Annotated in this window: 43 protein-coding genes; 18 read left to right on the top strand and 25 right to left on the bottom strand. The window is 60.3% G+C overall.

Annotation, left to right across the window (positions count from 1 at the left end; genetic code table 11):
* Nucleotides 1-143: 143 nt before the first annotated feature.
* Both ACXAG8_RS18295 and ACXAG8_RS18290 read right to left on the bottom strand, forming a co-directional pair.
* Complete coding sequence (locus ACXAG8_RS18295) at nucleotides 144-1,145, bottom strand: molybdopterin-binding protein (RefSeq protein WP_475230596.1); 1,002 nt, start codon at nucleotides 1,143-1,145, stop codon at nucleotides 144-146.
* Complete coding sequence (locus ACXAG8_RS18290) at nucleotides 1,142-2,110, bottom strand: XdhC family protein (RefSeq protein ID WP_475230593.1); 969 nt, start codon at nucleotides 2,108-2,110, stop codon at nucleotides 1,142-1,144. The genes ACXAG8_RS18295 and ACXAG8_RS18290 overlap by 4 nt, the downstream gene beginning before the upstream one ends.
* A gap of 299 nt (nucleotides 2,111-2,409) precedes the next feature.
* On the opposite strand from ACXAG8_RS18290, the gene ACXAG8_RS18285 reads away from it, so the two are divergent.
* Entirely contained in the window at nucleotides 2,410-2,910 is a 501-nt protein-coding gene (locus tag ACXAG8_RS18285; RefSeq protein WP_475230590.1) for a hypothetical protein, read from the top strand.
* Between the two features lie 7 nt (nucleotides 2,911-2,917).
* On the opposite strand, the gene ACXAG8_RS18280 is transcribed toward ACXAG8_RS18285, so the two are convergent.
* Together ACXAG8_RS18280 and ACXAG8_RS18275 are read right to left on the bottom strand one after the other, a co-directional pair.
* On the bottom strand, nucleotides 2,918-4,177 hold the full coding sequence (locus tag ACXAG8_RS18280) for a vWA domain-containing protein (protein WP_475230599.1): 1,260 nt from the start codon (nucleotides 4,175-4,177) through the stop codon (nucleotides 2,918-2,920).
* 58 nt (nucleotides 4,178-4,235) lie between these two features.
* The gene (locus ACXAG8_RS18275; RefSeq protein WP_475230587.1) at nucleotides 4,236-5,144 is read right to left on the bottom strand and encodes an AAA family ATPase; all 909 of its coding nucleotides are present in this window, start codon (nucleotides 5,142-5,144) and stop codon (nucleotides 4,236-4,238) included.
* Between the two features lie 185 nt (nucleotides 5,145-5,329).
* On the opposite strand from ACXAG8_RS18275, the gene pyrC reads away from it, so the two are divergent.
* Nucleotides 5,330-6,367, top strand: a complete 1,038-nt coding sequence (pyrC, locus tag ACXAG8_RS18270) for a dihydroorotase (protein ID WP_475230584.1) — start codon at nucleotides 5,330-5,332, stop codon at nucleotides 6,365-6,367.
* Here pyrC and ACXAG8_RS18265 read toward each other — a convergent pair.
* Nucleotides 6,364-7,659, bottom strand: coding sequence for an MmgE/PrpD family protein (locus ACXAG8_RS18265; RefSeq protein WP_475230581.1), 1,296 nt, complete (start codon nucleotides 7,657-7,659; stop codon nucleotides 6,364-6,366). The genes pyrC and ACXAG8_RS18265 overlap by 4 nt on opposite strands.
* Before the next feature lie 38 nt (nucleotides 7,660-7,697).
* A complete protein-coding gene (locus tag ACXAG8_RS18260; RefSeq protein ID WP_475230578.1) occupies nucleotides 7,698-8,144 on the bottom strand; it encodes a type II toxin-antitoxin system RatA family toxin in 447 nt (148 codons plus the stop codon).
* A 73-nt stretch (nucleotides 8,145-8,217) separates the two neighbouring features.
* On the opposite strand from ACXAG8_RS18260, the gene hpt reads away from it, so the two are divergent.
* A complete protein-coding gene (gene hpt / locus ACXAG8_RS18255; RefSeq protein WP_475230575.1) occupies nucleotides 8,218-8,760 on the top strand; it encodes a hypoxanthine phosphoribosyltransferase in 543 nt (180 codons plus the stop codon).
* A gap of 38 nt (nucleotides 8,761-8,798) precedes the next feature.
* On the opposite strand, the gene ACXAG8_RS18250 is transcribed toward hpt, so the two are convergent.
* Nucleotides 8,799-9,950: an amidohydrolase gene (locus ACXAG8_RS18250; RefSeq protein ID WP_475230572.1), complete on the bottom strand. Its 1,152-nt coding sequence runs from the start codon at nucleotides 9,948-9,950 to the stop codon at nucleotides 8,799-8,801.
* A complete protein-coding gene (lipA, locus tag ACXAG8_RS18245) occupies nucleotides 9,947-10,897 on the bottom strand; it encodes a lipoyl synthase (protein WP_475230569.1) in 951 nt (316 codons plus the stop codon). Before lipA ends, ACXAG8_RS18250 begins: the two co-directional genes overlap by 4 nt.
* 264 nt (nucleotides 10,898-11,161) lie before the next feature.
* On the opposite strand from lipA, the gene ACXAG8_RS18240 reads away from it, so the two are divergent.
* On the top strand, nucleotides 11,162-11,710 hold the full coding sequence (locus tag ACXAG8_RS18240) for a redoxin family protein (RefSeq protein ID WP_475230565.1): 549 nt from the start codon (nucleotides 11,162-11,164) through the stop codon (nucleotides 11,708-11,710).
* A gap of 51 nt (nucleotides 11,711-11,761) precedes the next feature.
* Here the strand turns inward: ACXAG8_RS18240 and ACXAG8_RS18235 are convergent, their stop codons facing one another.
* Both ACXAG8_RS18235 and ACXAG8_RS18230 read right to left on the bottom strand, forming a co-directional pair.
* Complete coding sequence (locus ACXAG8_RS18235) at nucleotides 11,762-12,685, bottom strand: LysR substrate-binding domain-containing protein (protein ID WP_475230561.1); 924 nt, start codon at nucleotides 12,683-12,685, stop codon at nucleotides 11,762-11,764.
* Between the two features lie 62 nt (nucleotides 12,686-12,747).
* The gene (locus tag ACXAG8_RS18230; RefSeq protein WP_475230558.1) at nucleotides 12,748-13,866 is read right to left on the bottom strand and encodes a DUF6456 domain-containing protein; all 1,119 of its coding nucleotides are present in this window, start codon (nucleotides 13,864-13,866) and stop codon (nucleotides 12,748-12,750) included.
* A gap of 239 nt (nucleotides 13,867-14,105) precedes the next feature.
* Between ACXAG8_RS18230 and ACXAG8_RS18225 the strand changes: the two genes are divergently transcribed.
* Nucleotides 14,106-14,405, top strand: a complete 300-nt coding sequence (locus tag ACXAG8_RS18225) for a DUF6477 family protein (RefSeq protein ID WP_475230555.1) — start codon at nucleotides 14,106-14,108, stop codon at nucleotides 14,403-14,405.
* On the opposite strand, the gene ACXAG8_RS18220 is transcribed toward ACXAG8_RS18225, so the two are convergent.
* Nucleotides 14,406-15,950, bottom strand: coding sequence for a trimethylamine methyltransferase family protein (locus ACXAG8_RS18220; RefSeq protein ID WP_475230552.1), 1,545 nt, complete (start codon nucleotides 15,948-15,950; stop codon nucleotides 14,406-14,408).
* Nucleotides 15,951-16,175: 225 nt separating this feature from the next.
* Between ACXAG8_RS18220 and guaA the strand changes: the two genes are divergently transcribed.
* The 9 genes from guaA (at nucleotide 16,176) to ACXAG8_RS18175 (ending at nucleotide 25,502) form a co-directional block, all read left to right on the top strand.
* Nucleotides 16,176-17,735: a glutamine-hydrolyzing GMP synthase gene (gene guaA, locus ACXAG8_RS18215; RefSeq protein WP_475230548.1), complete on the top strand. Its 1,560-nt coding sequence runs from the start codon at nucleotides 16,176-16,178 to the stop codon at nucleotides 17,733-17,735.
* A 97-nt stretch (nucleotides 17,736-17,832) separates the two neighbouring features.
* Complete coding sequence (locus tag ACXAG8_RS18210; protein WP_475230545.1) at nucleotides 17,833-18,732, top strand: DMT family transporter; 900 nt, start codon at nucleotides 17,833-17,835, stop codon at nucleotides 18,730-18,732.
* Between the two features lie 157 nt (nucleotides 18,733-18,889).
* Nucleotides 18,890-20,014: an OmpP1/FadL family transporter gene (locus ACXAG8_RS18205; RefSeq protein ID WP_475230540.1), complete on the top strand. Its 1,125-nt coding sequence runs from the start codon at nucleotides 18,890-18,892 to the stop codon at nucleotides 20,012-20,014.
* Nucleotides 20,015-20,112: 98 nt separating this feature from the next.
* Nucleotides 20,113-21,009 carry a DMT family transporter gene (locus ACXAG8_RS18200; protein ID WP_475230536.1) on the top strand — a complete coding sequence of 299 codons (897 nt, stop codon included), beginning with the start codon at nucleotides 20,113-20,115 and terminating at the stop codon, nucleotides 21,007-21,009.
* A 49-nt stretch (nucleotides 21,010-21,058) separates the two neighbouring features.
* Nucleotides 21,059-21,931 (top strand): ATPase, encoded by an 873-nt coding sequence (locus ACXAG8_RS18195; RefSeq protein ID WP_475230533.1) that lies wholly within the window; start codon nucleotides 21,059-21,061, stop codon nucleotides 21,929-21,931.
* A gap of 38 nt (nucleotides 21,932-21,969) precedes the next feature.
* Complete coding sequence (gene metA / locus ACXAG8_RS18190) at nucleotides 21,970-22,887, top strand: homoserine O-acetyltransferase MetA (RefSeq protein WP_475230530.1); 918 nt, start codon at nucleotides 21,970-21,972, stop codon at nucleotides 22,885-22,887.
* Nucleotides 22,877-23,830: an alpha/beta fold hydrolase gene (locus ACXAG8_RS18185; protein ID WP_475230527.1), complete on the top strand. Its 954-nt coding sequence runs from the start codon at nucleotides 22,877-22,879 to the stop codon at nucleotides 23,828-23,830. The genes metA and ACXAG8_RS18185 overlap by 11 nt, the downstream gene beginning before the upstream one ends.
* A gap of 47 nt (nucleotides 23,831-23,877) precedes the next feature.
* On the top strand, nucleotides 23,878-24,747 hold the full coding sequence (gene ppk2 / locus ACXAG8_RS18180) for a polyphosphate kinase 2 (protein ID WP_475230524.1): 870 nt from the start codon (nucleotides 23,878-23,880) through the stop codon (nucleotides 24,745-24,747).
* A 140-nt stretch (nucleotides 24,748-24,887) separates the two neighbouring features.
* Nucleotides 24,888-25,502, top strand: a complete 615-nt coding sequence (locus ACXAG8_RS18175; protein WP_475230521.1) for a TetR/AcrR family transcriptional regulator — start codon at nucleotides 24,888-24,890, stop codon at nucleotides 25,500-25,502.
* Nucleotides 25,503-25,509: 7 nt separating this feature from the next.
* On the opposite strand, the gene ACXAG8_RS18170 is transcribed toward ACXAG8_RS18175, so the two are convergent.
* The 7 genes from ACXAG8_RS18170 to ACXAG8_RS18140 form a co-directional block, all read right to left on the bottom strand.
* Nucleotides 25,510-26,568: an adenylate/guanylate cyclase domain-containing protein gene (locus ACXAG8_RS18170; RefSeq protein WP_475230518.1), complete on the bottom strand. Its 1,059-nt coding sequence runs from the start codon at nucleotides 26,566-26,568 to the stop codon at nucleotides 25,510-25,512.
* Nucleotides 26,565-26,933, bottom strand: a complete 369-nt coding sequence (locus ACXAG8_RS18165) for a group I truncated hemoglobin (RefSeq protein ID WP_475230513.1) — start codon at nucleotides 26,931-26,933, stop codon at nucleotides 26,565-26,567. Before ACXAG8_RS18165 ends, ACXAG8_RS18170 begins: the two co-directional genes overlap by 4 nt.
* Nucleotides 26,934-27,058: 125 nt before the next feature.
* Nucleotides 27,059-27,901: a glycosyltransferase family 25 protein gene (locus ACXAG8_RS18160; protein WP_475230510.1), complete on the bottom strand. Its 843-nt coding sequence runs from the start codon at nucleotides 27,899-27,901 to the stop codon at nucleotides 27,059-27,061.
* Nucleotides 27,902-28,048: 147 nt separating this feature from the next.
* Nucleotides 28,049-30,277: a sensor histidine kinase gene (locus ACXAG8_RS18155; protein ID WP_475230505.1), complete on the bottom strand. Its 2,229-nt coding sequence runs from the start codon at nucleotides 30,275-30,277 to the stop codon at nucleotides 28,049-28,051.
* A gap of 6 nt (nucleotides 30,278-30,283) precedes the next feature.
* Entirely contained in the window at nucleotides 30,284-31,450 is a 1,167-nt protein-coding gene (locus ACXAG8_RS18150) for an FIST N-terminal domain-containing protein (protein WP_475230502.1), read from the bottom strand.
* Between the two features lie 45 nt (nucleotides 31,451-31,495).
* A complete protein-coding gene (locus ACXAG8_RS18145) occupies nucleotides 31,496-32,179 on the bottom strand; it encodes a response regulator (RefSeq protein ID WP_475230499.1) in 684 nt (227 codons plus the stop codon).
* A 141-nt stretch (nucleotides 32,180-32,320) separates the two neighbouring features.
* Nucleotides 32,321-34,087: a PQQ-dependent methanol/ethanol family dehydrogenase gene (locus ACXAG8_RS18140; protein ID WP_475230496.1), complete on the bottom strand. Its 1,767-nt coding sequence runs from the start codon at nucleotides 34,085-34,087 to the stop codon at nucleotides 32,321-32,323.
* A gap of 178 nt (nucleotides 34,088-34,265) precedes the next feature.
* Between ACXAG8_RS18140 and ACXAG8_RS18135 the strand changes: the two genes are divergently transcribed.
* Entirely contained in the window at nucleotides 34,266-34,826 is a 561-nt protein-coding gene (locus ACXAG8_RS18135) for a hypothetical protein (RefSeq protein WP_475230493.1), read from the top strand.
* Nucleotides 34,827-34,844: 18 nt separating this feature from the next.
* Here the strand turns inward: ACXAG8_RS18135 and ACXAG8_RS18130 are convergent, their stop codons facing one another.
* The 7 genes from ACXAG8_RS18130 to ACXAG8_RS18100 form a co-directional block, all read right to left on the bottom strand.
* The gene (locus ACXAG8_RS18130; RefSeq protein WP_475230490.1) at nucleotides 34,845-35,240 is read right to left on the bottom strand and encodes a c-type cytochrome; all 396 of its coding nucleotides are present in this window, start codon (nucleotides 35,238-35,240) and stop codon (nucleotides 34,845-34,847) included.
* 145 nt (nucleotides 35,241-35,385) lie between these two features.
* Nucleotides 35,386-35,934 carry a tetratricopeptide repeat protein gene (locus ACXAG8_RS18125; RefSeq protein ID WP_475230483.1) on the bottom strand — a complete coding sequence of 183 codons (549 nt, stop codon included), beginning with the start codon at nucleotides 35,932-35,934 and terminating at the stop codon, nucleotides 35,386-35,388.
* A gap of 75 nt (nucleotides 35,935-36,009) precedes the next feature.
* A complete protein-coding gene (locus ACXAG8_RS18120) occupies nucleotides 36,010-36,801 on the bottom strand; it encodes an ABC transporter permease (RefSeq protein WP_475230480.1) in 792 nt (263 codons plus the stop codon).
* Complete coding sequence (locus ACXAG8_RS18115) at nucleotides 36,798-37,517, bottom strand: ABC transporter ATP-binding protein (protein WP_475230477.1); 720 nt, start codon at nucleotides 37,515-37,517, stop codon at nucleotides 36,798-36,800. Before ACXAG8_RS18115 ends, ACXAG8_RS18120 begins: the two co-directional genes overlap by 4 nt.
* The gene (locus ACXAG8_RS18110) at nucleotides 37,514-37,969 is read right to left on the bottom strand and encodes a cupredoxin domain-containing protein (protein WP_475230474.1); all 456 of its coding nucleotides are present in this window, start codon (nucleotides 37,967-37,969) and stop codon (nucleotides 37,514-37,516) included. Before ACXAG8_RS18110 ends, ACXAG8_RS18115 begins: the two co-directional genes overlap by 4 nt.
* A gap of 21 nt (nucleotides 37,970-37,990) precedes the next feature.
* Nucleotides 37,991-38,953: a YVTN family beta-propeller repeat protein gene (locus ACXAG8_RS18105; RefSeq protein WP_475230467.1), complete on the bottom strand. Its 963-nt coding sequence runs from the start codon at nucleotides 38,951-38,953 to the stop codon at nucleotides 37,991-37,993.
* A 5-nt stretch (nucleotides 38,954-38,958) separates the two neighbouring features.
* Nucleotides 38,959-40,125 (bottom strand): ABC transporter substrate-binding protein, encoded by a 1,167-nt coding sequence (locus ACXAG8_RS18100; RefSeq protein WP_475230464.1) that lies wholly within the window; start codon nucleotides 40,123-40,125, stop codon nucleotides 38,959-38,961.
* Between the two features lie 158 nt (nucleotides 40,126-40,283).
* On the opposite strand from ACXAG8_RS18100, the gene pedF reads away from it, so the two are divergent.
* The 3 genes from pedF to ACXAG8_RS18085 all read left to right on the top strand — a co-directional run bounded on the left by pedF (nucleotide 40,284) and on the right by ACXAG8_RS18085 (nucleotide 42,518).
* Complete coding sequence (gene pedF / locus ACXAG8_RS18095; protein ID WP_475230459.1) at nucleotides 40,284-40,964, top strand: cytochrome c-550 PedF; 681 nt, start codon at nucleotides 40,284-40,286, stop codon at nucleotides 40,962-40,964.
* A gap of 18 nt (nucleotides 40,965-40,982) precedes the next feature.
* Nucleotides 40,983-41,879: a substrate-binding periplasmic protein gene (locus ACXAG8_RS18090; protein WP_475230456.1), complete on the top strand. Its 897-nt coding sequence runs from the start codon at nucleotides 40,983-40,985 to the stop codon at nucleotides 41,877-41,879.
* 72 nt (nucleotides 41,880-41,951) lie between these two features.
* Nucleotides 41,952-42,518 (top strand): CoxG family protein, encoded by a 567-nt coding sequence (locus ACXAG8_RS18085; RefSeq protein WP_475230449.1) that lies wholly within the window; start codon nucleotides 41,952-41,954, stop codon nucleotides 42,516-42,518.
* Nucleotides 42,519-42,530: the final 12 nt, after the last annotated feature.

Genomic DNA, 42,530 nt, shown 5'->3' with positions numbered 1-42,530 from the left:
GCTTTTGGCGTGTCTCGCCAGGCCCGAGTTAAACATGGAAGTCTCTTATTGAGAACATAAAATGCCCGCAGGCCACTTGGGGCCGGAAGGTGCCCCCGCGTTCAGGGTGCCCTCGCGGCCAATGAGCCTGTCATTCGGTCCGGTTATGTTTTGCGGCCCGCACGGGGCTGTGGCCGGGTCGGGATTTCCTTGAGCAGCCCGCCGACGCCCATCCCGGCGATATCGGCGCCGGTTGTCCTGATCCCGCAGGCGACGCGGGACAAAACCCAGTCTGCGCCGTTCAACGCCGGGGCACGGGCACAGCCCGGCAAGCCGATGACCGGCCTGTCACCAAGCGTGCCGAGAAACAGCAAATTACCCGGATCCACCGGCATCCCGAACCGGTCAACTTGCCCGCCCGCCGCGCGCAGCGCTTCGGGGGCCACGTCATAGGCGTCAGAGGTGGCCGATCCGGTCAGGATCATCACCACATCCCCGCCGATGTGCCGGATGGCCGATGCAAGCGCCTGGGTCCGGTGCGCGACGGTTTGTACATCGCAAAGACCCATCCCCAGGGCCTCGACCCGGCCCCGGATCGAAGCGATGCCTTTTTCGTTGGGCGGGCCGCCCGGTATGTCGGTCACGATCAGCCCAGCGGTCCGGTGAACGGGCCGGGCCAGCCGTATCGCATTGCGAGCCAGTTGCGACGCGCGTGCGACATCCTCACCCGGAACCGCGTAAGAGATCACCTTGACCGTCGCCACCATGCCGCCCGCACCCATCTGCTGATACTGAGGCACGGTCGCGATCGTGATCATCGGGTTCACATGGTTGAAGGCCTGCAAGGATGCGAAATCCAGAACGGCCACGCCGGGGCCGTCGGCCAACAGGTTCACCCGCCCGGTAAAGGGCTGCGTGATCTTCAGCGCAGCCGCGTCAGGATCGGGGACAAGCGCCGCGGCCAGTTTGCGGGCCGCCTCGTCCTCGTGGCAATCGCCCGGTTCAAGCCGTGCGACAATGACCGACCCGTGGCCCGCCGCCGCAAGCTGCGATAGGTGATCCGGCGTCAGGATGACACCTTTGCGCAGCCTGGTGTCGCCAACCTGTACCGAATGGGCCAGGACGGCCCCCTCGGCCCCGGTCACCGGAACAGGGCCGAATTTCACGCCTTGCCCCGCAGGACGGCCGTCATCTGCGCCAAGATGGCAACGGCGATTTCCGACGGGTCCGCAGCCCCGATATCCAGGCCCACAGGGCCGTGTATCCGGTCGATTTGCGATTGGGTAAAGCCCGCAGCCTTCATCCGTTCGACGCGCTTGGCATGGGTCCGGGTCGACCCCAGGGCGCCGATGTAGAACACCCCCGCCTGCAGCGCCGATTGCAGCGCGGGATCGTCCAGCTTGGGGTCATGGGTCAGCAGTACCACGGCGGTGCGGGCATCCAGCCCAAGCCTGGCAACGGCTTCGTCCGGCCAGTCGGTCAGGACCGTTTCGCCGGGAAACCGCGCGGCCGAGGCAAAGGCATCGCGCGGGTCGATGATCGCGGGGTCATACCCGGCGATCCGCGCCATTGGCACAAGCGCCTGTGCGATGTGAACCGCACCGACAACAATCAACCGCAACGGAGGATTGTGAACGGCAACGAAGGTCTGGCCATCCTCTTCGAACCCCGACCTGTCCATCCGCAACCGTTCGGGATACGCGTTGCGCCGCAGCGCCCGGTGACCGGTTTCAACATTGACCTCATAGGCCAATGGTTCACGGGCCGCGCGGGCCGCAACCAGGTCGGACAGCATCTTTTCGGGCAGGACCGAACCAACCGGTTCGACAAGAACGCGGATCGTTCCACCGCAGGCCAGACCGACGGCAAAGGCATCTTCGTCGCTGACGCCGAACTCCAGCAGCCGCGCCTCGCCCTCGCCAATCGCTTCCAGCGCTTCGACGATCACCGCGCCTTCGACGCAGCCGCCCGAGACCGAACCCTCGATCCGTCCGTCTGCGCCGATCACAAGCTGTGCGCCGATCCTGCGCGGCGCGCTGCCCCAGGTTTCGACCACGGTCGCAAGAGCGGCACCGCCACCGGACCGGTACCAGTCCAACGCCGTTTCCGGGCTGTTGTCGAATCTATCCATGGAACCCTCCGCCCCTGTTCTGCCTAACATAGGCAGGTTTGCGTCAATGAAAAGCGGACCGGGGGCCGCATGGGTGACCGGTGCCGCCACCTGAACCGGGTTGCCGCCGACCGCCCGGTGGCGCGGCGCCTCAACGGCAGTCGGCACGCGCTGTGGCTTGGCTGTTTTTCGCCTGTGGACGAACAGGGTGCGGCAAAGTGCAGTTCAGCATTGATTGCGGCGAGTTCGGCATTTAGCTTGCGCCCATGCAGGCGCTGCCTGCACATTTTGCCAGACAATTTGTGAACGGAGACAAACAGTTGAAACGTATTCTGACACTGGGAGCGGCATTGGGCCTGCTGGGTTCGACCGCTGCATTTGCCGACACTTACGAGCGCTATGGCGAGGTCGAAGGATGGAAGGTCTTTATCGACAACGAAAAGAAATCCTGCCTGATCGAAGCCATTGATGACGCCGAAAACGTGGTCCAGATGGGTCTGACCGCGGACCGGGGTGTCGGTTATGTCGGTGTGTTCACCAAGGCCGAAACCGACATCAAGCGCGGCGAGAAGGAAGCCGTGGCTATCCTTTTGGGCGACCAGATCTATCTGGGCGAAGCGACAGGCATGAAAGGCAACATCACCAAAGGGTATTCGGGCGGTTATGTCCTGTCCGACAATCCCGCCTTTGCCGAGGGCCTGGCCAAGGAAAAGGTCATGGTCGTGTTTCCCGAAAAGGAATTCGCCTTTACCGTTGATCTGACCGGCACCTACAAGGCCATGGAAATGGCCCGCGAATGCAACGCCAAGCAGGTCGAATAACTGTATATCAAACATCGGAAAGCGCGGTCATGAGCCGCGCTTTTTCGCCCTGATCGTCGGGGCTTGATATGACCGAGGCCAGGTCCTGAAGCGACGCAATGGAATGGCCTGCCCGGAAACTGTCGACATGGGGCAGCATCGACAGGATGCCTTGCGCCCTGGGGGCAAATCCGTCCCATCTGAGCAACGGGTTCAGCCAGATAAACCGGCGCGCGGACAGGTGCAGCCGCTGCATCTCGTGGGACAGCTGGTCGGGGTCGCCCCGTTCGAGCCCATCGGTGATCAGCAGAACAACCGCCCCCTGCCCCATGACCCGCCGGGACCAGTCGCGGTTGAACTGATGCAGGCATTCGCCGATGCGGGTGCCGCCTTCCCAGTCCTGCGCCTCGGCCCCGGCGGCGGCCAGGGCCGCATCGACATCGCGTTGATGCAGGTGGCGTGTGATATTGGTCAGCCGCGTTCCGAAGGTGAACGCGTGAACCCGCGCCCATCCCGCACCCCTGGCATTTGAAACAGTATGCAGGAAATGCAGGATGATCCTGCTGTACTGGCTCATGGAACCGGAAATGTCGCACAGGACCACCAGGTTCGGCCAGCGCGGTTTGGGCTGCATCCGAGCGATGCCGCGCAGCTCACCGCCGTGGCGCATGGCAGATCGCAGGGTACGGCCATAGTCGATACGGTGGCCGAGATGGCTGGCCTGTCCGCGGCGGGACAAGATCGGCCGGACCGGCAGCGTCATCTGCGCCAGAATACGTTTGGCCTGTGCAATCTCGTCGGTGCTCATCTGTTCGAAATCCAGGCTGCGCAGGCGTTCTTCGGAGGATGCGGTCTGGGTTGCGTCGATTTCGATTTCGGTCTCGCCCTGATCGTCCGGCGTTTCCGGCACGTCCCGTTCAACCCCGTCCAGCAGAGCCTCGGCCGCGCGTTTTTCGCCCGCATCGGCCTTGTGTTCCTCTTGCACGCCGCGAATGGCGGGCAGCATCATGGCCATCATATGTTCCATGTATCGCGGGTCACGCCAGTAGAGGCGAAAGACCTGGGCGAACACGACCCGATGTTCGGGGCGGTTCACGAAACAGGCGTGCAGAGTCCAGTAGAAATCCTGTTTGTTGGTGAACCCGGCCGCCTGAACCGCGCGAATGGCGTCGACGACCCGCCCGGTCCCGATCGGCAGGCCTGCCTTGCGCAGGGCCCGCGCAAAATGGGTGATATTCTGCGCAAGCCTGGGGCTGTCGGGGATATCGAGCGGCAGGCTTTCGGCCATCAGCGACCATGGGGGCTCTGCCCCCATACCCCCGGAGTATTTGGCAAAAGATGAAGCATCAGGCCGGTTCGAGCGTGGCCTTGGCTTCGTCCAGGATGCGCTTGGCCTCGGAACCCTGCAGCTTTTGAATATCGTCCTGGTATTTCAGGATCGCGCCCAACGTGTCGCCGATGACTTCGGGGCTGAGGTTGATCACGTCAAGCGCCAGCAGGCATTTGGCCCAGTCGATGGTTTCGGCAACACCGGGTTTCTTGAACAGGTCCTCGGTTCGCAGGCGCTGGACAAAGGCCACAACTTCGCGGCTGAGTGTTTCGGCGGCCTCGGGGGCGCGGGCGTGCAGGATTTCGATTTCGCGGTCGAAATCGGGATAGTCGACCCAATGGTAGAGGCACCGGCGCTTGAGGGCATCATGGACTTCGCGCGTGCGGTTTGACGTGACAATGACGATGGGCGGTTCGGGCGCCTGGACCGTTCCCAGTTCCGGGATCGTTACCTGAAAGTCGCTCAGCGCCTCGAGCAGGAATGCCTCGAACGGTTCGTCGGTCCGGTCCAGCTCGTCAATCAGCAGCACCGGCGCGCCAAGCGTGTCGGGGCGCATCGCCTGCAGCAGCGGACGTTCGACAAGGAATTCGTCGGAAAACAATTCGGTTCGCAGCGTGGACCGATCCGCGCCGCCGGCGGCTTCGGCGGTTCGGATCGCGACCATCTGGGCCGGGAAGTTCCATTCGTAGACGGCGGTGGACGCGTCGAGGCCTTCGTAACATTGCAGCCGGATCAGGCGCCGGCCCAGCCCCGTGGCCAGCGCCTTTGCGATTTCGGTCTTGCCGACGCCTGCCTCACCTTCCAGAAACAGCGGTCGCCCGAGTTTCAGCGACAGGAACACCACCGTGGCCAGGGCCCGGCCGCAGACATATCCCTGGCTGGCAAGCATGTCCTGGACGGCATCGATCGTGTTTGTCTGCGTCATGGTGGTTTCTCCGCTTTGGCCCAACAGGTCACGGCAGCGCGCGCGCGTCAAGACCGCGACGGCCTTGCCGGTTACGACGATCCGGCAGGTTGACAGACCTGCCGGATGCCCCACGCGAGACCCAATCGACCCGGATGCGCCTGCTTGGGCTTTTCGGCGGGTTCGGCCTGTGCTAGCGGGGGCGCATGACCCAGAGCCTTACACTCCGCCGCCCCGACGACTGGCACCTGCATCTGCGCGATGGCGCCATGCTGCAAGCCGTTCTGCCCGAAACTGCCCGCCATTTCGCCCGTGCGATCATCATGCCCAACCTGGTGCCCCCGGTCGTGACCGGCGCCCAGGCAGCCGCGTACCGGGACCGCATTCTGCGCGCCCTGCCCGATGGCATGACCTTTGAGCCGCTGATGACCCTGTACCTGACCGAGGATACCGATCCGCAGGATGTGGCCGCGGCCCATGCCAGCGGGCTGGTCAAGGCGGTCAAGCTGTATCCTGCCGGTGCGACGACCAACTCGGCATCGGGTGTGCGCGATTTCGACAAGGTGCGCCCGGTGCTGGAAAAGATGGCCGAGGTGGGCGTGCCGCTATGTGTCCATGGCGAGGTCACCGATGCGCAAATCGACATCTTCGACCGCGAGGCGGTGTTTATCGACCGGGTTCTGGACCCGATCCGCAGGGCAACGCCCGGACTGCGCGTGGTGATGGAACATATCACCACGTCCAACGGTGTGGACTATGTCAGGGCCAATGACGCGGATCTGGGCGCGACGATCACGACACATCACCTGATCATCAATCGCAACCATATCCTGGTTGGCGGTATCAAACCGCATTACTATTGCCTTCCGGTTGCCAAGCGCGAGGAACACCGGCTAGCCCTGCTGAACGCGGCGACATCCGGCGACGAGCGCTTTTTCCTGGGCACTGACAGCGCGCCGCACACGGATGCGAACAAGGAAATGGCCTGTGGCTGTGCCGGGTGCTTTACCGCGACCAATACCATGTCGCTGCTGGCCGAAATGTTCGAGCGTCAGGAGGCGCTGGACAAGCTTGAAGGGTTCACCTCTTTGCACGGCCCGGCATTCTATCGCTTGCCGGTCAATCCGGACACGATCACCCTGACCAAGGGTGAGGCGGTCGCATACCCCGCCAAGATCGACACCCAGGACGGCCCGGTCACAGTGTTCGATCCCGGCTTTCCGCTGCATTGGCGGGTCAGCTAACCCGCCATCCGACGGGCAATATCCGCTGCGCGCCCGCCTGTGCGCAGCATGGTCCAGATCGCGTCTGCGCTTTCCGATCCGATCAGCTTGGCCGCCTTGTCCCGCACCCGGTCTTCACGATCAGACAACGCCATTGGCGCAAGCAGATCGTGAATTGCCTCGCGCCGAGCGCCGTCGCGGCGCAGAAGTGCAACGCGGGCCTGGGTTTCTGACATCTCATCATCCGCGACCACAGTGATACGGTCCCGCAGCGATACCAGGCGCGGATCGGTGCAAACCTTGTCGGAATAGCTGCCCGGCAGGGCCGTGTCATACCCTGTGGCCGTCATGGCAATCACCGTTCGATACGAGAATTTTGCGCCCAGCCCTGTGGTCGGTGCAAGCTGATTGCACACGCTCATCCAGCGCGGGTGGGTATGCACCTTGATCTCGGCCACTTCGGGTTCGGCGATATCCAGGTCGCGGGCCGCCTCAAGCGCGGCGTGCAGCCCGTGGCAGCAGGCGTGGAATTTGTGACTGACGCTTTCGAACAGCCATTCATGCCCCAACCCGGCCAGAGCGGCGGTGACATCATCCGCGCCGCTATGGGTTGCGGCAAAGCCGTAGGCGCCTTGCAGCGCCTGTTCATTGGGTTGAAATCCCGCCCGCACAAGAAGCGCCGCCTCGACCCCGGACGACGCCGCAAGCCCGGCATTGTACGGCTTTCCCATTGTTCCAAACTGCGCCTTCAGACCGGCCGCACGCGTGGCGGTCAGGCCCAGAACCCGGCGAAAGGCGGCGGCATCAAACCCGAATAACCGACCCGCTGCCACAGCGGCCCCAAAGGCACCGGCGGTCGCCGTTTGGTGAAACCCCGCCTGGTAATGTTCGCGCCCCAGCCACAGCCCGACCCTGACCGAGGTTTCCATGCCAACCAATGCGGCCTCTAACAGATCGACCACCGGGCTGTCGGACCAGGCAGCAACCGCCAGCGCCGCAGGGAATACGGCAACCGACGGATGCCCGATATGCGCGAAATGCGTGTCGTCATAATCCAAAGCATGCGAAATCGTGCCGTTGACCAGTGCTGCTGCCCGCAAGGGTGCGGCGCCGCCGCCAAATAATGACGCCTGCGCGGCGCCACCTTCGGACAGCACCATGTCCCGGACAATTCGCGACACCGGCTCGTTGGCCCCCGCCATCCCCACGGCAAACCAGTCCAGTGCAGACAAAGACGTGACAATCCGGGCCTGCGCCGTTGTCGAAACGGGGCCACCTGCAAAGGTGGCAAGCTCTGTTGAAAGATCGTTCATACCGCGCAGTCTAACGTTCGTCCCGCGCGGGTAAAGCCTCAGCCGTACAGGGCGGCGGCGCGTTGTTCAAAGGCGCGGACGACACGGTGCATGGCCTCGTTGAACACCACTCCGATAATCCCCTGCAGAACGGCATTCTTGAATTCGAAATCAACGTGGAAGGACACGTTGCACCCACCGTCCGGGGCGTCTTGGAAATGCCAGTCCGAACGCATGTACTTGAACGGGCCATCCAGATATTCGGTGTCGATCTTGCGCTGCTGTGCAAACAGGGTCACGCGGCTGCCGAACCGTTCCCGGAACACCTTGAACGAGATGACCAGATCCGCCTCAAGAACCTGCGCCTCACCGGTCTCGAATGTCCTGCGAATGCGTGCGGCCGAGCACCATGGCAGAAACTCGGGGTACCGCGCGACATCGGCAACCAGGTCATACATTTGCTGGGCCGTATATGGCAGGTGGCGGGTTTCCGAGTGAACTGGCATCGCATTCTGGCATAATTAGGTGACAATGGCGCGTCATGTCGTATGTTGCGCGCCAAAGATCAAGGGGGTAGCGATGAGCCAGCGCGCATATGTGATAGATGAGATGATCTCGGCCAAAGCGATTGCCGCCCGGATCGAAGAGCTTTGCCGCGATATCCGCACCGAATTCGATAACACCGATAAACTGGTTGTCGTCGGTCTGTTGCGGGGCAGCTTTGTCTTTATCGCCGATCTTGTCCGCGAACTGGACCTGCCTATCGAGGTCGATTTTCTTGAGGCCTCATCTTACGGTGACGCCATGGAGAGCAGTCGGGAAGTCCGCATTCTCAAAGACTTGCGCGGCGCAATTGAAGGCCGCGACGTGCTGGTCGTCGAAGATATCGTCGACACGGGCCATACGCTGAACCATGTCACGCACCTGCTGCAAAGCCGCAAACCCAATCGCCTGAAATCCATCGCATTGCTTGACAAACCCAGCCGTCGCGAGGTTGATTTCAGGTCCGACTGGATCGGGTTCGATATCCCCGACGAATTTGTCGTGGGCTATGGCATCGACTATGCGCAGCGCAACCGAAACCTGCCCTTTATCGGCAAGGTCAGGTTTATCGAAGACTGACGTGCAGCACCCGCCTACGCCAGCGCCAAGCGCCCGGTTCAGGACGGGCAGACCAGAACCGCGTTGATTGCCGACAGGAAAATGCCGGTCCCGACCGGGATAAGTTCATCGGGAAAATCATAATCCGGGTTATGCAGTTTCGCATGCTCCCGCCCCGCGCCAAGCCAGAACATCGCCGTTTTGGAATGGGTTGAAAACTGACCGAAATCTTCCGAGAATTTCTGCGGCTGATCCGACAGTTGGCAGGTCACACCTTGCGCGTGACAGGCTGAAGACAGCATCTGAACGGCCTGAGGATCATTGGCGCAAGATGAAAAGATATCCTCGAAGGATATTGAAAAGGAAAGTTTTTCTTTGTTCGCGCATTGCTCGACAAGGCTCTGCGCCTCGGCGATCAGCCGGGCCATCCGGGCGTCGGAAACCGTGCGCAACGTGACCCACAGTTCCGCATGCCCCGGCGACACGCCAAAAGTTTCGGCGCCCAGCTTGGCATGTGTCACAGTCGTCAGGGCATAGGCGTCATCCAACGGCCCGTCCGCCCCCAGCGCGGCCAGCGCGGGCATCAGCGCAGCGAGGGCTGCCGCGGGCGAGCGCCCTTGATGCGGGGCGGCTGCGTGGGCGGTCTTGCCCGTCAACACGATCCGCATTCCGCGCGACGCACAGTTGGCGGGCCCTTTGCACAATTGCACCGCGCCAAGCGCAAGCCCCGGCAAATTGTGCAACGCAAATAGAAAGTCAGGCACAAGCGCGTCAAAGGCCGGATCATCCCTGAACGCCCGCGCACCCTGCCCGGTTTCCTCGGTCGGTTGAAAGATCAGCACCACGCGGCCCCGCCGTGGCCGCGTTACCCCAAGGGCCTGCGCAACGCCAAGGACCATGGCCATGTGACCATCATGGCCGCACAGATGCCCCTTGCCCAAACGGCGCGAGGCATGCGCGGCGTGCGACAGCTCTTGGATCGGCAGACCATCCAGCTCGCAGCGGATACCAACCGTGGGGCCCGGACTGTCCCCATCAAAAACCGCCGCAACGCCGTGCCCGCCAATGCCGGTCAACAGGCTGTCAGGGGCGCAGGTCTCAAGAATCTGCGAGATCCGTTCTGCGGTTCCGCCTTCATCCCCCGAGATATCGGGGACCTGATGCAATTCGCGCCGCAGCCCGGTCAACCAGGCCTGAACCTGAGGTGTCACATTGCGCCCAGTTTCTTTTGGCGTGCCGCGCGCAGGCGCGCGAAATCGTCACCCGCATGATAGGACGACCGCGTCAGCGGTGTGGCCGAAACCATCAAGAACCCCTTGCCAAAGGCCGCTTTTTCATAGGCCGCGAATTCCTCGGGTGTTACGAAACGATCGACGGCATGGTGTTTCGGCGTGGGTTGCAGATACTGGCCGATCGTCAGGAAATCGATATCCGCCGCGCGCATGTCATCCATCACCTGCCGCACCTGCTGTTCCTCTTCGCCCAGCCCGACCATGATGCCGGATTTGGTAAAGATCGCGGGATCAAGCTCTTTGACCCGCTGCAACAGGCGCAGCGAATGGAAATAGCGGGCACCAGGGCGGACTTCGGGGTACAGGCCGGGGACGGTTTCCAGGTTATGGTTGAACACGTCAGGCTTTGCCTCGACCACGGTTTCAAGAACCGATGCATCGCATTTCAGAAAGTCTGGGGTGAGAATCTCGATCGTGGTTTTCGGCGACCGATGGCGCACGGCCCGAATGGTCTGGGCAAAGTGATCGGCCCCGCCATCAGTCAGGTCATCGCGGTCAACCGACGTGATCACGACGTGGTTCAGGCCCAGTTTTTCGACCGCATGCGCAACCCGCCCCGGCTCGAACACATCAAGATCATCGGGGCGTCCCGTCGCAATATTGCAAAAGGTACAGCCGCGCGTGCAGATCTCGCCCATGATCATCATGGTGGCGTGGCCCTGGCTCCAGCATTCGCCGACATTGGGGCACCCGGCCTCTTCGCAAACGGTCACCAGATTGTTGTCGCGCATGATCCGGCGTGTGTCTGCGTATCCCTTCCCGCCCGGCGCCTTGACGCGAATCCAGCTGGGTTTCTTGGGCTGAGAGTTGTCGGGGCGATGAGCCTTTTCGGGATGGCGTTGCTCGGGAATCTTCAGATCACGCACGGTCGTCTATCCTGACTTTGGGTCAATTCGGTGTTCCCATAACATAGCTTGCGCGCAAGAATTAGGCCAGCCGTGCATAACCGCTATGCATTGCCGCCATGCAAGCGCAGAAAAACAGCAGTGATCGGGCGGTTTACGTCCAGTTTTCAAAAGCCAAATCAAAAGCAACGCGCCATTTCGCAGACGCAGCGTATCTGGCATTGAAGACCGGTCGGATTCCTTTTACTCCACATGGGAAATCACCCGAGTCACAGGAGTTCGAACATGAAAACTGGCGCAAAACTGCCCGCGGTTACATTCCACACCCGTGTGCGCGACGCATCGATCGAAGGCCCCAACCCGTTCCGCTGGGAAGACAAGACCACAGCCGACTATTTTGCTGGCAAGCGGGTTGTCCTGTTCTCGCTTCCCGGTGCGTTCACACCCACATGCTCGACCTACCAACTGCCCGGATTCGAGGGCAACTTTGACGCGTTCAAAGCCAAGGGTGTCGACGAAATCTATTGCATGTCGGTCAATGACAGCTTTGTCATGAACAAATGGGCCCAGGATCAGGGCCTGAAGAACGTCAAGGTCATCCCCGACGGTTCGGGCGAGTTCACCCGCAAGATGGGCATGCTGGTCGACAAGGACAACCTTGGGTTCGGCATGCGTTCGTGGCGCTATGCGGCCATCATCAATGACGGCGTCGTCGAAGCCTGGTTCGAAGAGCCCGGCCTGATGGATAACTGCCCCGAGGATCCTTACGGCGAATCGTCGCCGGAAAACCTGATGGCCCATCTGAACGAGGCCAAGGAACCGGCCCTGGCCTGAGGGTTGATGCCAGAAAAGAACGGGGGCCTGCCATTTGGCGGGCCCTTTTCTTTAGGTCCGCGTTGCCGCGACGATGCCCTGCCCCACTTCGCGAATGACGCCCGCCAGCCGGTCCAGCCGGTCTTCGTCGCCGGTCGAGGCCCGACAGACCAGGCCGATGGTCCGAAACGGTTGCGGGGCGCCGAAACGCAGCAGGTGCAACCCCGGAACCGCGTCAGATTCGGAACGGGCCGCCAGTTCGGGCATCAGGGTCAGGCCAAACCCCTCGGCCACAAGCCGCGACAATGTTGCCAGTGACGAGGCCCCCATGTTGATCTGGGCGCTTGTCCGGTCCTGCCCGCAGACGTCAAGCGCCTGATCGGTCAGGCAATGCCCGTCTTCCAGCAGCATAAGCTGGGCGGCCTTCAGATCAATCGGCCTCAGCGCGTCGGGGTCTGTGGTCAGGCGGTCAAGCCGCGCTGCACTGCCGGCCAAAAGGAACCGGTCTTCAAACAGCGGCACCTCTTTCATGTCGCTTCCACCGGCGGGGAAGGCCAGGACGGCTGCGTCAATTTCCCCACCGCGCAGCATCGACAGCAACCGCTCGGTCCGGGCTTCGCGTATCTGAACCCGCAGCGACAGGTCGCCAGACCGCAACCCGGCCAGAACACCCGGCAGCAAATAGGGCGCAACGGTCGGAATGAACCCAACCGAAAGCGACCTTTGCCCGGCTGAATGATCGCGGGCAAACCTGTCAAGCTGATCCGCCGCGCCCAGCACCTGCCGGGCATGTTCCAGAACATCCCGGCCCAACGGCGTCAGCAGAATATCGCGCGCGCGCCGTTCAAACAGCGCGCCACCAACTGTTTCCTCCAACGCTTTGATCTGAATTGACAAAGCGGGTTGCGAAACATGGCATACCTGCGCCGCACGACCAAAGTTGCGCTGCGCGGCGACGGCCCGGAAATACTGCAATTGCCTTAGCGTGAAGTTCATAACCATTTCCTATCACGCGCGCCATGAATCGCAAGACAAGCAAATGGATAAACCCGGCCAACCTAGCCGATCATTCGGTCCTGATCCGATTGGTCTTCGTAGTGTCGTTTCAACCGTTGCAACGCGATACGCAAAACGATCTTGCCGGATCTTGCCGACCAGCCCATGCGTTTCTCCGCCTGCTCCAACCCTTCAAGATAGCAACAGCACCGCAATGCAACATCGCTCAGCCCCGGCCCCAGGTCGGCCAGCGCCCGCGCCACGCGGTCCCTTGCGGCCGATGACCCGCGCCCGGTCTCTGCCCCGAACATGAACCCGTTCTGCCCCCCGCCGGTCAGGAAACGTTCCCAGTTCTGCGCAACCTGCGGACCGATCTGAGCAAGCTCGAAATCTTCGCGCAGCCGCTCTCCGGCGCTGACCAGCGTTTCGTCCAGAAACAGCTTGCCGTCGCGATCCCTGCGACGCGACAAGGCGATCAGGGGACTTTCGGAAACACTGTACCGGACACGCCTGGGCGCGGTGCAGCCCTGATCCCCCCCGGCCTGCGCACCGGCAGCAACAAAGGGCGATTGCGCCTCGGCCATTCCAAACTCGCTGCGGCTTCGGGCGCGGTTCTCGGCCTCGGCGACCAGATGGCTCAGCGCGGCGCGCCCTGCGGCAGAAATCCGATAGCGTGAAATGCGGCCAGGTTTGTCACAGCTGATCCAATCCTTAAGAGCCAGCGCCTGCGCGGTGGCGCATTCCACCACAGCGGTCCGGGTGGCCCCTGTTTCCGCGTTGTCGCGCACGACCACAGCCTTGTCCATTTCTTCGGCCACGGCCAGAACCGCGCCGGTTTCGCACAGACGCCGCAGGATACGCAGCGCCTCGGTGTCAAATGTCTCTTGCTCGGAAGAAAAGGCATCCTCATCGCCAACCGCGTATACGCCCGGCGCGGGTGCCGCAATCGGGTCCTCGTCGGACGGAAAATGGCTTTGGGCCAGCGACTGCAATGCCGCGTCCACAAGCGGGTCGTCGCGCCGCATCTCAATCCGGCGTATCTGCCTGAGAATGGTTGACGCGTGACACCCGGCGGACCGAGCGATGTCACGGATGGACCGCCCCGCTTCGGTATGCGCCAGATATCTCTGCGCCCCTTCGGGAACCCATGCCGGAACGGTGAAATCCATGTGTTTTTCCATAGTTATTCGCCCTCATCGACAGAACTTCATTCATTTGTCGCCAAAGAATTTTGGTTAACCAAATCTAACTAGAGTGGCTTTTGTTACTCGTTCGTTAACCGCTGGCGGCACGAACCAGAATTGATTCAAAATTATAAACAGCCGTGAAGCCATCGTTCGGCGGGAACGCCCCAAAGGCAACACCCGCATAGGTTGTGCAACAAACAGGGCGACCGAAATCAGACCGAAAGGATCGCCCGATGCAGGACCTTATGACAATGATCACGACTCTGCGCCGCCCTCGCCTGTTGACACGGGCCGCCAAGATCGGGGCGCGGGATTACGATCGGGACCGTCACCTGCAACGCATCCTCGGATATGGTGCAATGCCGGGTTCGGGCGCTGCCCTGATCCGGTTGATCGAGATGGAAAAGGAACAGGACACCCGCCGGCAGGACAACGATGCCGCCTATTCGCTGGTCCGGCACCTGGACCTGCTGATTGCGCTGATCGGCGAGGCGCAGCTGTTTCAGGCCAGCCGCACCTCGCAATACCAATGATCAGGTAAAGGCGTCAGGCATTGACGCTTTCTTTTCCGCCACATAGGCCGCCAACGCGGCCGCGATGTCGGGGTCAAGCTGCGGCTGCTGGTAATTTGCCAGCAAAAAGTCAACCCGCGCCGATGCCAGTGCCCTTGTGTCGCGGGCGCCTTCCTCGTCCCAGGTTTCGAAAGGCTTGTAGTCCAGCAGGTCGGTTTTCCAGAACGCTTCCTTGAAATTGGCCTGCGTATGCGCGCAGCCAAGATAGTGACCGCCCGGCCCGACTTCGCGAATGGCGTCCATGGCTTGGGCATTTTCGTCATAGGCGACGCCCTTGGCCAGCCCGTGCAGAACGCCCAATTGATCGGCATCCATCACGAACTTTTCGAAATCGGCCACCAGACCGCCTTCAAGCCAGCCGCAGGAATGCAGCATGAAATTCACGCCCGCCATCAACCCCATGTTCAACGAATTCGAAGTTTCATAGGCGGCCTGTGCATCCGGCAGCTTGGAACCGCAGAACGACCCGGCCGAGCGGTACGGCAGGCCCAGCCTGCGGGCAAGCTGCCCTGCCCCATAGGTGATATGGGCGGCTTCGGGGGTACCGAATGTCGGCGCGCCTGAATTCATGTCGATCGAGGTGACAAAGGCGCCGAAGATCACCGGCGCGCCGGGGCGGATGATCTGACTGTAGGCGACGCCGGCCAGAACCTCGGCCAGCACTTGCGTCAGGGTCCCGGCCACCGAAACAGGGGCCATCGCACCGCCCACAATGAACGGAGAGATAATGCAGGCCTGGTTGTTCTTGGCATAGACCTCAAGCGCGCCCATCATTACATCGTCAAAGGTCATGGGCGAGTTGATATTGATAAGCGAGGTCATGACCGTGTTTTCCTGCACGAAGTCCTTGCCGAACAGCACTTCGCACATTTCGACCGAATCCTGCGCCCGGGCAGGATCGGTCACCGACCCCATAAAGGGTTTGTCCGAAAGCGTCATATGCGCCATCAGCATGTCCAGGTGCCGTTTATTGACCGGAACATCCGTCGGTTCACAGACCGTTCCGCCCGAATGGTGCAGCCATTTGGACATATAGGCCAGCTTCACGAATTTGTTGAAGTCATCCATCGTCGCATAGCGGCGCCCGCCTTGTGCGTCACGTACGAAGGGCGGCCCATAGACCGGCGCAAGCACCAGGTTGCGACCCCCGATCACAACCGATTTTTCAGGGTTGCGGGCGTGTTGCGTGAACTGGCTTGGCGCCGTTTTGATCAGCTCTCGGGCCAGACCGCGCGGGATGCGGACCCGTTCACCATCGACGCTGGCCCCGGCATCGCGCCACCGCTGCAGCGCCGCGGGGTTGTCGACGAAATTGACGCCGATCTCCTCCAGGACTGTTTCCGCGTTCGCTTCGATAATCTCAAGCGCCTCGTCGTTGAGGATCTCGAAATTCGGAATGTTGCGTTCAATATACTTGGCGGTCTCGATACGGACGGCGGTGCGCTCGGCCCGGCGGGCGGCGCCACCGCCGCCTCGCGCTCTGCGTCGGGTGTTTGCCTCGGTCATGAGATAATCCCGTAAGTTTGGTTAAGGTTGGCAGCGTTTTACATGAAGGCGCAGGCCGACCAGATGTAGATTACGGCGCTATCGGGGGAAAAGCGACATGAGACCGCCGTCACCCGCCATTTTGCCCCCCTGGCCACCCCCAGCGCAGCCCGCCGCGTTGTTCAATGCGCCCCGTGGGCGTCATAGCGCTTGCACATGCAGGACTTGCGACCTAAGAGCCGGGGTATGACCCAGACATCTCATGACCGCCTTCTGATCATCGACTTCGGCAGCCAGGTTACGCAGTTGATCGCCCGACGCCTGCGCGAGCTGAACGTCTATTGTGAAATCCACCCCTATCAGAACGTTACGATCGAATTCGTACGTAACATGGCCCCGCGCGCCGTCATCTTTTCGGGCGGGCCCGACAGCGTTACGCGCGAAGGATCGCCACGGGTGCCGCAGGACATCTTTGACCTGGGCGTGCCGATCCTTGGCATCTGCTATGGCCAGCAGGTGATGATGCACCAGTTGGGCGGCAAGGTCGAAAGCGGCCATGGAACCGCCGAGTTCGGACGCGCCTTTGTGACGCAATCGGGACAGCTGGACATTCTGGACGGCTGGTTCGCGGATGGCGATGAACAGGTCTGGATGAGCCATGGCGACCATGTCAGCCAGATCGCACCGGGGTTCGAAGTGTTCGGGACCTCTCCGAACGCGCCCTATGCGATAACCGCCGACCCGTCGCGCCATTTCTACGCCGTTCAGTTCCACCCCGAGGTGCATCACACACCCAAGGGCGCCAAGCTGTACGAAAACTTCGTGAAACTGGCCGGTTTCAGCGGTGACTGGACCATGGGTGCCTATCGCGAACAGATGATCGACAAGATCCGCGAACAGGTCGGTGACAAAAAGGTCATCTGCGGCCTTTCGGGTGGTGTCGACAGTTCGGTCGCGGCGATCCTGATTCACGAAGCGATCGGCGACCAGCTGACCTGTGTCTTTGTCGACCATGGGCTGCTGCGCAAGAACGAAGCCGCCGAAGTGGTGGGCATGTTCCGCGACAACTACAACATTCAACTGATCCACGCGGATGAAAGCGATCTGTTCCTGGGTGAACTGGACGGCCAGTCCGACCCGGAAACCAAGCGCAAGATCATCGGCAAGCTGTTCATCGACGTGTTCCAGAAACATGCCGACACGATCGAAGGGGCCGAGTTCCTGGCACAGGGCACCCTGTACCCGGACGTAATCGAATCCGTTTCTTTCTCGGGCGGGCCTTCGGTGACAATCAAGTCGCACCACAATGTGGGCGGTCTGCCGGAAAAAATGGGTCTGAAACTGGTCGAGCCGTTGCGCGAATTGTTCAAGGACGAGGTCCGCGCACTGGGCCGCGAACTTGGCCTGCCACAAAGCTTTATCGGTCGGCACCCCTTCCCCGGACCGGGCCTTGCCATTCGTTGCCCCGGCGAGATCACCCGCGACAAGCTGGAGATCCTGCGCGAAGCCGATGCGATCTATATCGACCAGATACGCAAGCACGGCCTTTACGACGAAATCTGGCAGGCTTTTGTTGCCATTCTTCCCGTCCGCACCGTTGGCGTCATGGGCGACGGGCGCACCTATGACTATGCCTGCGCGCTGCGGGCCGTGACCTCGGTCGATGGCATGACAGCGGATTACTATCCCTTCACGCATGAATTCCTAGGTGAAACCGCAACGCGGATCATCAACGAAGTCAAAGGGATCAACCGCTGCACCTATGACATCACGTCGAAACCTCCGGGCACGATCGAATGGGAATAAGCAAAAGGCCGGGCATTGCCCGGCTTTTTAATTGCCATCGGGCGCGCAATTGACGCTATTGGTCAGTCACGGCACCAGCAAAGAACCGGAGCCCGCCTTGGTTGAAAGCAAAACCCAAATCGGCAAGGCCGCGCTGTGGATGACCGGCGCGATTGCCTCGTTTTCGTCAATGGCCGTCGCGGGCCGCGAACTGAGCCTGCATCACGATACGTTCGAGATCATGATGTATCGCAGTTTCGTCGGCGTTCTGATCGTCATGGCCGTTTTGACCGCAACCGGAACCTGGGCAAAGGTCTCTACCGACCGGCTGGGTTTGCACGCGGTTCGGAACACGCTGCATTTCACCGGCCAGAACCTGTGGTTCTATGCGGTGGGCGCCATCCCTCTGGCGCAGGTCTTTGCGCTGGAATTCACCCAGCCGATCTGGGTCATCCTGATGTCCCCGCTGCTGCTGCGGGAACGCCTGACCTTGCTGCGGGCCATGTCCGCCCTGATCGGGTTTGTGGGCATTCTGGTCGTGACCAGACCGGGCGCGGCCACGCTTAACCCCGGGCTTGCCTGCGCAGCGCTGTCTGCGATTTTCTTCGCCCTTACAACGATTTCCACCAAGAAGCTTACCCAAACTGCCAGCATTGCCTGCATCGTCTTCTGGCTGACCGTGATGCAAGCCGTCCTGGGGTTTGCCGCCGCTGGTCTGGACGGCCAGATCGCCGCTCCGACTTGGCAAACTGCGCCTTTCCTGGTGCTTGTGGGGTGCGCCGGGCTGCTGGCACATTTCTGCATCACAAATGCGCTCGCCATCGCTCCGGCGACGGTCGTCGTACCCTTTGATTTTGCGCGCCTGCCGACCATCGCCATTGTCGGGATGCTGCTGTACCACGAACCGCTGGACCACTGGACATTGACCGGGGCGGCAATCATTTTTGCCGGGATTTTCCTGAACGTCTGGTCGGAAAACCGTAGCAACGCTGCAACATCTCGCCGGACCGTGCGCTAAAAATTACGTTCGGTAACGAAACCGCAGCTAACGTATGGTCACCAGTTGACGGTTTTTTAATGCCCAAGCGATTATCAGGGACCTTTGCAAAACCGCCAGCCGGGCAACATCTGTTCGCGCATCGGAGGTTTTTTGGACAGTGAATGGGGAGGAAATAATGAGAAAGGCGCTACTATCGGCTTGCGCACTATTCGCCGGGGCGACAGCAGGTTACGCGGGCGGTTTGGACCGCAGCGGACAAGGCATCAACCTGATTTTTGAAGAAGGATCAGCGGTGCAGTTCCGGCTGGGCTATACCAGCCCCAGCGTAAGCGGCACCCTGGGCGGTGTTGAATCGGGGAATGTCGCGAACAGCTTCTTTACCCCGCATCTGGGCTATAAGACATCTCTGACCGAAAAGTTGGATTTCGCGCTTGTCTATGACCAGCCATTTGGCGCGGATGTCGAATACGGGTCGAACTATCCTTTGTCCCAGAACCCGACCGCAGCCTTTGGCGGACGCAGCGGCGTTCTTAAGGCATCGGCGGACACGGACGCGGTAACCGCGTTGCTGCGCTATAAGTTTGATGGCGGTTTCAGCGTCATCGGCGGCCTGCGCGCCCAACGCCTGACCGGTAACGTGACCGTCCCGGCAGCCGCCGGATACCAAACGGATATCGACCCGGAAATCGACTTTGGCTATGTTCTGGGCGTGGCCTGGGAAAAGCCGGAAATCGCCGCACGGGTGGCACTGACCTATAACTCGAAGATCAAACACGACCTGTCGCAAACCGAATCCGCGAACGTGGTTCCGCCGATCCCGGCCGGTCTGACCTCGCAGAACACGCAGTCCGAGGTTGTGACCCCGCAATCGGTGAACCTTGATTTCCAGACGGGCGTTGCACCGAAAACGCTGCTGTTCGGTTCGATCCGCTGGGTGGACTGGCCGCAGGCGGTTTACGCCCCGCCGGTTTATGTCGGCATCACCGGCGACAACCTGCTGGATTATGACGACGATACCTTCACCTATACGCTGGGTCTGGGCTATCAGTTCTCCGAGGAGTTTTCGGGCGCCGTGACCCTGGGGTATGAAACCTCGACCGGGTCGACCGTATCGGACCTGGGTCCGACCGACGGCTTCTGGAGCATCGGCCTGGGCGGCACCTACAGCTATGAGCAGGCGAAAATCTCGGGCGGCATCCGCTATACCGATATTGGCGATGCGACCACAAATCAGGGCGCGCAATTCTCGGGCAACAGCGCCTGGAGCGTGGGCATTCAGGTCACCTACGCCCTGAACTGATCCGCTGCACCGACCAATCCAAGGCCTCGCCCCACCGGCGGGGCCTTTTTCGCATGATCCGGGTCGAACCGCCCCGAAGATGATGCGACACACAAGGCATGTCTTTGCAGAAATCCCTTTCCCCGCGCACATGGGCCGAGCTGATCTTGCTGGGCGTCATCTGGGGCGCGTCCTTCCTGTCCATCCGCATCGTGCTGGACACGGTCCCGGTCATGACATCCGTTTTCCACCGTGTGTTTTGGGCAGCGCTCGTGCTGTGGGCGGTGCTGTTGATCCAAGGCTTGACCATGCCACGGTCACCACGCATCTGGGCGGCCTTTCTGGTCATGGGTCTGTTGAACAACGTCCTGCCCTTTTCGCTGATGGCCTGGGGGCAGCTTTTCGTTCCAACCGGCCTGACCTCGATCCTGAATGCGGCCGCGGCCATATTCGGTGTGCTCGTGGCCGCCTTGTGTTTCCGCGACGAGCGGCTGACACGGCCCCGGCTGTTGGGCGTCGGTCTGGGGTTTGCCGGCGTCGCAACGGCCATCGGATTGGACAACTTTGCCAGTTTCAACCTGCAGAGCGCCGCGCAGTTGGCCATTTTGTGCGGCACGCTCAGCTATGCGCTGGCGGCGGTCTGGGCGCGCAGCCATCTGGCGGGATTGCCGCCGCAGGTGGCGGCCACCGGCATGTTGACCGCGTCGGCGGTTATGATGTTGCCCGTTATGCTGGTGATCGACGGCGCACCGTCTTTCGCCCTGCCCGCCGAGACCTGGATAGCCATAGGCTATTACTCGGTTGCGGCGACGGCAGGCGCCTATCTGCTCTATTACCGGGTTCTGGCACGGGCCGGCAGCGGAAACCTGTTGCTTGTTAGCCTTATCATCCCACCCGTTGCCATCGTCCTGGGCGCATTGTGGCGCGACGAAACCTTGCCGCCCACGGCCTTTGCCGGGTTTGCCATTCTTGCAATCGGTTTGCTGGTGCTCAGCAGATCGGGTCGCCGCGATTGACGCCGGTCCCTGCCCGATTTAGCTAGGACAAAACAAGGGATGGTGGATCATGATCTACGGGTCGGCACAGGACTGGCACAGTGCAGCGCGCAAGAAAGTGCTTTTTTTCGGCATGTCCGGGCTGGGCAAGACCTATGTATCGAACATCCTGCGCGATTCAGGTGATTGGTTCCACTACTCAATCGATTACCGGATCGGCACCCGGTACATGGGCGAGTACATCACCGACAACGCCAAGGCCCAGGCGATGAAAGTGCCCTTTCTGCGCGAGCTTCTGCTCTCAGACTCGATCTATATCGGGTCCAATATCTCGTTCGAAAACCTGACACCTGTTTCCACCTATCTGGGCAAGCCCGGAAACCCCGACCTGGGCGGGCTGGAAATCGCCGAATACCGCAGGCGGCAGGAACAGTTTCGGCTGGCTGAAATACATGCGCTTTTGGATACCGGGTATTTCATCGACCGGGCGCAGCGGCTTTATGATTATCCGCATTTCATTTGCGATACCGGTGGGTCCATCTGCGAATGGGTTGATCCCGAAGATCCGGCCGACCAGGTCCTGACCGAGTTGTCGCGCCGCACCCTGATGGTGTGGATCAAGGGCGATGACGACCATACCAACGAACTGATCCGTCGCTTTGACAAAGCGCCCAAGCCGATGTCCTATCAGGCCGATTTCCTGACCCGCGTGTGGGATGCCTACCTGGACCGCAATGGCTGCACCGAAGCCGAGGTTGACCCGGATGCGTTCATCCGCTGGACCTATGCCCAGGCCCTGGCGCACCGTCAGCCGCGTTACGCGGCCATGGCCAAGAACTGGGGCGTGGCCGTGACCGCCACCGAAATCGGACAGGTGCGGGACGCGGGTGATTTCGATGAGTTGATCGAACGCACCCTTGAGGCCCGCCTCAGCCGCGCTTAAGTAGCAACCCTCCTGTACCTCTGCAAAAGCCGAAGCCCATGCCAATCAAGATTCCTTCTGACCTGCCTGCATTTGACGTCCTCACCCGCGAAGGCGTCATGGTCATGGCCGAGGATCAGGCCATGCGGCAGGACATCCGCCCCCTGCGGATCGGGCTTTTGAACCTGATGCCGAAAAAGATCCAGACCGAGAACCAGTTCGCCCGGTTGATCGGGGCAACCCCGTTGCAGATCGACCTGTCGCTGATCCGCATGACCGAACATCAGACCCGGAATACGGCCGCCGAACATATGCAGGAATTCTACCGGCCGTTTCAGGACGTCAAGGATCAGAAATTCGACGGGCTGATCATCACCGGCGCGCCGATCGAACATCTCGAATTCGACGACGTCACCTATTGGGACGAGATCCGCGAAGTGTTCGACTGGACCCAGACCAATGTGCATTCGACCTTTGGCGTGTGCTGGGGCGGCATGGCGATGATCAACCATTTCCACGGTGTCAAAAAGCACATGCTGAACGCCAAGGCGTTTGGGTGTTTCAGGCATCGCAACATGAACGCGGCTTCGCCGTTCCTGCGCGGGTTTTCGGATGATTGCGTGATCCCCGTCAGCCGTTGGACGGAGATGAAACAGGCCGAGATTGACGCTGCGCAAGGTTTGACCACGTTGCTGGGCAGCGATGATGTCGGCCCCTGTCTGGTCGAGGACAAGGCACACCGCGCGTTGTATATCTTCAATCACTTTGAATATGACAGCGACACGCTGAAACAGGAATACGACCGGGATGTTGCATCCGGCACGCCGATCAACGTGCCGACCAACTATTACCCCGACGACGACCCGACGCGGACCCCGCAGAACCGGTGGCGCAGCCACGCGCATCTATTGTACGGGAACTGGATCAACGAGATTTACCAGACGACCCCGTTTGATCTGGCGACAATTGGGACTTAAGGCGCTGATATACATCGGCCTTTTCGCCATCGCGCTGATTGCTTTTGCAACCTGGCGCGCGGGCGTGATCGAAAGGCGCGCAGAAGCCGCGTTTCCAATCGAAGGTCAGTTGGTCGAGGTGGACGGCGTTCAGGTTCACGCGGTGGTCATGGGAAACGGCCCCGACGTGGTTCTGATCCACGGCTCCAGCGGGAACACCCGCGACATGACCTTTGCTCTGGCGCCGATCCTGGCCGAAACCTATCGGGTCATTGTCTTTGACCGGCCGGGGCTGGGATATTCCGAAAGTTTCAACCCCGACGGGGAAACCATCGTCGAACAGGCCGACATCCTGCAAAAGGCCGCAGCGCAGCTGGGTGCGCACAAACCCATCGTGGCCGGGCAAAGCTATGGCGGCTCTGTTTCGCTGGCCTGGGCGGTGACGCACCCGGACGCACTGTCGGCGCTGGTTCTGATTGCCCCCGCGGCGGTTCCCTGGGACACGCCGCTTGATACGTTCAACACGGTCGCGGCAACCCCGGCGGGCAAGGCGCTTGCGCTGCCGTTCATCACCGCCTTTGCACCGGACTGGTTCGTTGCGAAAACCCTGGATCAGGTCTTTGCCCCGCAGGCGGCCCCGGCAGGTTACGCCCGGCATTTTGGCCCCGGCCTGACCATGCGGCGCGCATCAATGCATGCAAACGCGAAACAGCGCGCCAACCTGGTACATGAACTTGCCGACCTGCAACCGCGTTACGGCGAAATCTCGGTGCCGACGGAAATCGTGCACGGAACCGCCGACACGACTGTCGGTCTGGAATGGCATTCACAGCGCCTGCTGGATCAAATTCCGGGCGCCGAGCTGATCGAACTGGACGGCATCGGGCATATGCCGCAGGTCGTCGCGGCCGCCGAAGTGGCGGCGGCAATCGACCGCGCCGCCCTGCGTGCGGGTTTGCGTTAGGTCCGCGCGTAATCCATAGTAGGAATTGGATTTTTGATGAGGACCCAATGACCGGATCGGACCAAGGCGCAATCGAAACCTACTTTCGCAACGACGCCCCCAAGGACGTTCGCCAGGCAATCGAAAAGGCGAAAAAGGGTGACATCCTGAACCCGAGCTATCCGTATTCGGAACGGATGAAGGGCAAGGATTACGACGCCGAAATGGATGCGTTGCAGATTGAACTGGTCAAGATGCAATCCTGGCTCAGACAATCGGGGCAGCGGGTCGCCCTTGTCTTCGAAGGCCGGGATGCGGCTGGCAAGGGCGGCACGATCAAAAGGTTTCGCGAAAACCTGAACCCACGGGGCGCGCGGAACGTGGCGCTCAGCAAACCGTCGGATGCAGAGCGCAGCCAGTGGTATTTCCAACGCTACATCCCCCATCTTCCGTCAGCGGGCGAAATCGTGTTCTTCGATCGCAGCTGGTACAACCGCGGCGTTGTCGAAAACGTCTTTGGCTTTTGTACCCCGGAAGAACGCGAACGGTTTTTCCGGCAGGTTCTGCCCCTTGAAACCGGGTTTGTGAACGACGGCATCCATCTGTTCAAATTCTGGCTCAATGTCGGTCGGGCCGAACAGCTTAACCGGTTCCTTGCACGCGAAACGGACCCGTTGAAACAATGGAAGCTGAGCCCGATCGACATTGCCGGTCTTGCCAAATGGGATGCCTACAGCCAATCCATCGCGGAAACGCTGACCCGTTCGCATTCCGAACGCTGCCCCTGGACGATCATTCGGTCCGATGACAAGAAACGCGCCCGCTTGGCGGCCATCCGAACCGTGTTGAGCGCGCTGGACTATGACCAGAAGGACCGCAAAGCCATCGGAGAAGTAGATGCCAGCATCTGCGGCGGACCGGAAATGTGGGATTCTTGACCTGATGCGACCCTTGTTTTTCGCCTTTTGGCCAATAGGTTACTATTCGTGACACAGTTTCCGCCATCATCCTGGCCAGCAAAGAGCCGGACATCAGAACCAGCCCAGCGGCCCGCCAAATGGGGGTGTTTGAACACGCGATGACCAAACGCGGGTATCATCATGGCAACCTCAAGCAAGCCCTGATCGAAGCGGCCCTGTCGCTGATCGAAGACAAGGGGCCCACCGGGTTTACCCTGTCCGAAGCAGCCAAGACCGCCGGCGTGACCCCGGCGGCGGTCTATCGCCATTACCACGGTCGCGAGGACCTGATCGCCGAGGCGGCGCGGCAAGGGTTCGAAATGTTCGCGGACCTGATGCAATTTGCTTATGACAAGGGCCAACCCTCGGCGCTGGCTGCGTTCGAGGCCACCGGACGCGCCTATCTGGCCTTTGCGCGCAAGCATCCCGGACACTATATCGCGATGTTCGAAAGCGGTATCTCACCGAACCGGACGCCGGAACTGGCGCTGGCAGCTAACCGGGCCAAGGGCGTGCTGGAAAAGGCGGCCGAAGACCTGTCACAGCACATCCCCCCCGACAAGCGCCCGCCCGCATCAATGTTCAGCGCACATATCTGGGCGATGAGCCACGGGGTTGTCGAACTTTATGCGCGCAACACCGGGGCAAGTTCGCCCTTCCCCCCCGAAGACCTTTTGGAATCCGGGATCGGTATCTATCTGCGCGGATTGGGGCTTGTACCGCCCGACGGGTGACACCGGGCTAAAACGCCCGTTTTCCCTGCGGCACGTTCAGGCGCGAGGTGACGTTGATCAGGTCCTTCACGCCAATCCCCTTGATGTCGACGGGGCCGATATCGGACACTTGGAACTCGTCGATCAGCGCGTATTTCATCTCTTCCGGGGCGACGATATGCATGGGGTTGGCAAAGACCTGCAACCGCGAAGCCAGGTTCACTGCCGGGCCAAACACGTCATAGACGTATTTCTGAATTCCAACGACCGAACCGACCGCCGCACCCATCCCAAGGCCGACGCGCGCCTGCCATTTATGGGGATGGCTTTCGTTGCGCCGCTCCAGGTAGCGCAGAAACCGCACCGCGCAATGTGCAACGGCGGTGGCGTGATCGGGGGTGGCATCCGGCATTCCCGACACCGCCAGATAGGCGTCACCGATGGTCTTGATCCGTTCACAGCCGAATTGTTCAACGATCCGGTCGAAGGCGGTGAAGATATCATTCAATTCGCTGAGCGTGACGGTCGGGTCCGTCTTCGCCGCGAAATCGGTAAACCCGACAAAATCCAGCATGACCACCGACACCTGATCGAACAGCTGAGGGGTAACCACGCCAAAGGTTTTGAATTCTTCGTAAACGGCCCGCGGCATCAGGTTGAGAAGCAGCCGCTCTACCCGTTCTTTTTCCCTCTCTAATTCGCGCGTATTGCGTTCGACCATGGTTGAATAACTGTCAATCATGCTTTCAAGTTCGCGAATGCGGGTGATGTTCTGACATTCGACAACCAGAATCTGTTCGTCCATCCCGTTGGCCAGCGAAATCGAGGTGGCAAAGATCAGGGTCCGGCGTTTGGGTTTGATCTGCAGCTCGGCCGAATACCTCAGGCCCGATTGTTTGACGTCATCCAACTCTCGGGGGTCAAGATCGGGCAGGATATCCAGAATGGTCTGGCCGGGTTCGGGGGTGCCGAACCATTCGGCAAAAGGACCGTTGTGAAAGACAATCGCCAAATCCGAGGCCCGGCACACGGCGACCCCGACGCCAATCGCCCGCAACAGATGTTCGTTGATGGCCAAAATGCTCATGCCGCGTTCCGGGCCACGATGATAGTGCGCTTTTCTTCGATGGCAGACAGCGCGACCTGAATATCCGCATCGGCCATTCCGTGCATCTCAAGCGCCTGTGCAAACAGATCGGCCATTTCGTTGAAATCGTCATGAGAGATATTCAGGTGACGATGGACCGCCTGAATACGGTCATCGCTGAACGACGCAGGCCCCCCAACCAGCGACGAAACGAACTTGGTCTGGTGGTCGATCAGGCGTGGCATGTCGATATCTTCGAAATAGTCGCCGATCTGGTCGGATTCCAACGCCAGTTCGTAAAAAGACATCACGATCCGGCTGATGGTTTTGAACCCGCCGTATTTTTCATAGATCGACTGACTCATAATAAACACCGGTGCTTACAGGATAAACACCAGGACATTACACCAAAAAGCCTATTTAGTTAATGCATAATTGGGCGCCGTTGTGGCGCACCAAAACAGGCCCCCGCCCTTGCCCGACTATGGGCTCAGGCGTTCAGGTCCTCGGCGCAGGGGATAAGACCGACAAACCCGCCCTGCCGCAGCAACCTGGATTGCCCACCCAAGCGCCATTTCAGCTTGCGACTGGCCGCTTGCAGTTCACGGCGCAGGCGGAACCAACCCGGCCCCTTGTCGAGCCCGCTATTGATGCTCTTGTCCAGCGTCCGCTCGCTGGTCTTTACCGAATGATCCGCGGTGCCCTGGTTGCGTGCCCATATCATTTGCACCCCGCAGGCGGGAAAGCACTGAAACATGCGCCAATCCCGCCGGGGGAGCGTCAGGAAATCGTCCAGATGATCCGAATAGGTTTCGGACCAATCCAGCAGCTTCCTGCACCCTTCCGCCGACAGGATATACGCGGCTGAGCTGGGGGCCATTTCCAAAAGAGGCCGGACCGTGACCGCGCCAATCTTTGTCTCTGCACCGAAACGCAAAACCCGCGGAGAATAGTCAAGCTTGACCACGTCAAAGGACGGCGCATTGTTCAAAAGCTCTTGAACAATTGCCCCGGCGTGGACCGAAAGCTCGACGTCGTCCTCGAAAATCGCGGCTGCGGGCAGGCCCTTGTCACCCATCATCTTCCAAATGGCGCGGTGGCTTTCGAAACAGGCAATCTCGCTGATGGTCAGGCCCCAGCGCGACCCCACACCGGCGACATATCCGTTTCCGTCCAACGCGTTACTCTGGCGGGCATCCGTCGCGCTGAACCGTTGCGCGCCGACCACCCCCGCCCGGGCAAACTGGGCTTCCATAAAGTCCCGGCGTTCAGGCACACGGTCCAGATTGATATAAAATGCACTGTCCCCTGTTTGCCGGTCGCCACTTTGCACGGAATTTCCTTTCGCTGCTCGCTTTGCCCCACTTATCGTCAGTGCATCCTGCAAGTCCAGATCAACAATGGGAAACCGGGCATGTGGCCCAGATCACCCCTTGCGCGCAAACGGCATCAATCGCGATAACCCCCAATCGCAGCCGCGCTATGCGTCCGTCTTGGCCAGGGCGCCGCCCCGGCAATCCTGAAGAAAAGTCATCAGCTTTTGCGTATCAATCGGCTTACGGATCAGCGTAAACCCATGCGACGCGCAGGCCTTGTCCAAATCCTCGGACCGGTTGGCCGAGATGACGCAGGCTGGAACCGAACCGAACTCGGCCGTCAGGTTCTGAATTGCGTCAACGCCGGAACGCCCATTGTCCAACTGGTAGTCGGCAATGATCAGGTCTGGCTGAATTTCGATTTCGCGCAACAGGCAGGCCGCCTGATCTTCATCGGCGCATTCGATGACATGCACGCCCCAGCTTTCCATCGTCATCGTAAGCGCGTTGCGCAAATCGCCATCGTTTTCAATCAGCAGGGCAATTGTGCTTTGTGGCAGGGCCGACCCAGGGGCACGTGTGGCATCCCTGCGGCCTTGGACGGCTGGCACCGATGGCATCAGCGGCACCGTCACCGAAAACGAGGTGCCCCGGCCAACGCGTGATTGCAACCTGATCGGGTGGTTCAGCAATCCGCATGCCCTTTCGACGATCGCCAGCCCCAGCCCCATGCCCTCTGCTGCGCTTGCATCCGAATGCAGGCGCTGAAACTCGTGAAACACGATTTCCTGCTGGTCCTCTGATATCCCGATCCCTGTATCGTGAACTTCGATGCTGATGGCTTTGCCGCGTCGGCGCACGCCCACAAGCACCCTGCCCGTTTCAGTATAGCGGATGGCGTTTGACACCAGGTTCTGCACAATGCGGCGCAAATAGCTTGCATCGCTGCGCACCACGCTGCGGGTCGGAACCACGTGAAACTCCAGCCCCTTGGCCTGCGCAACGGGCCGAAAGGCATCCTCCAACTGGGTGAACAACTCGCCCAGCGGGACCGCGGATTCATGCACCGACGCCCGGCCCGAATCCAGTTTCGAGATATCAAGAAGCGCTTCGAGGATATGTTCGACACTGTTCAGTGCGCTTTCCGCCTTTTCCGAAACGGCCCTTGCGTCCATTTCGTCCAGCCCCCGGCCAAGGGTCGCGACATAAAGCTTGGCCGCCGAGAGCGGTTGCAACAGATCATGGCTGGCCGCAGCCACAAAGCGCGACTTTGAGGCGTTTGCCCGCTCGGCGTCTTTAAGCGCGTCGGCAAGCTCTTCGGTGCGCGCCTCGACACGCTGTTCCAACAGTTCCTTGGCCTCGACCAACGCCTTGGCCGATTTTGTCTCGTCGGTAATATCGGTAAACGAGATCACGAAACCGCGGTCGGGCATTTCCTGCGCAAATACCGACAGAATTTTGGAGCGCCCGCTATGGATCTGCAGGTTCAGCGGTGACCGCTCGGCGTTGCTGTCGATCCAGGCCAGGAATTCGGCACTGGTCGCGCCGCCTTCAAAGCGGATATTCGACCCCAAGCGTTTGAAAATTGACGAAAATTGCGAACCCATACGAAAATCGGCCGTGGGAATAGCAAGCAGCTCACTTGCGCGGTTGTTCCACCCGACCAACCGCTGCTTCTTGTCAAAGATGCACACGCCCTGGTCGATATGTTCCAGCGTGGCCCGGATCAGCCGCGCCTGATCGTCCAGAAGCCTGTCCCTTTCCTGCCGCTCAATGCGCATGATGTCCGAGACATCGGTCTGCAGGATGACGGTTCCGCCATCAGGGGTCCGGTGTTCCGAGACCTGAATCCAGCGATTGCCGGTCAGGCGGACGTTAAAGACCACGTGGTCATCCGCATGCCGCGCCATACGCCGCGTGACCCAATCCCGCGCGGTTTCGTTTTCGGGCAACGACAGGTATTCTGATTGGCTGACAAGCGCGACATAGTCGAAAAACCGCAAGCCGGGCAGCAACTTGTCCTGAATGTCGGGCATGTGCATGCCAAAACGGCTGTTGCACATGACCAGGTCCTCGTCGAGGTTGAACAGGGCAAACCCTTCCCGAACCGTTTCAATCGCATTGGCCAGGTTGGACCGCGCCGCTTCGGTTTCCCGGTTCGCATCGGCCAGGCGCGCGTTGGAATCGTTAAGAAGATCAAGCGCGCGTTCCAGGTCATGCGTCCGCGCGCGCACCTCTTGCTCAAGCATCGCCGCGCGCTGAAACTGCGCATAGGCCGCACCCGTGGCATCGGTCGATTCCTCGACCCGGCGCATTAGCGCCGCCGCGATCTTCAGCAGCTTTTCGTTCTGACGTTCCAGCGGGTCATTCGGGTCGATCAGGGACTGATGCATATCAGGTCATTTCGCCGGAGGATAAATGGCAACCCCCGTCAGGGTCTGGTTCACATGAAGCGAGTTATACTGTTCCCCATAGGTCGAGAACCCCACCACGTGGTTCTCGGCCAGAACCTTGGACAACGCGCCGGTCATCTGTTTTTCCTGGGCTTCCAGCCGCCGCAAAATACAGTCGCAACCCAGAATAGTGTCGGGCTGCATTTCGGCCGTCAGAACCGAGATTTCCTGTTCCAGGTGCCGCACCATGTCCAGCGGTTCCGCCAGCGTCAGAACCAGGCCTTCGTCGATTGCGGAAAAGAACACCAGGTCGCCATTGCCCGCGACCCGCTGGATCGCACGCACGTGATGCTGTCCGCCGATCTGGACGACGACCGGATGGGCGGCAAATGTGAACGCTGTCAGTTGCTCGGGGTCCTTGCCCAGAATGCGCGCATATTCGCGCGCCGCAGGTTCCGCATTGATTTCGCGCACGATCCGGCGCGCAGGGTCTGCATCCGTGACCACCATGCGCTGCGCGCTTGGCACCAGGTGGTCCGATTTGAACACCTTGATCGGGCAATTTGTGCGCACCTGGGTCAGGATGGCTGCGTTTTCAAACGCCTTGCCTTCGTGCAGCACAAAGGTATGCCCAAAGGCCGTCCCGTCCCCCGCCGATCCGCCAAACAGCGGCACGGGGCCCAGCCCGATCGCCAGTTCCGAGGTCAGGTTGTCCTCTTTGGTCGACAACCCGTCGATCATCAGAAAGGTGAATTCGTGATGCCAATCCGGCTGCGCCGCCATCATGGCGTTTCGGTTCCGGATCATCTCATCAATGATGTGCTGCGCGTTGAACCGGTCGAGATCGGGCACCAACACCACGCGCGTCTGGAAATGCGACTGCGGGAACCCGATGGCAACGATCTGATCTTCGCAATAGCCCTCGTCAGCCAATTCGCCAGCCGTGGTACAGCCGACGACTTGCGTGGGCGCCAAGGCGGACTCGGCCTCGGCGATAACCGCAGCCGCATCAGCATTGGCGCTGACGAACAGAATGACAAGCGCCAGCTTGTCTTCGCCCAGCAACTGAACGATCTCTTGCACCGGTTCATCCGAGTCGTATCGGGCGAACGCGGTTTTTACGATGCCTGGCGCTCGGGCGCAGGCTGATGCCCACCCGGCAGCTTGGTTCATCGTGCCTCCTCCCTAAAAGCGCGACGATCTTGGAAACTTTGCAGATTAGCCGTGCTCTTGCAAGACGCTGGCAAAGGACGCCTTCTTGGCGATCAGCACCGCCTGGGTGCGGCTTTGCACGCCCAGCTTGCGCATGATGGCCGTAACATGCGCCTTTACAGTGGTTTCCGCAATCGACAGGTCAAAGGCGATCTGCTTGTTCAGCTTTCCTTCGCAGATCAGGTGCAAAATGCGCGCTTGCTGATTGGTCAGCGTGCCCAGCCGGCTGATGGCGTCGCTTTGTTCATCCGTGTCGTCGGCATCCAGCAGAACGCATCCCTCGGGCAGGAATGTCCTGCCTTGGGTCAATGCCTCAAACGCGGTGCGAAACACATCCCTTTGGCTGTGCTTGGGAACATACCCGGATGCGCCCGCATGTATGACCTGGCTGATGACCCGGTTATCCGACAGTGACGACACCACGATCACCGGGGCATCTGCCGCCGATTTCAGGCGCACCAACCCGTCCAGCCCGTCCACATCCGGCAGATTCAGGTCCAGCATGACCGCGTCCGGCTTTAACCCGTTGGCAATCAGGCCAAGCGCAGCTTCAAGCCGGTCTGCGGTATGCACCTCGCCGATTTGGGCGACCGACTGCAATGTCATGGACAGCGCATCGCAAAACAGCGGGTGATCATCCACGATCAGAACGTTTTCGAAATCCACGTCTTCAACCTTGTTCGCAAGCATTGGTCCGGCCTTTGCAATCCAATCGTACCGTTCCTGGAAAGCCTAGCAAGCCATCGGGGGCAGGCCAACTGTCGGAAAGTCGTATAACGAAAAACGCGCCCGGCAATGCGGGCGCGTTCTGGGTTGGTATCAGCTTTCGGCTTAGTTGGCCGAGGCCAGTTCCTTGGGCAGTTTAAACGTCCACAAGGTGCCACCCTGGTTGAGATAGTTGACCTTCTTGGCCACCTCGCCGCCCCATAGCGGGACCGCGCCACCCCAGCCCGAGATGATCGAGACATATTGCTCGCCATCCTGTTCCCAGGTCACGGGCTGTCCGACGATGCCCGAGCCGGTCTGGAACGACCACAGCTTTTCGCCGGTCTCGTCATCCAGCGCGATGAACTCGCCCTCTGGGGTGCCAAAGAACACCAGCCCACCGGCCGTGGTCATCACACCCGACCAAAGCGGTGCATCGTTCTTGAATTCCCACTTCCATTCGCCGGTATCGGGATCAATCGCCTTGAGTGATCCGATATGGTCTTCGTAGTTCGGCTTGATGGTAAAGCCAGCACCCAGGTAGGCCGCACCTTTCTTATAGGTGATCGGCTCGTTCCAGATATCCATGCCCCATTCATTGGTGGGAACATAGAAATTGCCGGTCCGCTGCGAGAACGCCATCGGCATCCAGTTCTTGCCACCCAGGAAAGACGGCGACGCAAACACGACCTCGCCCTTGTTGCCGTCAGCCGCAGCCGAGGGGTTGCCCGGGCGGTTGCCCTCGACAAATATCGGACGGCCCGTGTCATCGATACCATCAGCCCATGTGATGTCCTTGACGAAGGGGTTGGCCGAAACAAACGCGCCATCTTCGCGGTTGAGGACGTAGAAATAGCCGTTTCGGTCCGCGGTGGCATAACGTTTGTTACCCTCGCGGTCAGTATAGGCCACGACCTCGTTCACGCCGTCATAATCCCACCCTTCGCGGGGGGTCGTCTGGTAATGCCACTTGATATCGCCGGTTTTCGGGTCGATCCCGATGCGGCTGGCCGCATAGAGGTTGTCGCCCTTGTTGCCCTCGGTCGGCTCGCCCGCATCGCGCAGCCACGAGTTCCACGGCGCAGGGTTGCCTGCCCCAAAGATCAGCGTATCGGTATCGGCATCATACGAGCCGCCCAGCCAGGTCGCGCCGCCGCCGGTCTTCCACATGTCGCCGGGCCAGGTTGCGTTCAGCTCGCCGGTCATGGTGCTTTCTTCGCCGTTCAGCGTGCCCATATGGCCTTCGATCACCGGACGGGTCCAGACAATGTCCCCCGTATTGGCATCGCGCGCCTGAACCTCGCCGACAATCCCGAATTCACCGCCCGAATTGCCGGTGATGATCAGCCCATCGACGATCAGCGGTGCGGCTGTATAGGAATAGCCCGCCTTGTAATCGGCGATCTTGTCACGCCAGACCACGTCGCCGGTTTTCATGTCCAGCGCCACGATGCGCGCATCCAGCGTGCCAAAGAAAATCTTGTCGCCGTAAATCGCCGCACCGCGGTTCACCACGTCACAGCACGGCAGGATCCCTTCGGGCAGGCGGGCATCGTATTGCCAGACCTCTTTGCCGGTCGCCAAGTCGATTGCGTAAAGCCGCGAATAGGACCCGGTGATATACATCATCCCGTCATAAATCAGCGGCTGCGTTTCCTGGCCGCGCTGCTTTTCGCCCCCCAGGCTGAAAGCCCAGGCCGGCAGCAGGTTTTTCACGTTGTCCTTGTTGAGTGTCTCCAGCGGGCTATAACGCTGAAGGTGGCGGCCCATACCGTTTGTCACAACCTGGGTCGTGATCGTTTGGTCATTGGCCAGATCGTCCTCGGTAACTTCTGCGGAAGCGGTGCCTGCAACTAAGACGCTTGCAACCGCAGCCATGATAAACCGGCTCATCGGTATCCTCCCTAGACTTTTGTCTTTCCTCCATGCCGAATCTCCGACACTTCGGGATTATTGGCGCGATCATTATTTCCAGACCGCCTTTGTCACGAAATTGCACAATGGTCGTAGGGAGATTTCGGCGCATCCGGCCTAGGCTCGACAAGGTTCAAATTCCCTGACCGAGGACACCATGCAGAGCACATTCCGGATATTGTTTCTGGCCCTTCTCGGCACTTGCACCGGGGCCTTGGCAGACCCGTTTTCGGGGCAGAAAGCAATCACACTCAGGGCCGTAGACGGCACCGAGATCACCATAGGCCACGTTACATTTCACGCCGATCCCGCAACCGGAACAGCCACCTATGACCTTGATTTGGCTAGGGATGTCTTTGCACAGCATTTCCTGTCGATGCGCCCGTTCCGATGCCTAGAGGGGCCGCGGCAACACTGGTGCCACCTGCCCTACCCCTATGACATCGACCGGCGGGTCTCTGACGATGACCTGACCGATCTGGAATACGACCTGCTGTTTGTACACAAAGGCGCCACCGACTATGGGATCGACATGTGGAACGGGTTGTATTTCAAGCTGAGCGTCGAGGGCGACCAGCTTTCGGGACGCCTTTTCGAGGTTGACATGGGCCTGTTGGCAGTCCCACCAGCACCGGGGACGCGCAGGCCGATTGGGCGGGCGGATATCCACGAAACCGACCCCGACGCCCATTGGCTGCCGGAAATCATCATCCGCTGACCCGACCGCCTCGGCGGGTTATTTGCCCGAGATACTTCCCAGATAGGCCAGGATGAAATCCTGAACGGTGCGATCTTCGATGCCAACATGGCGCATCTTGGTACCGGGCATAAAACCGTCATTGTCCTCCATCCAGGCGCGCAGGGCAGCCGGGGTCCAGACAATACCCGAGTTTTTCAAGGCTGATGAATATTCATATCCGGGAACGGTCCCGGCCTGCCGCCCGACAATATTGTCCAGTTGCGGACCATAGCTGGGGTCTGTCGGGTCCGGCGCGTGACAGCGCCTGCATTCGGAAAAGAACAGTGTCTCGCCCGCGTCGACCTTGATCCTGTCGTAAGTGGATTGCGCACTGGCCGGAACCGTCCCGACCGCCAGAAATGCCATGCCCAATGCAAGTGCAACCTGTTTCATCTGAGCCTCCTAAGATTTTCCCAACTGTACCTTGGGCGCAGGCGGCAAAAGCTTGACTCAGGTCAATAAAACAGGGGCGCACCCATCATCCTTTAGTCGTAGAAATGGGCGAAATCGGGTTTTTCCGAGCCGCAAGGGGCGGATTTCAGAACAATGGCGCGTATTTCCAGTTATCCGCATCCGGCGTCACTTCGTCCAGATCATAGCCCGCGCCCTGCAGGCGTTTGGCGATCTTCAGACCGCTGCGGGCGGCCTCATCGACATAGGCGCGCCCAAGCTCCTCGTTTCGCGCCACGCCATGCCCCCGCATGAGGTCCAGGCCGTAGTTGAACTTGCCAACCGGATCGCCAAGATCGGCGGCCCGTTTGTCCCACTGGGCCGCAGCGTCCGGGTTATAGTCACCGCCCAGCCCGTTATTGTCCAACTGGCTCATCCAGGTCATGGCCCCGGTATACCCGGCCTCGGCGCAGGCTTCGAACAAGGCGCGCGCCGTTTCGTGCCTGCCGGACTTGGTGATGTAATACCCCGTGGCACAGGTCGGCATGTCGGTCACACCGTTTTCGATATTGCTCATGACCCGGCCAAACCCCGTATCCTGTGGGTTCAGCGTACCGTGTTCATCTTCGACGGTTTGGGCCAGGGTCGCCATCGGCAAAAGCGCCCCGGCAAGACAGGCAACAGCAATGCGAAACATGGGTGGTCCTCCTGTTTTGGGGCAAAATACACCAGGTCTCAGTCGGTTTCACGCCTGCTATGGTCGTAGAAAAGGTCACCTTTTCTGACGCTTCATGCCTCGCGCCGGGTCATAACCCCACAAAGCGGCACCCGCAAAGACAAGCCCGGCCAGCACTGTCCAGAACAAGGCCATCGCGTTGAACTGCCCGTAAAGGGCAAAGCGGATCAATTCGACCGCATGGGTGAACGGATTGACCGCGCAGATATCGCGCAGCAGCGCCGAACTTTCAGCCATTTTCCAAAGCGGATACAGCGCAGATGACAGGAAAAACATCGGAAAGATGACAAAGTTCATCACGCCGGCGAAATTCTCAAGCTGACGAATGGCAGAGGACAGCGCAAGGCCAAGCGCCCCCAACATCAGGCCGCTGACAAGCAGCGCAGGCAGAACCAGCACATAGCCCTGCCACGGCATGTCGATGCCATAAACTGCGGCAACCGCCAGAAACGTATACACTTGCAGAACTGAAATCGCAGTGCTGGCAAACAGCCTGCAAAACAGCAGCCACCACCGCGGCAGCGGGCTGGTCAGCAACAGCCGCATCGACCCCATCTCACGGTCATAAACCAAGCTAAGAGAGCTTTGCATCCCATTGAAAAGAATGATCATTCCGCACAAGCCGGGCACAATGTAAATCTCGTAGGTGATATAGGTCTGATATGGCGGCGTAATCGACAGACCCAGCGCGGCGCGAAACCCTGCGGCGAATACCACCAGCCAGACCAGCGGGCGGATCAGCGCGGCAATGAACCGGCTGCGCTGACGGACAAAGCGCAGCCCCTCGCGAATGGTGATGGCCTGCAATGCGACCAGTGCGGGCCTCATGCGGGCTCACCCGTCATGGACAGGAACACATCCTGCAGCGGCTGGCCCGCGGTCAGGTCGCGGCATCGCGCCTGTTTCAAAAGCCTGCCGCGATGCAGGACGGCGACCTGGTCGTCCGGGGTGATTTCATCGGTCAGATGGGTGGCCCACAAAACCGTCATGCCGTCCTGCCGGGACAGGTCGTGGACATGGTGCGTAATCGCCTTGCGCGATGCGGCGTCCAGCCCCACCGTGGGTTCATCCAACAACAGGACCGAGGGGGCGTGGATCAGGCAGCGCGCGATTTCCAGCCGCCTGCGATGCCCCCCGTTCAGGTCCCGCGCCCGCTCTGCCGCGCGCTCGGCCATGTCCAGCCGTTCCAGCGCGGCCGTGATCCTGTCCTGCGCCAACCGGCCCGACAGACCGTGCAGGGCCGCGAAATAGGACAGGTTGCGCTGAACGCTCAGGTCCAGATCCAGGGTGGGCTGCTGAAACACCACGCCGATCTGCGCAAGCGCCTTTCTGGGCGAGCGCGCCAAGTTGTGCCCGGCAATCTCGATCTCTCCGTCAGAGGTCGTGAACAGCCGCGTCATCAGCGAAAATAGGGTGGACTTACCTGCCCCGTTCGGGCCCAGCAAAGCGCAAAACGCACCCTGCGGGACGTGAAAACTCACATCATCCAGGGCGCGTTTCGAGCCGAAGCTATAGCTGACGTTGCGGACTGCAAGCCCCGTCACTTGATGGTAATCTCCAATCTCTGCGTTTCCCCGGTGCTGCCGGGAACCTTCAGATAATAGCTGCCGGGCTTGATCGCGACAAAGCCTATTTCCATTTCGCCCGCCTCGTCGAATTCGATGGAATCCAGACCCAGTGGCCGGACTTCCAACCCTTCGACGACAATCTCGTCAATCCAGATGGCGCGGAAAAACTCGGGCCCGACTATGGCAAGCTCCTGGCTGCCGTCACCCTGGATCTCGAACTCGTAATAGGTTCCCGATTTCAGCTCCCACGGGGCGTCTGACAAGGGCATGCCCGCAGACAGGATCACCGGCGGAAGGTCCTCTTTGTTGCCCGCAGACAATAGCCCGGCCAACCCGAACCCGTCGTCGTCATCATCGTCATTATCCGCCATCGATGCCGCAGGAAGTGCGAGCGCCAGCATCGCGGCCACGGCCACAAATTTTTTCATGATCATATCTCCTTGATAGGTTCAGTCCGTCGGTCTGAAGGCAGCGCCCCAGGGGAAGCGCCCGACCTTTATGGTCTTGATTGGCTCGCGCGCGGCGACATCAATCACCGTCACGTCGCCCGACACGCCGTTGGTCGTGAACAACAGCGATTTGTCCGCATTGAAATCCATGTGCCAGACCCGCCGACCGACAAGGATGTAGTCCTCGACCTCATAGGTTTCGGCATCCACGGCGGCGACGTGGTTCGACGGGCCCAGAGCGACAAATGCCGTCTTGTCCCCGTCAGACAGTTCAAACCCCACGGGTTGAACCCGGTCAGGGTGCACGCCTTCGACCTCGAACGATATCTTTGCCTTTTCGGTCTGTGTTTCCACGTCGAACACGGTGATGGTGCCGCCGATCTCGGAGCTCACCCACAGTTCGGTTCCGTCCTTGACGAATTCCGCGTGGCGGGGCCGGGAATCGACCAGCGTGTTGGCAAACAGCTCTTGGGATTCGGTGTCGATCCAATGGGCCATGTTCGTGGTTTCGGAAGTGGTGATCGCAATTTTCCCATCCGGGGACACGGCCATGCCCTCTGGCTCGATCCCGACATCGATCTGCGCGATGACCTGATGGGATTCGGTATCCACCACCGTCGTGATCGCGTCGTCTTCGTTGGCGATGTAAAGATGCCGGTCATTGGGGTGCAGGACGAATTGTTCGGGGTCTTCGCCCGAAGGCAGATCATGCAGAATCTTGCCGGTTTCGGGGTCCATGACCTGAACCGCGTCGCTGTCGGACGCGCAGATATACAGAACCGAATAATCCTTGGAAAAGGTGATGCCACGCGGTCGTTCGCCCGTTTCAAAGGTCTTTATGACCTCAAGCGTTTCGATGTCGATCACGCTGACCGTGTCGTCCTTTTCATTCGATACCCATATCTCGTCTGCCGCCGCAGCCGTACAAAAGAACCCAAGCGCGAGTGTCGCGATATTCCTCATTACCATTACTCCGTAAACGCCGTGCACAGGCTTTCGGCCTGATCGACACCAAGTGTATCCAGTTCCGTCCGTTCGTGCAGGAACCCTTCGATCGGCGCCATGGCGACAACCGCCCGATCCGTGACCAACGGGATCGGCTGGCGCAGCTGCCCGTTCCAGGGCCGGAAATTCATCGCCCGCCCCTTGAACCCCGCCAATTCGAAATCGCCAGACAACAGATACGACCGCAGAACCGCAGGATCGTCAGAATTGGTGCGTGTCACCGCCTCGCCCAAGGCGCGCATCCCCGCCCACGCCGCATAGTCGCGCGGCAGCATCCCCCGGCCTGCGTGATCGGCGAACCGGTTTTGCATCTGAACCGCGCCCCATTGTTCGATCACCGGCGACCAGGTGACAGGTTGCAGGCCCTCAGTCCCCGCAACCGGACGCGGCTGCCAGGTGTTGTAGGCGATATAGCGGCCGAAATCGTCCAGCACATCGGCGATCAGCAACACGTCGTAATCACCAAATTCCTGCGTGAACAAAGGCACTTCCTGCGCCGCGTTGCGCCGCATATCCGCGTCGAAAACCCAGGTCTTTTCGGACTGCAAGCTCAGGCGGAACTTGGCGACAGACGCCCTAAGCGCTTCGGCAAAGGCCCGGTCACCGGGGTGATCCCCTGCCACCAGCACCAGGTCATCCCAGCGCCTGCGCACCAGAAACTGAACCAGCGCGTCGCTGCGCATCAGATCAGATGGCAGCGTGTGCAACAGGTTCGCCCGGCAATGATCCTGCCGCAGGGCAATATCGGGCGCCGAGGCGTTGAAAAGAACCGCGCCCTGCGCTTCGGGCAGGTCGGCCACGGCAAGCTGGGCCGCCGCCGGTGCATCCAGGATCACATAAGGGCTTTCGGCCAGAACCTTGCGCGCGGCGGCGGTGAAATCGCCATCTTCCGGGACGGTTTCAACCGTCAGGCTATAGGCATGACCCAGGAATTTGGCCGTGGTCAGGTTATCGGCCAGCCCAAGGGCGGCCCCCGCCATCCCCAGATCATCGGGAATTGGGTCAAGGTTCGAAAGAACCGGCGGGCGGGCGACCTGCAACTGCAGATAGGTGACCGGGATCGTAACCTCTGCCAATGCGGACGCGGGCAATGCCAGGACCGCAAGCACAATACGGAAAATTCGGTTCATCTGCTGGTCGTCCTCCTTGGGTGGTCATTTAAGAACCGCGCCACGCCACAAAGAAATCCGACCTTAGTCGCAACTTGCGGCCCATGTTCAACCAAGGTCGAATTTCGCGCTGATTCTACGTCGGCTATGACCGGGGAAAGCGTCTGAAGGAGGACAAGATGCGTCTCGGATTTTACTGTGCCCTGTTCGCTGCCATGACAGCCGGAAACATGGCGCTTGCCCATGGTGATGTGGCGCCGCAACCGGTCGATACCGATGCCCTGCCCGATGTGGGCGAAGAATGGCTGATCGAAAACCCTTATCGCGAACTGGGTGAAGACACCTGGGCCGAAGCGATCAAGATCGGGGATTCGGGTTACAACCAGAACTGCGCGCGCTGCCACGGGCTGGGCGTTGTTTCGGGCGGTCTGGCCCCCGACCTGCGTTACCTCGAAGCCGAGGAATATGGCGACGAATGGTATATCGAACGCTTCCGCGAAGGATACACGCAGAACGGCATCACCAAGATGCCGGCCTTTGGGGACCTGCTTGGGCAAAAAGCGGCCTGGGCAATCCGGACCTATATCGAAACCCGGCCCGACGACGGGGCGTTGGATGACCATTCGGAACGGCTCAAGCAGATTCGCGATCAATTGGCGGCGATGGCAGACGGCGCAGACGGCGACGCAAATGCGCTTGAGGCTGAACTGACCGAGATCGCCGGAACCATCGAGACCGGCTCGGGTGCACCGGTTGCCGACAGTGTCGCGCTGCGGGCCGCCTTGTTGATCTCGGGCGATACCCCGGATTTCGCGGAAGCCGCCGAACAACTCACTATTGGATTGTCTGCCGCGCAATAGCGGGGCAGATTGAGGCACATGATCCGCCGCATCTTCCTAATCTCCCTGTCGCTGGGCCTGCTTCTTGGCAGTCCTTTGCTGGCGAGATGTGAAGATCATGTGCCTCAGCCTAAACCTCAGAACGCCAGCCGGGACATTGTCGGCGCCGATCTCGATACCATCATCGAACGCGGATATATCGACTTTGCCGCCTATGAGGATTTTCCGCCCTGGTCCTATGAGGAAAATGGCGAAATCAGGGGCGTCGATATCGAAATCGGCAAGCTGATCGCCGCGGATCTGGGCGTCGAGCCAAGATTTCGACTTGTCGCCGCGGGCGAAAACCTCGAAGCGGACCTGCGAAACTGGATCTGGAAAGGTCCGCTGATCAACGGCCGCGTGGCCAATGTCATGCTGCATGTCCCCTATGACAGCGAATTTGCCTGTCGCGTCGAACAGGTGGTCTTTACCGGCCAGTACCATGTCGAGGATATCGCAATCGCCTACCGCCGCGACGCCTATCCTGACGACCCTCCCCTGCCCGCGTATTTCCGGTTTGACACAGTCGCCGTTGAAAACGACTCGATCGCCGATTTCTACCTGTCCGCCTTTCCCGGCGGGCAATTGTCGCGCAACATGCACCGGTTCCCCACGATGGCCGCAGCCATGCAGGCGCTGGGGGCCGGTGAAACCATGGCCGCCATGGGTCCGCGCGCCCAGCTTGAGGCCGGATTGACCGACGATCTCGACATTCACGCCCCGCCCCTGCCCGGATTTGCGGTGGGAAACTGGACCAGTGGCGTTGCCGTGCATTTCGCGTATCGCGGGCTCAGCTATGCGGTGGACGATGCCATTTATGCGGCGCTACAGGATGGCCGCATCGCCGAGATTTTCCGACAATACGGTCTTTCGCACTATCCGCCCAAGCTGCGCTGACTACGCCATTAGTCGAATAGGCAGGGTGGCAATCACCGCGTAGCGTTACGTTTAACCGTTTGGAGAGAATACATGGAACTTCACGAAAGCCGCGTGATCGCGGCCCCGCGTTCCGAAGTTTGGAATGCGCTGCTATCCGCAGATGTTCTAAAGGAATGCCTGCCCGGCTGCCAAGAAATGACTGGCAGTCCGGATGACGGTTTCGACGCGGTGGTCGTTCAGAAAATCGGACCGGTCAAGGCCACTTTCAAGGGGCATGTGACCCTGTCGGACATGGTCAAACATGAAAGCCTGAAACTCTCTGGCGAGGGCAAAGGCGGTGCCGCAGGCTTCGCCAAGGGCGACGCCAGTGTCACGCTGGAAGAAACCCCCGAGGGCACGAAACTCAGCTATGATGTAAACGCGCGGGTCGGCGGCAAACTGGCCCAGCTTGGCAGCAGGGTCATCGACGGGGTCGCAAGAAAGCTGGCCGATCAGTTTTTCGAACGGTTCCAGACGGCGGTCGAAGGCGACGACGCACAGTCTCCGTCCGCGGATGTGGCGCCGGACACCCCGGCACCCGATGAGGTTTCACCACAACAAGACGGCGACGCTCCTGTCGAAAAGAAAGGATGGGTCAAGCGTTTGCTCGGTGGCTAAAAATGTAAATCA

Source organism: Ruegeria sp. ABD4_443 (assembly GCF_056160865.1).
The sequence above is the reverse complement of the archived record's forward strand: the minus strand, read 5'-3'. Positions and strand labels throughout refer to the sequence as shown.

What these genes read in the sequence shown, in the direction of transcription:
- metA (WP_475230530.1), top strand. Translation starts at nt 21,970, where the DNA reads ATGCCAATCAAGATTCCTTCTGACCTGCCTGCATTTGACGTCCTCACC.
- ACXAG8_RS18135 (WP_475230493.1), top strand. Translation starts at nt 34,266, where the DNA reads ATGCAGAGCACATTCCGGATATTGTTTCTGGCCCTTCTCGGCACTTGC.
- ACXAG8_RS18105 (WP_475230467.1), bottom strand. Translation starts at nt 38,953, where the DNA reads ATGAGGAATATCGCGACACTCGCGCTTGGGTTCTTTTGTACGGCTGCG.
- ACXAG8_RS18110 (WP_475230474.1), bottom strand. Translation starts at nt 37,969, where the DNA reads ATGAAAAAATTTGTGGCCGTGGCCGCGATGCTGGCGCTCGCACTTCCT.
- ACXAG8_RS18200 (WP_475230536.1), top strand. Translation starts at nt 20,113, where the DNA reads ATGTCTTTGCAGAAATCCCTTTCCCCGCGCACATGGGCCGAGCTGATC.
- guaA (WP_475230548.1), top strand. Translation starts at nt 16,176, where the DNA reads ATGACCCAGACATCTCATGACCGCCTTCTGATCATCGACTTCGGCAGC.
- ACXAG8_RS18175 (WP_475230521.1), top strand. Translation starts at nt 24,888, where the DNA reads ATGACCAAACGCGGGTATCATCATGGCAACCTCAAGCAAGCCCTGATC.
- ACXAG8_RS18125 (WP_475230483.1), bottom strand. Translation starts at nt 35,934, where the DNA reads ATGTTTCGCATTGCTGTTGCCTGTCTTGCCGGGGCGCTTTTGCCGATG.
- ACXAG8_RS18170 (WP_475230518.1), bottom strand. Translation starts at nt 26,568, where the DNA reads ATGAGCATTTTGGCCATCAACGAACATCTGTTGCGGGCGATTGGCGTC.
- ACXAG8_RS18265 (WP_475230581.1), bottom strand. Translation starts at nt 7,659, where the DNA reads ATGAACGATCTTTCAACAGAGCTTGCCACCTTTGCAGGTGGCCCCGTT.
- ACXAG8_RS18260 (WP_475230578.1), bottom strand. Translation starts at nt 8,144, where the DNA reads ATGCCAGTTCACTCGGAAACCCGCCACCTGCCATATACGGCCCAGCAA.
- ACXAG8_RS18165 (WP_475230513.1), bottom strand. Translation starts at nt 26,933, where the DNA reads ATGAGTCAGTCGATCTATGAAAAATACGGCGGGTTCAAAACCATCAGC.
- ACXAG8_RS18120 (WP_475230480.1), bottom strand. Translation starts at nt 36,801, where the DNA reads ATGAGGCCCGCACTGGTCGCATTGCAGGCCATCACCATTCGCGAGGGG.
- ACXAG8_RS18275 (WP_475230587.1), bottom strand. Translation starts at nt 5,144, where the DNA reads ATGACGCAGACAAACACGATCGATGCCGTCCAGGACATGCTTGCCAGC.
- ACXAG8_RS18205 (WP_475230540.1), top strand. Translation starts at nt 18,890, where the DNA reads ATGAGAAAGGCGCTACTATCGGCTTGCGCACTATTCGCCGGGGCGACA.
- ACXAG8_RS18290 (WP_475230593.1), bottom strand. Translation starts at nt 2,110, where the DNA reads ATGGATAGATTCGACAACAGCCCGGAAACGGCGTTGGACTGGTACCGG.
- ACXAG8_RS18225 (WP_475230555.1), top strand. Translation starts at nt 14,106, where the DNA reads ATGCAGGACCTTATGACAATGATCACGACTCTGCGCCGCCCTCGCCTG.
- ACXAG8_RS18100 (WP_475230464.1), bottom strand. Translation starts at nt 40,125, where the DNA reads ATGAACCGAATTTTCCGTATTGTGCTTGCGGTCCTGGCATTGCCCGCG.
- hpt (WP_475230575.1), top strand. Translation starts at nt 8,218, where the DNA reads ATGAGCCAGCGCGCATATGTGATAGATGAGATGATCTCGGCCAAAGCG.
- ACXAG8_RS18240 (WP_475230565.1), top strand. Translation starts at nt 11,162, where the DNA reads ATGAAAACTGGCGCAAAACTGCCCGCGGTTACATTCCACACCCGTGTG.
- pyrC (WP_475230584.1), top strand. Translation starts at nt 5,330, where the DNA reads ATGACCCAGAGCCTTACACTCCGCCGCCCCGACGACTGGCACCTGCAT.
- ppk2 (WP_475230524.1), top strand. Translation starts at nt 23,878, where the DNA reads ATGACCGGATCGGACCAAGGCGCAATCGAAACCTACTTTCGCAACGAC.
- pedF (WP_475230459.1), top strand. Translation starts at nt 40,284, where the DNA reads ATGCGTCTCGGATTTTACTGTGCCCTGTTCGCTGCCATGACAGCCGGA.
- ACXAG8_RS18085 (WP_475230449.1), top strand. Translation starts at nt 41,952, where the DNA reads ATGGAACTTCACGAAAGCCGCGTGATCGCGGCCCCGCGTTCCGAAGTT.
- ACXAG8_RS18090 (WP_475230456.1), top strand. Translation starts at nt 40,983, where the DNA reads ATGATCCGCCGCATCTTCCTAATCTCCCTGTCGCTGGGCCTGCTTCTT.
- ACXAG8_RS18140 (WP_475230496.1), bottom strand. Translation starts at nt 34,087, where the DNA reads ATGAGCCGGTTTATCATGGCTGCGGTTGCAAGCGTCTTAGTTGCAGGC.
- ACXAG8_RS18280 (WP_475230599.1), bottom strand. Translation starts at nt 4,177, where the DNA reads ATGGCCGAAAGCCTGCCGCTCGATATCCCCGACAGCCCCAGGCTTGCG.
- ACXAG8_RS18150 (WP_475230502.1), bottom strand. Translation starts at nt 31,450, where the DNA reads ATGAACCAAGCTGCCGGGTGGGCATCAGCCTGCGCCCGAGCGCCAGGC.
- ACXAG8_RS18145 (WP_475230499.1), bottom strand. Translation starts at nt 32,179, where the DNA reads ATGCTTGCGAACAAGGTTGAAGACGTGGATTTCGAAAACGTTCTGATC.
- ACXAG8_RS18195 (WP_475230533.1), top strand. Translation starts at nt 21,059, where the DNA reads ATGATCTACGGGTCGGCACAGGACTGGCACAGTGCAGCGCGCAAGAAA.
- ACXAG8_RS18220 (WP_475230552.1), bottom strand. Translation starts at nt 15,950, where the DNA reads ATGACCGAGGCAAACACCCGACGCAGAGCGCGAGGCGGCGGTGGCGCC.
- ACXAG8_RS18235 (WP_475230561.1), bottom strand. Translation starts at nt 12,685, where the DNA reads ATGAACTTCACGCTAAGGCAATTGCAGTATTTCCGGGCCGTCGCCGCG.
- ACXAG8_RS18230 (WP_475230558.1), bottom strand. Translation starts at nt 13,866, where the DNA reads ATGGAAAAACACATGGATTTCACCGTTCCGGCATGGGTTCCCGAAGGG.
- ACXAG8_RS18155 (WP_475230505.1), bottom strand. Translation starts at nt 30,277, where the DNA reads ATGCATCAGTCCCTGATCGACCCGAATGACCCGCTGGAACGTCAGAAC.
- ACXAG8_RS18130 (WP_475230490.1), bottom strand. Translation starts at nt 35,240, where the DNA reads ATGAAACAGGTTGCACTTGCATTGGGCATGGCATTTCTGGCGGTCGGG.